Raw genomic sequence first — 56,076 nt, forward strand, 5'->3', positions numbered from 1 at the left:
ATGAGGAGGGCGGGCGGGGGCTGCTGCTGGTCGCGTCCCTCGCCGACCGGTGGGGCGTGGGTCAGCGCGCCCCCGGCAAGCTCGTCTGGTGCGAGTTCGCCGTCAGAGCTTCTCGGGCGTGCGGATGCCCAGCAGCGCCATGCCCCGGTGCAGCGTGCGCGCGGTGAGGTCGACCAGGAACAGGCGGTTCTCCACCTGCTCCGGCGTCTCGGCCTTCAGGACCGGGCACTGGTCGTAGAAGGACGTCAGCAGCGTCGCGAGCTGGTACAGGTACGCGGCCAGCTTGTGCGGCTCGTAGGACGACGCCACCTCGAGCACGGTCTCGGCGAAGCGGTCCAGGTGCAGGCCCAGCGCGCGCTCCGCCGGGGCCAGCGCCAGCTCCGGGTGGGCGGCGGGGCGGGCCTCGCCGGCCTTGCGGAGGATGGACTGGATACGGGCGTAGGCGTACTGGAGGTACACGCTCGTGTCGCCGTTGAGCGAGACCATCTGGTCCAGGTCGAACTTGTAGTCCCGGACGGCGGAGGTGGACAGGTCGGCGTACTTGACCGCGCCGACGCCGACGTAGCGGCCGTTCTCGACGATCTCCCGCTCCGTCAGGCCCACCTTCTCGGCCTTCTCCCGGACCACCGCGGTGGCCCGCTCGACGGCCTCGTCCAGCAGGTCCTCCAGCTTGACCGTCTCGCCCTCACGGGTCTTGAACGGCTTGCCGTCCTTGCCGAGGACCGTGCCGAAGGCGAGCTGGAACGCCTTGACGTCGTCGCCCAGCCAGCCGGCCCTGCGGGCGGTCTCGAAGACCATCTTGAAGTGCAGGGACTGGCGGGCGTCGACCACGTACACGATCGAGTTCGCCTTCAGGGTGAAGACGCGGTCGCGGATCGCGGACAGGTCGGTGGCCGCGTAGCCGTAACCGCCGTCCGACTTCTGCACGATCAGCGGGACCGGCTTGCCGTCCGGGCCCTTGACGTCCTCGAAGAAGACGCAGAGGGCGCCCTCGGAGCGGACCGCGACGCCGGACTCCTCCAGCAGGCGGCAGGTCTCGGCCAGCATGTCGTTGTAGCCGGACTCGCCGACGATGTCGGCGTCGCGCACCTCCATGTCCAGCTTCTCGAAGACGGAGAAGAAGTAGATCTTCGACTCGTCCACGAACTTCTGCCACGTGGCGAGCGTCTTCGGCTCCCCGGCCTGGAGGTCGACCACCCGGCGCCGGGCCCTGGTCTTGAACTCCTCGTCCGAGTCGAACAGCTTGCGCGCCGCCTTGTAGAGGCGGTCGAGGTTCGACATCGCCTCCTCGCCGGTGACCTGGGCCGCCTTGTGGTCCAGCTCGTGCGGGTGCTCGTCCAGGTACTGGATGAGCATGCCGAACTGGGTGCCCCAGTCGCCGATGTGGTGACGCCGGACCACCTGCTCGCCGGTGAACTCCAGGATCTGCACGACCGCGTCGCCGATGACCGCCGAGCGCAGGTGGCCGACGTGCATCTCCTTCGCCACGTTGGGCTGCGCGTAGTCGATCACCGTGGTGCCCGCGTGCTCGGCGTGCGGCACGCCGAGCCGGCCCGACTCGTCGGTGTACCGCGCGGCCAGGTTCTCGGTGATCGCCCGGTCCGCGATGGTGATGTTCAGGAAGCCGGGCCCGGAGACCTCGACGTCCGCGATCACGTCACCCGTGGCCACCTGGGAGACGACCTGGACCGCCAGCTCCCGGGGGTTGGCCTTCGCCTTCTTGGCGAGCGCCAGGATGCCGTTGGCCTGGAAGTCGGCCCGGTCGCTTCGTCGCAGCAGCGGGTCCGAACCGGCGGCCTCCGGCAGGGTGGCCGTGAGGGCGGACGCGAGGTGCTGGTGGACGGAGTCGCTGAGGGACGTGACCGAGGCCATAGGTAGGGGTGCCGTTCTCCTCGTGGGGATGGATAGACCCGTCCAGTATCCCATGGGGGGTAAAGCCGTTTTCTCGGTCGCGGGGCCGTCTGGGAGTATGGGAGTGCCAGAACGACTCCCCACTGCTCGAGAATCAAGAGGACGTGCCGATCGTGGCTCAGAGCACCGAGACCACCGACTGGGTCTCCCGTTTCGCGGATGAGGTCATCGAAGAGTCGGAGCGCCGTGCCCCGGGCAAACCGGTCGTCGTCGCGTCCGGTCTCTCCCCGTCGGGCCCGATCCACCTGGGCAACCTGCGCGAGGTGATGACCCCGCACCTGGTCGCCGACGAGATCCGCCGCCGCGGCCGCGAGGTCCGGCACCTGATCTCGTGGGACGACTACGACCGCTACCGCAAGGTGCCGGCCGGCGTCGCGGGTGTCGACGAGTCCTGGGCCGAGCACATCGGCAAGCCGCTCACCTCGGTGCCGGCGCCGAAGGGTTCCGCGTACGCGAACTGGGCCGAGCACTTCAAGGCCGCGATGGTCGAGTCGCTGGCCGAACTGGGCGTGGAGTTCGACGGGATCAGCCAGACGGAGCAGTACACGTCCGGCACGTACCGCGAGCAGATCCTGCACGCCATGAAGCACCGCGGCGACATCGACGCGATCCTCGCGCAGTACCGCACGAAGAAGGCGCCGAAGAAGCAGCAGCAGAAGGCCCTCGACGAGGCCGAGCTGGAGGCCGAGGAGGGCTCGGGCGCAGCGGCCGAGGACGACGGCAGCTCCGGCTCGGCCGGGTACTTCCCGTACAAGCCGTACTGCGGCAACTGCGGCAAGGACCTGACGACCGTCACCTCGTACGACGACGACACCACCGAGCTGGCCTACACGTGCACCGCGTGCGGCTTCGCCGAGACGGTCCGGCTGAGCGAGTTCAACCGCGGCAAGCTGGTCTGGAAGGTCGACTGGCCGATGCGGTGGGCGTACGAGGGCGTGATCTTCGAGCCGTCCGGTGTCGACCACTCGTCGCCGGGCTCCTCCTTCCAGGTCGGCGGCCAGATCGTCGGCATCTTCGGCGGCGAGCAGCCCATCGGCCCGATGTACGCCTTCGTCGGCATCTCCGGGATGGCGAAGATGTCGTCCTCGCGCGGCGGTGTGCCCACCCCGGCCGACGCGCTGCAGATCATGGAGCCGCAGCTGCTGCGCTGGCTCTACGCCCGCCGCCGACCCAACCAGTCGTTCAAGATCGCCTTCGACCAGGAGATCCAGCGGCTCTACGACGAGTGGGACAAGCTGGCGGGCAAGGTCGCCGACGGCTCCGCGCTGCCGGCCGACGTGGCGGCCCACAGCCGTGCCGTCGGCACGGCCGCCGGTGAGCTGCCGAAGACCGCGCGGCCGCTGCCGTACCGCACGCTCGCGTCCGTCGCCGACATCACCGCCGGGCACGAGGACCAGGCCCTGCGCATCCTCGGCGAGCTGGACCCGGAGCAGCCCCTGGGCTCGCTCGACGAGGTCCGGCCGCGTTACGACAAGGCCGAGGCGTGGATCAACACGCACGTCCCCGCCGACCAGCGGACGATCGTGCGTGACGAGCCCGACGCCGAGCTGCTGAAGTCCCTCGACGAGGCGTCCCAGCAGTCCGTGCGCCTGCTCGCCGACGGGCTCGCCGAGCACTGGTCCCTGGACGGGCTGACCCACCTCGTGTACGGCGTGCCCAAGGTGCAGGCCGGGTTCCCGGCCGACGCCACGCCGAAGGAGCTGCCGCCGGAGATCAAGACGGCCCAGCGGACCTTCTTCGCCCTGCTGTACCACCTGCTGGTCGGCCGGGACACCGGTCCGCGGCTGCCCACGCTGCTGCTGGCGGTCGGGCAGGACCGGGTGCGCACGCTGCTCGGCGAGTAACAGGCCGCGTCGTACGAGGAGGGGGCGCCCGGTGTCACCGGGCGCCCCCTCCTCGCATGTGTCACGCACGTCGTCAGGCGATGTGGTCCTCTTCCAGTTCCGCCGAGTGGCGCTGCTGGAACCGGTCCACCAGGGTCTTCAGGGCGCCGGGGCTCAGCGCGGTGCCGAACGTCGCCTGGATGTTGTCACCGAGCACACGGGGCGTCGGGTAGCTGCCGTCGATCGACTGCCGGAAGACCTGGTAGTAGGCCTCCTCGTCGGGCTCCGGCGGGCCGCCGCCCTCGCCCAGCTCCCGGGTGCGGTTCGGGCCCACCGGGATGGGGAAGCTGCCGGTCTCCTCCGGGGAGGGCTGCTGGAACTGCTCCGGCGGCTGCTCCTCGTACCAGTCCTCGTACTGCTCCTCCGGCAGGTACTGGGGGTCCGGCGGCGGTTCGTAGGTCGGGTCGTAGCCGCCGTGGTAGTCCACCTCGCGCGGGGTCTGGAACCAGGGGCTCTGCTCGTCGTCCACGGGAGGCTCGGCGTACTGCCCGGCGTGGGGCGCCGCCGCCACGCCCGCGTGCGCCCGCGTCGCCGCCGGCACGGGCTCGGCCGCCCGGGCGGCCGCGGCGGTCGAGCCGCCCCGGTCCCCGGCGGGGGCGAGCTCGGGCTGCCGCTGCGCGGGGATCACCGCCGGCTCGATGCCGGCCGCCGCCAGGCCCGCAGGGGCCGTCTCGGCCAGCGGGACGCCGTAGCGCGCCAGCCGCAGCGGCATCAGGGACTCCACCGGGGCCTTGCGGCGCCAGGCGCGGCCGAACCGGGCGTGCAGCCGGGCCTGGTAGACCAGACGCTCCTGCTCCAGCTTGATCACCTGGTCGTAGGAGCGCAGCTCCCACAGCTTCATCCGGCGCCAGAGCAGGAAGGTGGGGACCGGGGAGAGCAGCCAGCGGGTGAGGCGGACGCCCTCCATGTGCTTGTCGGCCGTGATGTCCGCGATCCGGCCGATGGCGTGCCGGGCCGCCTCGACGGCGACCACGAACAGGACCGGGATCACCGCGTGCATGCCCACGCCCAGCGGGTCCGGCCAGGCGGCGGCACCGTTGAAGGCGATCGTGGCCGCCGTCAGCAGCCAGGCCGTCTGCCGCAGGAGCGGGAAGGGGATGCGGATCCAGGTCAGCAGCAGATCAAGGGCGAGCAGGACACAGATGCCCGCGTCGATGCCGACCGGGAACACATAGGCGAAGTTCCCGAAGCCCTTCTTGATCGCCAGTTCGCGGACCGCCGCGTAGGAACCGGCGAAGCCGATCCCGGCGATGATCATGGCCCCTGACACGACCACGCCGATGAGAACGCGGTGCATCCGAGTCAGCTGAAGTGGCGCGGCCACTCGCACTCCCCTCCACTTGCCTGTTGTTGCGCGCAACAGAGTGGCACACGTGTGCGGCGCACGTGTGGCCGGTCAGCTCTTCTTCGCGGCCGACTTCGAGGGGGACGCGCTGGAAGAGGCGGACTTCGACGCCGGGGCCGACGGGGACTTGGACGCCGTCTTCGACCCCTGCTTCGAGGGCGAGGTGGAGGGCTTGGTGGACGAACTGCCTCCGGAACCTTGGCCGTTGGCCGCCGTGACGGCCGCCACGACCTCCTTCACGGCCTTCTCCGCCGCCTTGGCCAGGTCGTCGGAGCTCGGGGTCTTCTCGCCGGCGAGACCGGCGCCGTTGTAGTCGAGCGTGACGACCACGTTCTCGACCCGGGCGACCACCGTCTGCTGCTTGAACGCGCCTTCCTTCTTCTTCAGGTCGTAGCGCACCAGGGTCGCCTCGGTGCCCGTGCCCGCGACCGGCTGGGCCTTGGTGTTCTTGGCCCCGGACACGCTCTGCGCGTCGCCGACCTGCTGGGTGAAGTACGCGTGCGCCTGCTTGTCGCCCGGGCCGCGGTCGGTGTCCGAGTCGAAGCGCAGCAGGGAGACGTTCAGCCAGCGGAACTGGGAGCCCTTGACGCCGTTGTTGTCCAGGCTGCTCCAGGAGCAGGAGGAGCGGGTCGCCGTGTCATCGGACGTGCCCTCCTTGCCCGAGCTCGCGCCCTTGGGCACCAGATCGGTCAGGGTCTTCTTCGCCAGCGCGTGGCACGGCTCCGGAAGCTTGCGGTAGGCGGCCGCCTGCACGGTCGGGGAGGCGCTCGCCGACGGCTGCTTCGACGCGGTGCCGCTCGGGGTCTGCTGCGCGCCGGCGCCGCCCTTGTCCTGGGAGTCGCCGGAATCCGAGGAGCAGGCCGCGGTGATCAGCACCGCGGGAACGGCCGCCGCGCAGACAAGGGCACGGCGAAGGCGCTTGGCTCGCTGGTGAGGCTGGGCAAGGACGTCTCGCTGGGCTGCTCGCTGCATGGTTCCTTCACTCATGACGCTCGGTGTTCGTGCGGGTTCCTGCGGGGCCACCGTACGCGGTGAAGGAGCTGTGCGGTTTCCGTTCGCGCCCTTCGCGGGTCCGGCGGGCACGGCGGCCCGGGGCCCTCAACCGTTGAGCGCGTCGGCCAGTTGAGAGGCCAGATCACGGGCCCTGTCCTGCATTTCCTTGCTGTCGGGGACCGCTCCGCCGACCGTCGGCTGCTCCTCGTACTCGAGGGTGACGACGACGTTGGACGTGCGGAACACCACAGTCACGGTCCGCTGTTCGGCTGTCGAACCGGAGGTGTTCAGCTCGTCGTTCAGATACGCCTCGTCACCGAGATCGGTCAGCACGCGGGGCTGGAGATCGGCCGTGGCGGTGCCCGAGGGGGAGTCCGACGGAGCCCCGGAGCCGTCCGGGGAGGCCGGAGTCCCGCCGCTCGCGGTGGCCTTGGGGGTCGGCGTGGTCGTGGCGCCCGCGGCCGAGGGGTCGGAACCGGAGGAACCGGAAGAAGCAGAAGAACTAGAAGAATCAGGCGAGTCGGGCGATGTGGTCGCGTCGGCGGAGGTGGAGGCGCTCGGCTCGGGCAGATCGGCGGCCGTCTCCATGCCCTGGAACAGATTCCGCGCCTGGTCGTCGTCGCTGACCGCGTTGTCGTACGACACCACGCGCTCGAAGTCGACCGAGAGGCGGTCGGTGGCGTCGCTGGACTCCACCTTCCAGTGGCAGCCCACCTTGCGTTCGGTGTTGTAGGTGAGCGTGGCCTCGCCCTGGTACGCCTTGTCCCGCTGGTCGGGGTCGGTGAGCTGCCTGATGCCGGGCAGCATGGCGTCGAGGGTGTCGTGGTCCACGGCGCCGCAGGGCTCGGGCAGGCTGCGGTACTTGCCGGGCTGGGCGGCCACCGTCGTGGTGCCGGCGTCGTCCGGGTTGGCGTCGTCCGTCCGACCGCCGCTCCCGGAACCGCTCGTGCAGCCGGCCAGCAGTGCCGCGAGGAGGGCGGCGGTGCCGGTTACGTACGCCTTCCGCTGCACGGTCGGGCTCCTCTCGACGGTCTGCGCTCGTTCGGCGCTCCAGTGTCCCCGCTGGTTATTCGCTTGCCGGGGTGGGGCGACCCCTGGAGACAATGTGTATCGCACGCACCGCCGTGGATGCCGTTCCCTTGTCCTTTTCAGTCGACTTCGGCACCGGTTTTGCATTTTGTTGCTTTTAAGCCTTTTGTAATCTTTTTGTCACTGTTCTCGGGGGAATGAGGAAGACATGTCGTACGTGGAGATGCCGGGCGCGAAGGTCCCGATCCGGATGTGGACCGACCCCGCGTCGGTCGAGGACGTGGCCCTGCGCCAGCTCCAGAACGTGGCCACCCTGCCCTGGATCAAGGGCCTGGCGGTGATGCCGGACGTGCACTACGGGAAGGGTGCGACGGTCGGCTCGGTCATCGCGATGCGCGGCGCGGTGTGCCCGGCCGCGGTGGGCGTGGACATCGGCTGCGGCATGTCCGCGGTGCGGACCTCGCTGACGGCGAACGACCTGCCCGGGGACCTGTCCCGGCTGCGCTCGAAGATCGAGCAGGCGATTCCGGTGGGCCGGGGCATGCACGAGGACCCCGTCGAGCCGGGTGGGTTCCACGGCCTGGCCACCTCCGGGTGGGACGACTTCTGGGGGCGGTTCGACGGGGTCGCGGAAGCGGTCAAGTTCCGTCAGGAGCGCGCCACGAAGCAGATGGGGACGCTCGGCAGCGGTAACCACTTCATCGAGGTGTGCACCGACACGGACGGCTCCGTCTGGCTGATGCTGCACTCCGGCTCCCGCAACATCGGCAAGGAACTCGCCGAGCACCACATCGGCGTGGCCCAGAAGCTCCCGCACAACCAGGGCCTGGTCGACCGCGACCTCGCCGTCTTCGTCTCGGACACCCCGCAGATGGCGGCCTACCGCAACGACCTGTTCTGGGCGCAGGAGTACGCCAAGCACAACCGCACGCTCATGATGGCGCTCCTGAAGGACGTGATCCGCAAGGAGTTCAAGAAGGCCCGGCCGACCTTCGAGCCGGAGATCTCCTGCCACCACAACTACGTGGCGGAGGAGCGCTACGAGGGGATGGACCTGCTCGTGACCCGCAAGGGCGCGATCCGGGCCGGCTCCGGCGAGTACGGGATCATCCCGGGCTCGATGGGCACCGGTTCGTACATCGTGAAGGGTCTCGGCAACGACGCGTCCTTCAACTCCGCCTCGCACGGCGCGGGCCGGCGCATGAGCCGGAACGCGGCCAAGCGGCGCTTCTCCACGAAGGACCTGGAGGACCAGACGCGGGGCGTGGAGTGCCGCAAGGACTCCGGCGTCGTGGACGAGATCCCGGGCGCGTACAAGTCCATCGACCAGGTCATCGACCAGCAGCGGGACCTGGTGGAGGTCGTGGCGAAGCTGAAGCAGGTCGTCTGCGTGAAGGGCTGACGCACGACCCCGCGCCATCTCCCGCACGGCGGGCCGGAACCGTTCCGGCCCGCCGTGCTGTCTACCGCTGTGCCATTCAACTTCTCGCTACGGGGGCCGGGTTGACGAAGCGTACGCGTGTGGCTGCCGGGACGTGGGCGGCCGTGCTCCTGCTGGCCGGGGGCAGCCTGCTCACCGGTTGCTCCGACAGCTACAACGACAAGCGGGGCAAGGGGGACGCCCCGGTGCGGGGCCGGGCCGGCGACGACACCCCGGCCGAGGTGTTCAACATGCCCGACGGCTTCGGGAACCTGGCCACCAAGTGCGTGGGCCACGGCTTCCGGGCCTATGTGACGACCAACGCCAGCGGCCCGTCCAACGTCCAGATCGTGGAGGACAAGGCGTGCACCGGCTGAGCCGGGGCCCGCTCGGGGCGGCACTGGCCGCGCTCGTCCTGCTCGCCGTCCCGGGCTGCTCCGAGAAGCACTACGACGAGCGGGGCAAGGCCGACGCACCGGTGGCGGGCCGGGCCGGGGAGGACTCCCCGGCCGAGGTGTACAACTTCCCGGACGGCTTCGGGAACCTCGCCACCAAGTGCGTGGGTGACGGCGGACGGGCGTACGCGACGACGAAGTGGGTGAGCGACGACGAGGACGACCCCGAGATCGTCCCCGCCAACGCCGTCATCGTCGACGATCCCGGCTGCCGGACGCGCTGAGCGGCCCTACCCGGCCTGCCGGACGGCGCGGGTCGGCGTCACAGCTCCCGGTGCACCTTCGTGTTGGACGCCTGGGCGCGCGGGCGCAGGACGAGCAGGTCCACGTTGACGTGGCTGGGGCGGGTGACCGTCCAGGCGATGGTCTCGGCGACGTCGTCGGCGGTGAGCGGCTCGGCCACGCCCGCGTAGACCTTCTCGGCCTTCTCGGTGTCGCCGCCGAAGCGGGTCAGCGCGAACTCGTCCGTCTTGACCATGCCCGGCGCGATCTCGATCACCCGGACCGGCCGGCCGACGATCTCCAGACGGAGGGTCTCGGCGAGCACGTGCTCGCCGTGCTTGGCGGCCACGTAGCCCGCGCCGCCCTCGTAGGTGCCGAGGCCCGCGGTGGAGGACACCACCACGACCACCCCGTCGCCGCTCGCCTCCAGCTTGGGCAGCAGCGCCTGGGTGACGTTCAGCGTGCCGATGACGTTCGTCTCGTACATCGTGCGCCAGTCGGCCGGGTCGCCCGTGGCCACGGGGTCCGCGCCGAGGGCTCCGCCGGCGTTGTTGACCAGGACGCCGATCGACTTGAAGGCCGTCGCGAACTCGTCCACCGCCGCCCGGTCCGTCACGTCGAGCTGGTAGGCGGTCGCCGAGTGGCCGGCCGCGGTCAGCTCCTCGGCCAGGGCCTCGATGCGGTCCTTGCGGCGGGCGGTGAGCACGACGCGGTACCCGGCAGCGGCGAGCCGGCGGGCCGTCGCGGCGCCGATGCCGCTGCTCGCACCCGTGACGACGGCGATGCGGGAGGCGGCGGACGGGGCGGCGGTGGCCATGGCTGCTCCTGGGGAAGAGGGGAGAGGCGGAAACCTCTGCGGTCGGCGCTCCGTCCAGCCTAGGCGAGGGTCAGGCGCCGTTCCTCGGCGCCCACATGATCACCGCCATGCCGGCGAGGCAGATCAGCGCTCCGGTGACGTCCCAGCGGTCGGGGCGGTAGCCGTCGGCGACCATGCCCCACAGGATCGAGCCGGCCACGAAGATCCCACCGTAGGCGGCGAGGATGCGGCCGAAGTGGGCGTCCGGCTGGAAGGTGGCCACGAAGCCGTAGGCGCCGAGGGCGACGACCCCGCCGGTGATCCACAGCCAGCCCCGGTGCTCGCGCACGCCCTGCCAGATCAGCCAGGCACCGCCGATCTCGAAGAGCGCGGCGACGACGAAGAGGGCGGCGGAGCGCAGGATGGGCATACGGGCAGCTTCGCACGCGGGGACACGGGCCCGGGGCCGGTCCCGGGGGGCGGGAGCGTCGTACGATCGCTGCTTCACTCGGACGAAGGGGAGTGCGGCATGGCCGGGAACGGTACCGGGCGGTCCGGGCTGCTGGCGGAGCTGGCCGTGGTGTCCCGGCGGTACATGGCGTCGTACGCGCTGTTCAACCAGGCCGTGGCCGACCGGATCGGGCTGCACCCCACCGATCTGCAGTGCCTGAACCTGCTGACGCTGGAGGAGGGGCCGGTCACCACGGGCCGGGTCGCGGAGCTGACGGGGCTGACGACGGGGTCGGCGACCCGGTTGGTGGACCGCCTGGAGCGGGCGGGTTACGTGGTGCGGCGGCGGGACGAGGTGGACCGGCGGCGGGTGCTGGTGGTGACCGTACCGGAGCGGATCGCCGAGTTCGGGCGGATGTGGGACACGCTGGCCGGTGACTGGTCGCGGATCTTCGACGACCTGGACGACACGGAACTGGCGGTCATCGTGCGGCACATGGAGCGGACGGTCGAGTTCGGCGGGGAGCAGATCGCCCGGCTGCGGGCGCGGCCGGCCCAGGCGCCCGATCCGGACGGACCCTAGGCGAGGTCGGCGGCGTTCGCGTTCTCGTCGTCGTACCGTTCGCGGGCCGCCCGTACGTCGTCGAAGTGGGTCTCCGCCCAGTCCTTCACCGCGGTGAGCAGGCCGCCCAGGCTGCGGCCGAGCGGGGTGAGCTCGTAGTCGACCCGGACCGGGACGGACGGGGTGACCGTGCGGCTGACGATGCCGTCCCGCTCCAGGGCGCGCAGGGTCTGGGTGAGCATCTTGGGGCTGACGCCGGCGATCCTGCGGCCGATGTCGCTGTAGCGCATGGGGCCCGGGACCAGCGCGGCGACGACGAGGCCGACCCACTTGTCGCTGAGCCGGCCGAGGAGCTGGTTGGTCGGGCAGTCGCGCAGGAAGGCGTCGTAGTCGTTACGGGCCTGTTCGCGCCGCTGGGCCGCGGTCATCGTCGCCATGGGCTCTCCTCCGAGGCACCTACGCACTCTCAGGTAACTACTTACCGATGGATAGTACCTCTCCCTAGGGTTGTCCGTGCGGCGAAGAAAGCGCCGCGAAGGCACAAATCCCTTTTCCCGTAGGAGAGTTGACATGCGTGCTGCTGTGGTGACGACGTTCGGCGGTCCGGAGGCCGTGGAGATCGCCGAGGTGGCGGTGCCGGAGCCGGGGGCGCGGCAGGTGCGGATCAAGGTGGCGGCCGGTGCGCTGAACCCGGTGGACCTGGCCGTCCGGGCCGGCCTCTTCGGCGGGACCGGCGGGGCGATCGGGCTGGGCTGGGACGTCGCCGGAACGGTGGACGCGGTGGGCGCGGGCGCCGGCCGACGGGTGGGCGAAGAGGTCGTCGCGCTGGTGCCGGGGGTGACCGATCCGCTGGGCGCGCACGCCGAGTACGTGGTCGTGGACGCGGACGCGGTGGCCGGGGCGCCCGCCACGGTGGACGCGGTGCACGCGGGCACCCTGCCGCTGAACGGGCTGACCGCCGCGCAGGCCCTGGACCTGCTGGACCTGCCCGCGGGCTCCTCGCTGCTGGTGACCGGCGCCGCGGGCGCGGTCGGCGGGTTCGCGGTGCAGCTCGCCGCGCACCGGGGGATCGCGGTGACCGGGCACGCCCGGGCGGCCGACGAGGGGCTGGTGCGGTCGCTGGGGGCCACGTCCTTCACGGCCGGCGGGGTGGCGCCCGGGAGCGTGGACGCGGTGCTGGACGCGGCGATGCTCGGCGAGCCGGCGCTGGAGTGGGTGCGCGACGGGGGAGCGTTCGTCAGCGCCCGGCCCGGCGGGCAGCCCGCCGAGGTGCGCGGGGTGCGGACCACGGCGGTGTCGGTGCGGCCCGACGGGGTGCGGCTGGCGGAGCTGGCCGGGCTGGTGGACGCGGGGGTGCTGAGCCTCCGGGTGGCCGAGACCTATCCGCTGGCCGAGTCCGCGAAGGCGCACGCCCGGCTGGCGGAGGGCGGCGTGCGCGGGCGGCTGGTGCTGGTGCCGTAGGGGCGTGGCGGGCCGGGGGAATAGCCCGGGTGGGAGGTCGGTTCCAGGGGTATAGTTGAACCGTCAACAACCTGGAGGGTGACCATGCAGTTCGGGATCTTCACGGTCGGCGACGTCACGCCGGACCCCACCACGGGGCGTACGCCGACCGAGCGCGAGCGGATCAAGGCCATGGTCGCCATCGCGCTGAAGGCCGAGGAGGTCGGGCTCGACGTCTTCGCCACCGGCGAGCACCACAACCCGCCGTTCGTGCCGTCGTCCCCGACCACGATGCTCGGGTACATAGCCGCGCGGACGGAGAACCTGATCCTCTCCACGTCCACCACCCTGATCACCACCAACGACCCGGTGAAGATCGCGGAGGACTACGCGATGCTCCAGCACCTGGCGGACGGACGGGTCGACCTCATGATGGGCCGCGGCAACACCGGGCCGGTGTACCCGTGGTTCGGCCAGGACATCCGCGAGGGCATCAACCTCGCCATCGAGAACTACGCCCTGCTGCGCCGCCTGTGGCGCGAGGACGTCGTCGACTGGGAGGGCAAGTTCCGCACGCCGCTGCAGGGCTTCACCTCCACCCCGCGGCCGATGGACGGCGTACCGCCGTTCGTCTGGCACGGCTCGATCCGCTCCCCGGAGATCGCCGAGCAGGCCGCGTACTACGGTGACGGCTTCTTCCACAACCACATCTTCTGGCCCGCCGACCACACCAAGCGGATGGTCGAGTTCTACCGGAAGCGGTTCGCGCACTACGGCCACGGCACGCCCGAGCAGGCGATCGTCGGACTCGGCGGCCAGGTGTTCATGCGGAAGAACTCCCAGGACGCCGTGCGCGAGTTCCGGCCGTACTTCGACAACGCGCCGGTCTACGGGCACGGGCCCTCGCTGGAGGACTTCACCGAGCAGACCCCGCTGACCGTCGGCTCCCCGCAGCAGGTGATCGAGCGGACCCTGGCCTCCCGGGACTACGCCGGCGACTACCAGCGCCAGCTCTTCCTGATGGACCACGCGGGACTGCCGCTGAAGACCGTGCTGGAGCAGCTCGACATGCTGGGCGAGGAGGTCGTGCCGGTGCTGCGCAAGGAGTTCGCGAACGGCCGTCCGGCGAACGTGCCGGAGGCGCCCACCCACGCTTCCCTCAAGGCCGCCCAGGAGGTGACCACCGTATGAAGCTCGTCGTCGTCTCGGCGGGGCTGAGCGCCCCGTCCTCCACCCGGCTGCTGGGCGACCGGCTGGCCGCCGCCGTGGACCGGCACACACCGGTCGACACCCAGGTGATCGAACTGCGCGACCTCGCGGTCGAGATCGCGCACAACTTCACCAACGGTTTCGCCGGCAAGAACCTCGCCGCCGCCCAGGAGGCGGTGGCGGGGGCCGACGGGCTGATCGTGGTCACACCCGTGTTCAGCGCCTCCTACAGCGGGCTGTTCAAGTCGTTCTTCGACGTCCTCGACAAGGACGCGCTGGCCGGGAAGCCGGTGCTGGTCGCCGCCACCGGGGGCACGGCCCGGCACTCGCTGGTCCTGGAGCACGCGCTGCGACCGCTGTTCGCCTACCTGCGGGCCGTGGTGGTGCCCACCGCCGTCTACGCGGCCTCCGAGGACTGGGGCGCGGAGGGGCTTCCCGAGCGGGTCGAGCGGGCGGCCGGGGAACTGGCCTCGCTGATGCCGTCGGCCGCCCGGCCGGCGGTGCCGGTGACGCCGGCCGCGCCGGTGGAGCCCGAGGAGCCCGTCGTGGTGCCCTTCGCCGAGCGGCTGGCGGCACTGAGCGCCGGGTGAGGAGAGGGCAGGTCACTCCTCGTGGTTGCCCCCGTCACGGTGAGAGGCGGGTAAAAAGGGTGATGGTAGGCCCGCTCGGCCCGACCGAACCGGCACATGCCTTGGCAGACTGGGCACGTGTCCCAGACTGTGCTGCTCGCCGAAGACGACCGTGCCATCCGCCATGCCCTCGAGCGTGCCCTGACGCTGGAGGGCTACGCGGTGACGGCGGTCGCCGACGGCGTGGAAGCGCTGGCGCAGGCACACAAGACCCCGCCGGACGTCCTGGTCCTCGACGTGATGATGCCCGGCATCGACGGGCTCCAGGTCTGCCGGGTGCTGCGGGCCGAGGGCGACCGCACACCGATCCTCATGCTGACGGCGCTGGTGGAGACCGCCGACCGCATCGCGGGCCTGGACGCAGGCGCCGACGACTACGTCGTCAAGCCGTTCGACGTCGAGGAGGTCTTCGCACGGCTGCGGGCCCTGCTGCGGCGCACCAGTCCGACACCGGCGGGCGGCGGCACGGGCACCGGCGCCGAGCCCGGCCGGGAGGCGCAGACCTCCGACCGGCAGGTGGAGGCCGCGGGCATCCGGATGGACCTCCAGGCCCGCCGGGCCTGGCGGGACCGGCGTGAGCTGGAACTGACCCGCACCGAGTTCGAGCTGCTGGAACTGCTGGTGCGCAACGCCGGGATCGTCCTCGACCATTCCACCATCTACGACCGCATCTGGGGCTACGACTTCGGCCCCGGCTCGAAGAACCTCGCCGTGTACGTCGGCTACCTGCGCCGCAAGCTCGACGAGCCCGGCGCGCCGCAGCTGATCCACACCGTGCGGGGCGTGGGCTACGTGCTGCGGGAGGACTAGCCCATGCGCCGAAGGCCGCCGGCCGGGCCGCGGCCCCGGCTGGTCTCGCTGCGCACGACCTTCGCGGTGTCCTTCGCGGCCGTCACCGCCGCCGTGACCATCCTCGTCGGCATCCTGTCCTACGGCTCCGCCGCCCGCCTGGTCCGGGTCGACCAGCAGTCGGTGTTCACGCAGGTGGTGCAGGACGTGCGGGACGAGGTCCGGCAGCACGAGATGGTCCCCGAGGACTTCTCCTCCTCCCGCCCGGGCCACGACGTGGTCCGCCCGGCCCGGACCGACGTGCAGGTGCTCGGGGCACGGGGACAGATCGTCGACCACGGCAGCCCGGTGCTGCCCGTCACCGCCCGGGACCGGGCCGTGGCCTCCGCCGGGGCGGCCGGCCGGCTGGTCCAGCACAAGGACGTCCGGGTCGGCGACGACCTGTTCCGCATCGCCACCGTCTCGCTCGGCGACGGCAAGGGCGCGGTGCAGGTCGCCCAGGAGTTCAGCGACACCGAGGACCTGCTGCGGGCGCTCCAGCAGCGCACGCTGATCCTGATGTCGGCGGTCGTGGTCGCCGCCGGACTCTTCGGGTGGTGGCTGGCCCGCCGGATCACCCGGCGCCTGGTGGTCCTCACCTCCGCCGCCGAGGACGTCGCCCGCACCCGGCAGCTCGGCATCGAGGTGCCCGTCACCGGCCTGGACGAGGTGGGCCGGCTCGGCCGCGCCTTCGACCGGATGCTGGGCCGGCTCGCCCAGTCGGAGGAGGACCAGCGACGGCTGGTCCAGGACGCCGGGCACGAGCTGCGCACCCCGCTGACCTCGCTGCGGACGAACATCTCGCTGCTGCGCCGGATCGACGAGCTCCCCCCGGCGACCCGGGAGGACCTCGTCGCCGACCTCAGCCAGGAGGCGCGCGAGCTGACCGACCTGGTCAACGAGCTGGTCGACCTCGCCGCCGGGCAGTCCGACAGCGAGCCGCCGCAGCAGGTGGACCTCGCGGACATCGCCGAGGACGTGCTGGGGCTGGCCAAGCGCCGCACCGGCCGGGAGGTCGTGCTGCGGGTGAGCGGCGACACGCGCACCGACGGGCGGCCCGGGATGCTGCAACGGGCCATCTCCAACCTCGTGGAGAACGCGGCGAAGTTCGACCGCGACGGCACGTCCCCCATCGAGATCAACATCACCGGTCCGGCCCGGCCGGGCACCGTGCGGGTCGAGGTGCTCGACCGCGGCCCCGGCATCGCCGAGGGCGACCTGATCCGCATCTTCGACCGCTTCTACCGCGCCGCCGACGCGCGGTCCCTGCCCGGCTCGGGCCTCGGTCTGTCCATCGTCCGTGAGGTCGCCATGGCCCACGGCGGAGCCCCGTTCGCCTTCCGCCGCGAGGGCGGCGGCGCGGTCATCGGGTTCACCGTGGGCGGCGGGATCGTCGGCGGCGGGAGCGGCGCCGGGCGCGGAGCGGGCTGAGGCGCGGAGCGGGCTGAGGGGCGTCCCCGGCCGGCGAGGTCAGTGCGTCCCGGAGGGCTCGGTGGCTGCCGGTTGCGCGCAGGACGGCTGCCTGCGGCGGGCGAGGGCCGGCAGGCTCGGCGGGGCCAGGAAGCCCTCCGCCCGGGCGCTGGCCAGGCCGATCCGCGGGATGTCGCTGCTCTTGGCGAAGAGCAGGAAGCGCGGTTCCCAGACCGGGCGGTACTTGGCGTTCGCGCGGTACAGCGACTCGATCTGCCACCAGCGTGAGAAGAAGGTGAGCACCGAGCGCCACAGGCGCAGGACCGGGCCCGCGCCCAGCCGGGAACCCCGCTCGAAGACCGAGCGGAACATCGCGAAGTTCAGCGACACCCGGCGCACCCCCAGCTCCTCGGCGCGCAGCAGCAGTTCCACGACCATGTACTCCATCAGGCCGTTCTCGCCGTCCCGGTCGCGGCGCATCAGGTCAAGGGAGAGCCCGGCCTCGCCCCAGGGCACGAAGCTGAGCAGGGCGCGGGGCACGCCCTCGGCGTCCCGGCACTCCAGCATCACGCAGCGGCCGTCGGCCGGGTCGCCGAGCCGGCCCAGGGCCATGGAGAAGCCGCGCTCGGTGGCGCCGTCGCGCCACCGGTCGGCGCGGTCGACGAGCAGGGCCATCTCCTCGTCCGGGATGTCCTCGTGGCGGCGGATGCGGACGGTGTAGCCGGCCCGGCGCACGCGGTTGTGGGCCTGGCGGACGACGCGCATGGCCCGGCCCTCCAGGGTGAAGTCGGACAGGTCCACGATCGCCTCGTCGCCCAGTTCCAGGGCGTCGAGACCGTGCCGGGCGTAGACGGTGCCCGCCTCCTCGCTCGCGCCCATGACGGCCGGGGCCCAGGCGTGCCTGCGGGCCTCGGCGAGCCAGGCGTCGATGGCGCCGGGCCACGCCTCGGGATCGCCGATGGGGTCGCCGGAGGCCAGGCTGACGCCGCCGACGACCCGGTAGGTGACGGCGGCCTTGCCGCTGGGGGAGAACATGACGGCCTTGTCGCGGCGCAGCGCGAAGTAGCCGAGGGAGTCGCGGTCGCCGTGCCGGTCCAGCAGCTCCCGCAGCCTGCGCTCGTCGTCGGGAGCGAGCAGGCACTCGCCGCGCGGGGCGCGGAAGCAGGCGTACAGCACCAGGAGGAAGGTGGCTGCGATCAGCACGTTGACGATGACGTCCGCCCAGCGGGGCGCGTGCACGGCGTCGACCCGGTCGGCGAGCGGGCCGACGCTGACGCCGCGCAGCAGCGTGTAGGCGATCTCGTCCTTGAGGGCGGCGCCCGGCCGCGTGTTGGTCGCGTGCACCAGCAGGGTGCCGATCGAGGCGCTGACCAGGGCCCCGGCCGTGCCCACGGCGAGGGCGAGGCGCGGGTTGGAGCGGTCGCCGATGGCGTCGAACTCACGCCGGCCGATCAGCAGGGCGGCCACGAACAGCCCGGTCAGGGCGGTCGAGAGCCAGTTGAAGACGTGGTCCTGGTAGGGGTCGCGGGTGAGGGCGGCGACGTAGAGGCAGAACAGGGGGCCGGCCAGGATCAGGTTGAAGACCCACGCGGCGCGCTTGCGGCGGCGCATCACCACCGCGAGGAACAGGGCCAGCGCGGCCGACACCAGGCCGGCGGTGGCCAGGTACGGGGTGAAGAAGTCACCCGCGTTGTGCTCGTGCACCTCCTCGCGGAAGGGCAGCGAGAGGACCGCGGCGACGTTGAACACGACCTGCAGCCGCAGGTACCAGACGGTGGCCGAGGCCGCCCGCTTTCTGAGCCGGTCGCCGCCGGCCGGCAGGAAGGGGATGCCGGGCCGTGGACTGCGCTGAGCGGGTACCTGAGGAGGGATCGGGCTCGACTGGCGTGCGGGCATGGTGACGGGCACCTTGGGGGAGGGGACGGGGCGACACTGACCCTACAGCTTGTAGGGTAGCGCGGGCGGGGCCGCCCGCACATCCGGTGCACAGGGTCTCATCCCGCGTCCCGGTCGCGTCGGGCCGCCGCCAGTGTCCATGCCAGGTTGCCCACCGCGGCCCCGGCCGCCACCGCGGCGACGATCACTCCGCCGGTCGCCAGGCCGTCGCTGAACAGGTGCGGGCGCCGGTCGAGGCTGTGCAGCCCGAAACCGCACAGCTCGTACACCCCGACGGCGGCCACGACCAGGCTGATGACCAGCACGGTCAGCGTCGGGGCGAGCCCGCGCACGTCGACCTGTGCCGCCGGACCTGGCTCCGCTTGTGTCTCCTGCATGGTCTCCCCCGGATAACCGACATGTGGCCGTTGCCGGTTGGGAACCTACATCACGTAGGGTCGCGGCAGGGCCGGCCGCCCCCTCGGCCCGCGCCGGCGGGGCCGCTCCATGATGGCCGAGGGCGCGAACGCGGCGCGCGCACGGCGCGCTGGGCCGGTCCGGCGTCCGGCGCGCGGTGCCGCGGGTGTGGACGAGCGGGCACTCGCCCCCGGGGAGTCCGCCGAACGACGGCCGGGCTACGCCGGCTCGGCTTCGGGCCGCGCGGAGCGGCAAGGACCACCCGCTTGGGCGTGCATCGGGCCCCACACTGCGAAATCGGGGCGAATACGGCCATAGCGTTACGGGTGAGGCGTCAGACGCGACGGACGCCCGGTCCGACAGAGAGAGCGCCCATGATCGACGCACGACAGCTGACGAAGAGGTACGGGGAGAAGACGGCCGTGGACGGGCTGGACTTCGTGGTGAAGCCGGGCACCGTGACCGGCTTCCTCGGGCCCAACGGCGCGGGCAAGTCCACGACGATGCGGATGATCGTCGGACTCGACGCGCCGACGGGCGGCACCGTCACCGTCAACGGCCACCACTACGCCCGCCACCGCGCGCCGCTCCAGGAGGTCGGCGCGCTCCTGGAGGCGAAGTCCGTCCACCCGGGCCGCTCGGCCTACCACCACCTCAGGGCGCTCGCGCTCACCCACGGCATCCCGCGCCGCCGGGTCGACGAGGTGATCGAGCTGGCCGGTCTCGGCAGCGTGGCACGGAAGCGGGCCGGCTCCTTCTCCCTCGGCATGGGCCAGCGGCTCGGCATCGCCGCCGCCCTGCTGGGCGACCCGCAGACGGTGATGCTCGACGAGCCGGTCAACGGCCTCGACCCGGAGGGCGTGCTCTGGATCCGCCGCCTGCTGACCTCGCTGGCGGCCGAGGGCCGCACCGTGTTCGTCTCCTCCCATCTGATGGGCGAGGTGGCGCTGGTCGCGGATCACCTGATCGTGGTGGGCCGGGGACGGCTGCTGGCCGACACCACCGTGTCCGACCTGGTCCGTGAGGCGGGCGGCGACACGGTGAAGGTGGCCACCGAGGACCCCGCCCGGCTGCGCGACGTGCTCGCCGGCCCGGGCGTCGACGTCACCGGCCGGGCCGGTTCCGAGGAGCTTCAGGTGACCGGCCTGAGCGCGCGCGAGATCGGGCGGAAGGCGGCCGAGCACGGGATCCCGCTGTTCGAGCTGACCCCGCGCACCGTCTCCCTGGAGGAGGCATTCATGGACCTGACCCGGGACGCCGTGGAGTACCACGGTTCGACGGGCGGCGGCGGGATCCCCGGCTCCACCGGGCTTCCGGAGCTCCCGGACATCCGCGAGACCGCCGAGACCGCCGGGAGGACGGCATGAGCACCCTCACCGCGACCGCCGAGAAACCCCGCACCGCGTCCCCCCGGCCCGAGTACCGCGTGACCGGACGCCGGGTGCTGGCCTCCGAGTGGGCCAAGCTCTGGACGCTGCGCTCGACCTGGATCACCCTCGGCCTCGGCCTGCTGTTCCTCGTCGTCTTCGGGCTGATCGCCGCCAGCCGTTACAAGTCGCTGGTCGGCTCCCCCCGCATGGACCAGGACTTCGCCCGGTCCACCGCCGTCAGCCTGTCCCTCTTCGGCGCCAACTTCGCCCAGCTCGCCCTGGGCGTCCTCGGCGTGCTGGTCATGGCCGGGGAGTACTCCAGCGGCACCATCCGCTCCACCCTGGCCGCCGTACCGCGCCGGCTGCCCGTCCTGTGGTCCAAGTCGGCCGTGTACGGGCTGGTCGCTCTGGTCGTCGGCACCGTGGGGGCCTGCGTCGCCTTCCTGGTCGGCAGCCGGATCCTGGCCGGCACGCCCGCCGCGATGGGGCTCGGCCACGCGGGGGTCGTCCGCAGCCTGCTGGGCGCCGGGCTCTACCTCGGCCTCGTCGGCGTGATCGGCATCGCCCTGGGCGGGCTGCTGCGGTCGGTGGCGGGCGGCATCTCCGTGCTGGTCGCCACGCTGATGCTGGTCCCCGGCCTGATGTCCCTGCTGCCCAGCTCCTGGCAGGACGCCATCAGCCCCTACCTGCCGAGTAGTTCCGGCCGGGCGATGTTCGCCCTGACCCAGGACGCCACCACCCTCTCCCCGGGCACCGGCCTCCTGGTCTTCCTCGGCTGGACGGCCCTCGCCCTGGGCGGAGCGGCGTACCGGCTGCTCCACAACGACGCCTGACCTCCGGGGGGCGGCAGGCCCGCAACGGTGCCGGCCGATCCCGGTCGTGTACGCCAGGACGTCCCGGAAACGACCCGGCTCCCCGCCCCACCGTCGCGAGCGACGGGGGCGGGGAGCCGGGAGGGGGACGGCGGCGCCGGGGTCAGTAGCGCAGGGCCGTGCCGACGACCGCCTTGACCTGGCCGGTGAGCTTGCGGTTGCTGGTGACCGTGGCGTCGCCGGTGGCGCCCGGGGCCACGTTCGTGAGCGTCACCACGGTCACGTCCAGCAGATTGCCGTGCGCGTCGGTGAAGTTGACCTGGACCGCGAAGGACTTGGCCGACTTCGCGGTGTTCTTGGCGGTCACCTTGGCCGTGGCCTTGCCGTCGCTTCCGATCGTCGCGGTGCCGAGGGTGACCTCGCCCTTGGCGTTCACCCCGCCCTTGGCCTCGTCGAGCTTGCGCCTGGCCTCCGCCGAGGCCGAGGTCAGCGCGTCGGTGCCCCGGGAGGCGAGGGAGGAGGCGGCGGACGCGGCCGCCGTGGCCGCCTTGCTGGCGGTGCCCGACGCGTTGCCGGAGCCGTCGGAGCACCCGGCCGCCGCACCCGCGACGACCACGGCCAGCACCGCGCCCGCCGCACCCCGTGTCCAGTGCCCTGCCATACCGTGCCTCCTGACCTGGGACCGATTCGTCCCACCCAGTGAAGGCGGCACGGCCGTGGCCCGCACCCCGGGTGGGACGCCCGGGCCGCGCGGACACCCGAACAGCCGTACGTCCGTACTCCGGTGGCTTCGGCGACGGGGGCGGCCCGGGCGTCCCGGGTGCGGGGTCCCCGGCCGGGTGCTGCAATGGCCGAAGCCGGGACCACGACACCCCCCGAGCACCCGCCGGCGTCCCCGGGGCGGACGAGGAGGAACCCCCGATGACCTCGCACCCGCACCCGCCGCCCGGCACCCCCGGCATGTCCGAGGCGGCGTTCCGGGAGCTCTACCACCGGCTGCGGGACCGGGCACCGGGCGGTACCGGCGACCGGCCCGGCGCGCTGACGGAGCTGACGCCCGAGCGGGTGGTGGCGGCCGCCGCGGAGGTCCACCTCGGGCGCACCGTGTCGCTGGCCGCGCCCGTCGAGACCCGGCCCGCCCCGGACAGCCCGCAGCCCGCCACCCACCGGATGACCGCGCCGACCCACCGCGAGCCGGACGGGCACGGACTGCGGTTCGCCCGCGACCGGTTCGCGATGAACGTGCACGGGGACGTCGACAGCCACCTGGACGCCCTGTGCCACGTGATCTTCGACGGCGAGCTGTACGGGGGCGTCCCCGCGAGCACCGTGACACCCGACGGAGCGGACGCGCTCACCCTCGACCTGGTGCACGACGGCATCGTCGGGCGCGGTGTCCTGCTGGACGTGCCCCGTCTCAAGGGGGTGCGGTGGCTCGAACCCGGCGACGCCGTGTCCGCCGAGGATCTGGCCGAGGCCGAGGCCGCCCAGCGGACCACGGTCGGCCCGGGCGACCTGCTGTTCGTGCGGGTGGGCCACCGGCTGCGGCGTCGGACCCTCGGGCCCTGGGACGTGACCGAGGCGCGGGCGGGGCTGCATCCGGCGGCGATGCGGTTCCCGGCCGAGCGGCGGGTCGGCGCCCTGGGCTCGGACGGCAACAGCGACACGGCGCCCAGCCCGGTGGCCGGGGTCGCCTTCCCCGTCCACGTGCTCGCCGTCAACGCCCTGGGGCTGCACCTGATGGACTACCTGGACCTGGAGGAACTCGCCTCGGAGTGCGAGCGGCAGGGCCGCTGGCACTTCCTGTGCGTGGTGGCCCCGCTGCGGCTGCCGTCGGCGACCGGCTCCCCGGTGAACCCGATCGCCGTCTTCTGACCCGGCCGGGGCCTACCCGCTCCAGGTGCCGCACACCCGCTCGGAGCGTACGTTCGAGGGGAAGGCCCAACGGCCGCGGACCGCACGGACAAGGACGGTGGTCGCCGTGGATGCCCTGCCCGCGTACGACGTCATCGTCATCGGCACCGGAGCCGGCGGGGGCACGCTCGCCCACCGCCTCGCCCCGTCCGGCAAACGGGTGCTCGTCCTGGAACGCGGCGACTACCTGCGGCGCGAGCGCGACAACTGGGACTCCACGGCGGTGTTCGTCAAGGCCAAGTACCGCGCCCCGGAGTTCTGGCTGGACCGGCACGGCAACGAGTTCCCGCCCGAGGTGAACTACTACGTCGGCGGCAACACCAAGTTCTACGGCGCAGCCCTGTTCCGGCTGCGCCCGGAGGACTTCGGCGAACTGCGCCACCACGGCGGCATCTCGCCCCCCTGGCCCCTCGGCTACGACGACCTGGAGCCGTACTACACCGAGGCCGAGCACCTCTACCTGGTGCACGGCCGGCACGGCGAGGACCCGTCGGAAGGGCCGAGCAGCGCGCAGTACGCCTACCCGCCCGTCGAACACGAGCCGCGCATCGCGCAGTTGAGCGACGACCTGGAGAAGCGGGGCCTGCACCCCTTCCACCTGCCGATCGGGGTCGACCTCACCCAGGACGAGTACGGCCGGGCCACCCACGCCAGCGTCTGCATCCGCTGCGACCGGGTCGACGGCTTCCCCTGTCTGGTACGCGCCAAGTCCGACGCGCAGGTGATCTGCGTGGAGCCGGCCCTGCGGCACCCCAACGTCGACCTGGTCACCAACGCCCGGGTGACCCGGCTGGAGACCGACCCGACCGGACGCAGCGTCACCACCGTCGTCGCCCGGCTCCCCGACGAGGAGGAGGCCCGCTTCTCGGCGGACGTCGTCGTCGTGGCCTGCGGGGCGGTCAACTCCGCCGCACTGCTGCTGGCCTCGGCCGACGACCGGCACCCGCGGGGACTCGCGAACAGCTCGGACGTGGTCGGCCGGTACTACATGCGCCACAACAACCTGGCGCTGATGGCCGTTTCGAAGGAGCCCAACGACACCCAGTTCCAGAAGACGCTCGCGCTGCACGACTGGTACCTGGGCGCGGACGACTGGGACTACCCGCTCGGCGGGATCCAGATGCTCGGCAAGTCCGACGCCGACCAGATCCACGGCGAGGCCCCGCGCTGGGCCGGAGCGGTGTCGCCCGACATGCCGTTCGAGGTGCTCGCCCACCACGCCGTCGACTTCTGGCTGTGCGGGGAGGACCTGCCGCGGCCGGACAACCGGGTCACCTTGGAGGACGACGGCCGGATCAGGCTCACCCTCGACGAGGACAACAACACCGAGGGCCTCAAGCGCCTGCGGCACAAGCTCCAGCACATGCTCGGCCACCTCGGCATGCACGAGCACAAGCTGCTGTCCCACAGCATCTACCTGCACAAGGGCATGCCGATCGGCGCCACCGCCCACCAGGCGGGCACGGTGCGCTTCGGCACCGACCCGGAGTCCTCCGCCCTGGACGTCAACTGCAAGGCGCACGACCTGGACAACCTCTACGTCGTGGACACGAGCTTCTTCCCGAGCATCGGCGCGGTCAACCCGTCCCTGACGGCCATCGCGAACGCCCTGCGGGTGGGCGACCACCTGCTGGAGCGGCTGGGCTGATTCCCGCTGCCCCCGGACTCCGACCGGGCGAAGGCCGTCAGCCGGGCAGCGCAACCCCGTCGGCCCCGGCGTGCCGCCTCTCCTCCACGGTGTTTGGCTGGCGCCACAACCGCCGAGTCACGGCCCCGGCCGCACCGGGCACGCAGTGGAGGAGCAGGACATCGTGAGTTCCACCGAGGGCGCATCCCGGGGCGTGATCCCCGCCCATCTGCTGAAGGGCCAGAAGGCGTTGGTGACCGGCGCGAACTCCGGGATCGGCCGGGCGACCGCGGTCGCCCTCGGCCGGGCCGGGGCCGACGTGGTGGTGAACTACGTGGCCGGCAAGGAGGACGCCGAGCAGGTCGTCGAGGAGATCACCGCGCTCGGGGTGCGGGCCGCCGCCTACGAGGCGGACGTGTCCAGCGAGGACCAGGTCGTCGCCATGACGAACCGGATGGTCGAGGAGTTCGGCACCATCGACATCCTCGTCGCCAACGCCGGCCTCCAGCGCGACGCCCGGTTCACCGACATGACCCTTGCCCAGTGGCAGAAGGTCCTGGACGTCAACCTCACCGGGCAGTTCCTGTGCGCCCGCGAGGCGACCAGGGAGTTCCTGCGCCGCGGGGTGGTCCCGGAGGTGTCGCGCGCGGCCGGGAAGATCATCTGCATGAGCTCGGTGCACCAGCTCATCCCGTGGGCGGGGCACGTCAACTACGCGTCGTCCAAGGGAGGCGTGCAGATGATGATGCAGACCCTCGCCCAGGAACTCGCCCCGCACCGCATCCGGGTGAACGCGGTCGCGCCCGGAGCCATCAAGACCCCCATCAACCGCTCCGCCTGGGACACCCCCGACGCGGAGCGCGACCTCCTCCAGCTGATCCCCTACGGCCGGGTCGGCGAGCCCGACGACATCGCCAACGCCGTCGTCGGCCTCGCCTCCGACCTCATGGACTACGTGGTGGGCGCCACCCTCTACGTCGACGGCGGGATGACCCTCTTCCCCGGATTCGCCACCGGCGGCTGACCCTTCCCACCGCGTCGGCCCCTGGGGGAACCCGTATGCAGACCCTGATCCTGGCGTCGGCCGACGTGCCGCCGCAGCTGCTCCCGGCCAGATCCATGATGGCGTTCACCCTGGCCTCCCACATCATCCTGGTGCCGCTGGGCGTGGCCCTGCCGCTGATCACCCTGATCACGCACGGCTACGCGCTGCGCCGCGGTGACGCGGACGCGCTGCTGCTGGCCCGGCGGTGGTCGGCCGTGATGGCCGTCCAGTTCGCCATCGGGGTCGTGACCGGCACCGTGCTGTCCTTCGAGTTCGGGCTGCTGTGGCCGGGCATGATGGGCCGCTGGGGTGACGTCTTCGGCCTCGGGTTCGGGGTCGAGGCGTGGGCCTTCTTCCTGGAGGCCGTGCTCATCGCCGTCTACCTGTACGGCTGGCGGCGGCTGCCCTCCCGCACCCACTTCCTGCTCGCGCTGCCGCTGCCGTTCGTCGCCCTGCTCGGCGCCTTCGGCATCCTGGCCGCCAACTCGTGGATGAACACACCGCGCGGCTTCACCCTGGACGCCGCCGGCAACCCGGTGGACGTCGACCTCCGCAAGGCGATCTTCACCCCCATGTTCGGCCCGGAGTACTGGCACTTCGTCATGGCGATGTTCGTGACGGCCGGTTACGTCGTGGCCGGCGTCTACGCCACCGGGTGGCTGCGCGGCCGCCGGGACAGGTACCACCGGCTCGGTTTCGCCATCCCGTTCACGCTCGCCGCCGTCTGCACCCCGATCCAGTTCATGCTGGGCGACTCCATCGCCCGGCAGGTGTTCCACAAGCAGCCGGTGAAGTTCGCCGCCATGGAGATCGTCTGGAACACCGACACCCACGTACCGGAGTACCTCTACGGGCGGCTGCATCCGAACGGCACGGTCTCCGGCGGCATCAGGGTCCCGCAGCTCGACTCGATCCTGGCCGGCTTCCGCCCGGACACCAAGGTCACCGGGCTCACCTCGGTCCCGGCGAGCGACCGGCCGACGGCCGCCCAGGCCACCATCGCCCACTTCACCTTCGACACCATGGTCTTCATCGGCTCCGCGCTCGTCCTGCTCGCGCTCTGGTACGGCGTCCTGTGGCTGTGGCGCCGCCGGCTGCCCGCCTCACCGTGGTTCTACCGCGGCGCGGCCTGCGCGGGCGTCGCCTCCGTCGTCGCCGTCGAGTGCGGCTGGATCACCACCGAGGTCGGCCGCCAGCCCTGGATCGTCTACCAGAACATGCGGGTCGCGGAGGCGGTGACGGCGACCCGCTCCACCAGCCTGTGGATCACCTTCGGCGTGGTCGTCGTCGTCTACGTCTTGGTCTTCGGATCGTTCCTCGCGGTGCTGCTCAAGATGCGCTCGCGCTGGCGGCTCGCCGACGAACGGGGCGGCCCGGGGGCACCGCGGCGGGCGGCGGGGACGGACACACCCGAGACGGACACGCCGTACGGGCCGCGCTCCACCGGGAGCCGGCTGTGATCGCCGGGGTCATCGCCGTCGTCCTGCTGCTCCTGATCGCCGCTTACGTCTGCGGCGGCGGCACCGACTACGGAGCCGGCTTCTGGGACCTGACCGCGGGCGGAGCGGAGCGCGGTGAGCGCCCGCGCCGGCTGATCGACCACGCGATGGAGCCCGTCTGGGAGGTCAACAACGTCTGGCTGATCTTCGTGCTGGTCGTCATGTGGACGGGCTTCCCGGTCTTCTTCCAGCAGGTGTTCACCACCATGTGGCTGCCGTTGACCCTCGCCGCACTCGGCATCGTGCTTCGTGGCGCCGGCTTCGCCCTGCGCAGGCCCGTTTGGCGGCTGGCCGGCCGGCGCCTGTACGGCGCCGTCTTCGCCGTCGCCTCGCTGTTGACGCCGTTCTTCTTCGGTGCGGCGGCCGGGGGAGTGGCCTCGGGCCGGGTGTCCGCCACGACGACGGCCTCCACCGACGCCTGGGCCAATCCGACGTCCCTGCTGTTCGGTCTGCTCGCCATCGCGACCACCGCGATGCTCGGCGCGGTCTTCCTCGCCGCGGACGCCCGGCGCTTCGCCGAGCCGGACCTCGACCGGTACTTCCGCCGGCGGGCCCTGGCCGCCCTGGGGTGTGTCGTCGTGCTCGCCGTCATCACCCTGGTCGTCACCCACGGGGACGCGCCGCACGTGTGGCACGGGCTCACCCACGGCGTGGGACTGGTCTTCGTCGTCGTGGCCGTGGCCGCCACGCTCACGACCGCGTGGCTGCTGACCCGTGCCTCCGGCGCGTGGTCCCGGGTCGCGGCGGTCGGCGTGGCCGCGTCGGCCGTCATCGCCTGGGGCATGGCCCAGCGCCCCTATCTCATCCCGACCTCACTGACCATCACCGCCGGGGCGGGCGCGCACACCACCCTGCGCTGGCTGGGGCTCGTCATCATCGTCGCCCTCGTGCTCATCGTCCCCGCGGTCGCCGTCCTGTACTGGCTGGACACTCACGGCGAGCTGGAAGGACTCACCGACGCCGAACTGCGGCGCACGGCCACCGGCGAGGAAGCCTGACCGGCAGCCGGCCGCGCCCGGACGACACGCCCTAGCGCCGGTCGAGTGCGTCGTTCAGGGTGATGGCCGCGTCGATCAGCGCGAGGTGCGTGAACGCCTGCGGGAAGTTGCCCAGTTGGCGCCCGGTCGGGTCGATCTCCTCCGAGTACAGGCCCAGGTGGTTGGCGTACCCCATCATCTTCTCGAACACCAGCCGCGCCCGGGTGGTCCGCCCGGCCCGGGCCAGGGCGTCGACGTACATGAACGTGCACAGCGAGAAGGTGCCCTCCGAGCCGCGCAGTCCGTCGGGCGAGGCCGCGGGGTTGTACCGGTAGACCAGGCTGTCGCTGACCAGTTCGTCCTCCATGGCGTCGAGGGTCGAGGACCACATCGGGTCGTCGGGCGTGAGGAACCCGACGGTCGCCATGCGCAGCAGCGAGGAGTCCAGGACGTCACTGCCGTAGTGCTGGACGAAGGCCTGCCGGTCCTCGCTCCACCCCTTGGCCATCACCTGCTCGTAGACGGCGTCCCGCTCGTCGCGCCAGCGCGCGGTCGCGGCCGGCCAGCCCTTCTCGTCGGCGAGCCGCACGGCACGGTCGAACGCCACCCACGACATCACCCGGCCGTACGTGAAGTCCTGGCGGCCGCCGCGGGTCTCCCAGATGCCCTCCTCCGCCTGGTCCCAGTGGTCCGCCAGCCAGTCCAGGTCCGTGCGCAGCGAGGACCAGCCCCCGTGGCCGACCTGGAAACCGTGCCGGTGCGCGAAGTAGATGCTGTCCAGCGCCTCGCCGTAGATGTCCAGCTGGAGCTGGGTCGCGGCGCCGTTGCCGATCCGCACCGGCGCCGAGCCCGCGTACCCCTCCCAGTGGTCGAGGATCTGTTCCTCCAGGTCCGAGGAGCCGTCGACCTTGTACATGATGTTCAGCGGGCCCGTCTCGCCCTCGCTGCCGATCCGTTCCTTGACCCGGTCGCTCAGCCAGAGGATGAACGCCCTGGCCTCCTCCTTGAAGCCCAGCCCCAGCAGGGCGTACACGGAGAAGGAGGCGTCACGGATCCAGGTGAAGCGGTAGTCCCAGTTGCGCTCGCCGCCCAGTTGCTCGGGGAGGGCCGCCGTCGGGGCGGCCACCATGGCGCCGCTGGGGGCGAAGGTCATGAGTTTGAGCGTGATCGCCGAGCGCTCCACCATCTCCCGCCAGCGCCCGGTGTAGCGCGACTGGCCGAGCCAGGAGCGCCAGAACGCCACGGTCGCCTCGAACAGCCGCTGGTGCTCGTCGAGTCGGACCTCCGTGGGCGGCCCCTCGGCGCCCATCTCCAGGATCAGGCCGCGCTGTTCGCCGGCCTCGAGCGACAGCGAGAAGTGCAGGTCGGCGTCCCGGTCCAGGAGGACGTCCACGAGCTGCGGGTCCTCCGGTTCCCGGATGGGGTGCACGGTGAGTTCGGTGCCGTCCGCCGCGACGAAGACCGCTCCGTGCGGGGTCATGCGCAACTGGTGCGCCCGGCGCCCGTAGTCGAACCGCGGGGCGATCTCCACGTCGAACGTCATGCTGCCGCGCACACAGCGGACCATGCGCACCAGCCGGTGCCGGCCGGTGACCGTCGTCCCGGTCACCGGCATGAAGTCGAGCACCTCGCCGGCGCCCGCCTCGGTCATGAACCGGGTGACCAGGACCGCCGTGTCCGGCAGGTACAACTGCTTGGTCGCGTAGGTCTCGTGCGCCGGGCGGACCGTGCAGTGCCCGCCGTCGTCCTTGTCCAGCAGGGCCCCGAAGACACTCGGCGAGTCGAACCGCGGGGAGCAGAACCAGTCGACCACGCCGTCGGTGGTCACCAGCGCCGAGGTCTGCAGGTCACCGATCAGGCCGTGGTTCTCGATCAGCGGGTAGTCGTCCACGGGGGCGCCCCCTTCGTAGGCGTACGGCTGCTGCCCTGCACCCCCACCCGATCAGCGTAAGCCGGGGGCACCCGACCGGCTCGTCAGGACCGGCGCCGGCGGTCCGGTCCGCACACGGCGCGCAGCGCGTCCGCCATCACCCGCTCCGGGGCGCCGGACGCGTCGATGGTGGCGCCCGGCTCGTCGGGGTGCAGCGGATCGAGGGTGGCGTACTGGGAGCCGAGCAGTTCCGGCGGCATGAAGTGCCCCGTGCGCCGGGCGATGCGCTCCGCGGCCGGCACGGGGTCGAGCGCCAGGTACAGGAACCAGACGTCCGCTCCCGTGCTGCGGAACTGGTCCCGGTAGGCGCGCTTGAGCGCGGAGCAGGCGGCCACCCCGCCGCTCCCGCTCGCCGCGGCGGCCCGGATCCACTCGGTGACCGCCGCGAGCCAGGCCCGCCGGTCGGCGTCGTCGAGCGGGTGCCCGGACGCCATCTTGGCGCGGTTCGCGGCGGAGTGGAGGTCGTCGCCCTCCAGGAACGGCACGCCCAGCCGGTGCGCCAGCCGGGCTCCGACCGTGGACTTCCCGGACGCCGAGACGCCCATCACGACCACCACCCGCGAACCGCCGTCCACGTCGGCCAACGCGCCTCCCTGGGGAAACGGTGGAACACGCGTACTCCTCCACTATCGCCCGGCTCCGCCCGGTGCGCCGGGCGTCGCCGCCGGGCGGCCACGCCCGCTCTGGCGGATAGTGGGGAGGACGGGACCCCGTCCCGGCCAGTCCCAGCCAGCTCTCCGGAACGGCACAGGAGGACCGATGCGCGTTTCACGGCCGCTGGCCGCGCTCACCGGTGTCGCGTTGTTCGGAATCGCGCTGACCGGCTGCCAGGACCAGGCGTCCGGCACGATCACGGCGCGCAACGGCGCCACACCGGTGCAGTCCCTCACCAATCCGCCGATCAAGGGCTGTCACCGCTTCGACCAGGGCGTGACCCACGTCGACAACTTCACGCTGAGCAGCGTCATCCTGTTCACGACCCCCGACTGCACCGTGCCGCAGGGCCGGCAGAGCGTGTACCTGGACATGCAGGCGTCGGACGAGGTGGTCAGGTCCACCGGACTGTGGCACAGCTTCACCTTCGCACCCGAGTGACCGGCGGGCGCCGGCTCACGGGTCCTGTGTGCCCTCGTCGTCCCGCAACCGCCGCCAGATGTGCGTGCGGTGCAGCACGTAGAGGGCGCCGACCAGGACGAGCAGCTGCAGGGCGACGGCGAGCAGCCAGAAGACGGCCCTGCTCTCCATCTCGTCCGTCAGATAGCTGAAGTTCATGCCGAAGTACCCGGTCAGGAACGTCAGCGGCAGGAAGATCGTCGACACGATGGCCAGCCGGTTGATCACGCCGTTCTGCTCGCCCGACACCAGGGAGGAGTAGCTGGCGAAGGCCCGGCGGGTGGCGTCCTGCAACGACTGGATGTCGGTGAGCACCAGCCGGCCGGTGTGCTGGAACTCCTGGGCGAGCCGCCTGCGTTCCTCCGGGAAGTCGCGGCTGAGCATCCTGCGCATCACGATCTCGTCCGTGGCCTGGAGGTACGGCAGCAGGTAGTGGTGCAGCAGCGCGGCCCGCCGCCGCAGCCGGGCCAGGCGGTAGACCTGCTCGGGGCGCCGGCGCTCGAACATCTCGTCCTCCAGGTCCTCTACGGCCAGCAGGTCCGTGACGGCGGCCCGGCGGAAGGTGTCCAGCGCCTCCTGGAGCAGCAGGAACAGCACGGCGACGGCGTCGGCGGGGCGCTCCTGCCCGAGCCGGGTGGCGAGGCCCTCCAGCGGTCCGGCCGCCCCCCGGTGGACGGTGATCAGGTGCCGTTCCGTCGCCATGGCGTGGACGTGGACGACGCGGCCGTCGTCGACGACGGGCACGACGAAGCCGGCCCGGTCGCCGAGGAAGTCGGCCCGCACCGGTTGTCCCGTCATGCCGAACCAGGCCGGGCTCTCGGAGGCGAGCCCGAGCGCCTCGACGACCCCGCGTCCGCCGGCCTCCGACACGTCCGCCCCGACCGGGCCGCCCGGGCCGCCCGGGCCGCCCGGGCCGCCCGGGCCGCCCGGGGCGCTCCGCCCGTCCCGGGCGTCCGGTGCGTCCGGCCGGTCCGTCGCGACCGGCAGCCGGACGTCGACGAGCACGAAGTCGGACGCGGCGAGCCGGTCGCGGGCCCCCGCCAGATCCGTACGTTCGGTGGTCCCTCCGGGCATCGACACCACCGTCACGATCATCGTCCCTCACCGTCGTCCCGGGTCAGTAGGTCCACGGTGTCCCACGGTGCGCACACTCGGGCCTCCCCGGTGGCGGACACACGCGGGCGGGGGGGGGGGGGGGGGGGGGGGGGGGGGGGGGGGGGGGGGGGGGGGGGGGGGGGGGGGGGGNCGGGGGGGGGGCCCGGGGGGGGGGGGGGGCGGGGCCCCGGGGGGGGGGGGGGGGGGGCCCCCCCCCCCCTCGCCTGGCGGGTGTCTCAGCGGACGTGGATGTGCTGCTCCATGCCGAGCTGCCGGTGGCCGTCGACCGGGCAGTACACGTCGTACGTTCCCTTCTCGAGGGTCACCGTCAGCGCCGCCTTGTGGCCCTTCTGTATGTCCGGGGTCCGGGCGTCCCGCACGCCGGGACCGTCGACGGAGAGGGCGTGGGTGATCTTGCCCGCGTCGTCGGCGACGAAGGTGTAGGTGCCCGGCGCGAACGACGAGCGGGAGAGCTTCAGCGCGTACTCGGTCTCGGTGACCGTCACCTTGACCGCCGAGACCGTCCGCCCGGTGCCCGAGCCCGTGGTCGTGCCCGAGCCGTGCGCGTACCCTCCGCCCCCGTTCGAGCAGGCGGTCAGCGCGAGTGCCGCACCGAATCCGACCGCGGTCGCCCGCAGCGCCGTACGGGTCGTGTGTGCCGGGATCGCCATCTGGCTCATCTCCTCCCGATCTCCGCCGGGCCTCCTGGAAGACCCTGGGGAGGGAGCCCTTCGCGAGCGGCCGGGATCGTCCGCACGTGCCACGAAGTGTCCTCCATGACGGTTACGGTGACGGGGGCCCGGGAGTTCACCGTTCAGCAGGGCAGATCGAGGACGACCGCCGCTCCGCGCCCGGTGTTCTCGGCGTGCGCGGTGCCCCCGTGGGCGGTGGCCACCGCGTGCACGAAGGCGAGCCCCAGACCGGAGCCCTCACTGGTGCGGCTGGCCTCGGCGCGGGCGAAGCGGTCGAACGCCCGGGGCAGGAACTCGGGCGGGAAGCCCGGCCCCTCGTCGGCGACGACCAGCCGCAGCCCCGGCCCGTGCACCGCGGCCGTGACCCGGACCGGGCCCTCCCCGTGGCGCAGGGCGTTGTCGACGAGATTGCCGATGGCGGGCCGCAGCCAGCGGGCGTCGACCTCGACGGTGGTGCCGGCCGCGTCGACGGTCAGGGTCCGCCCGTCCCGCCCGGCGGTCCGCAGGTGCGGGGCCACGGCGGCCTCGACGAGGTCGGCGAGGTGCACCGGCGCCCGGACGACGTGGTCCGTGCTGCCCAGCTCCTCCAGGGCGAGCAGCGCGTTGGACAGGTCGATCAGGCGCTGCACCTCACCCTCCACGGCTCGCAGCGTCCCGGTGAGTTCCGCTGCGGAACGCGGCCGGTGCAGGGCGACGTCGAGCTCGGCCCGCAGCAGCGCCAGCGGGGTGCGCAGTTCGTGGCTGGCGTCCGCGACGAACCGGCGCTCGCGCACCGCCGACGCCTCCAGCCGGTCCAGCATCCGGTTCAGGGTGTGGCCGAGCCGGGTGATCTCGTCGTCGCGGTCGGCCGGCACGTCCAGGCGCAGGGTGTGGGCGCCGTCGGCGAGGGTCGCCGCGCCGCTACGGTAGCGCTCGACCGGCCGCAGGGCGGCGCGGGCGGTGCGGTAGCCGACGAAGGAGGCGGCGATCAGGGCCAGGACGGACGCGAAGGCGAGCTGGGCGAGGAGTTCGCGCAGGGCCTCGTCGCGGTGTCCCCGGCGGACGGCGGCGACGACGACGCGGCTCTTCCCGCCGGCCCGCACCCGCCTGGCCTGCAGACGCAGTGTGTCCGGGGTGATCGGCAGCAGTGAGCCCACGTCGCGCCGGACCGTGTGCCCGTGGGCGGCGGTGTCGAGCTCGGCGGGGGTGAGCAGCGGCCGGTGCCGTACGTCGGCACTGGCGCCGAGGACCCGGCCGCGGGTGTCCAGCACCTGGTAGAGGCTGCCGCTGGGACCCGGCGGCGGCGCGGTGCCGGCGCGGACGGCCCGGTCGAGGCTGTGCCGATAGGCCGCCAGGTCGTCGTGGAGCTGCCGGTCGAGGGCGGTCTGCACGCGCCAGTACACCAGCCCGGCCGTCCCGCTCAGCACGAGCGACATGGTGATGGCGACGGCGAGCACCAGCCGGGTGACGACGGGCAGCCGCCCGAACCGGGCCCGCAGGCCGGCGGGCCGGGTCACGGGCCGGTCTCCAGGCGGTAGCCGACCCCGCGCAGGGTGGTGATCGTGGTGCGCCCGAAGGCGCGGTCGACCTTCGCGCGCACCTTGGAGACGTGCACGTCGATGGCGTTGCTGCGCAGGTCGGTCTCGCCGTCCCAGACCTCGTCCAGCAGGTGGAGCCGGGTCACCACCCGGCCGGCGTTCTCCATCAGCACCCGCAGCACGGCGAACTCGCGCCGGGACAGGTCGAGCTCCGTGTCGGCCCGCCAGGCGCGCCGCCGCTCGGCGTCCAGGACGAGGTCGCCCACCTGGAGGCGGCCCGAGCACTCGGGGCGGCGCCGGGATATCGCGCGCAGCCGGGCCAGCAGCTCCTCCATGGCGAAGGGCTTGACCATGTAGTCGTCGGCGCCCGCGTCCAGGCCCGCGACGCGTTCGCCGACCGCACCGCGCGCGGTGAGCAGGATCACGGGCACGTCGATGCCCTCACCGCGCAGCGCCCGGCACACCCCGACGCCGTCGAGGCCCGGCAGCATCACGTCCAGGACCACGCCGTCCAGCCGGGGATCACGGGCGGCGGCGAGGCCGGAGGGCCCGTCGTAGCGGCCCTCGGCGGTGTGCCCGGACTCGGTGAGGTAGCGGACGACGAGGTCCGTGAGGCGTGCCTCGTCGTCGACGACCAGGTAGTACATGGCGGTCAGGCTAACCGCACACGCGGCCGAATCCACCCGCCCGAAAACCTTCATGGTCTGTTCATGTGACATCCCTACCGTCCTTCAGGTCGCGGTGCCCCGCGGGCCGCGACCGGTCCGCCGTCCGATGCGCCGGGACGGAAGGGACAGCCATGGACGCACTGGTGCTCGCGAAGGGCATCGCCCCGCACATCGCACCGACCGACCTTCTCACCCGCGGCGGGCTCGACGTCGTCGCGCTGCTGATCCTGGTCGGCTGGCTCTACCGGCGCCGTCCGAGCGCGCCGGCGATGCCGCTGGTCCTGGTGGCCCTGAACATGGGCCTGTTCGCGGCCATGGGGACGATCAGCGCGGGCAAGTTCCCGGCCGGGGTGGGCTTCGGCCTGTTCGGCATCCTCTCCCTGGTCCGGCTGCGCAGCGCGGCCTTCACCCTGCGCGATGTCGCCTACGCCTTCGTGAGCCTGGTCATGGCCCTGTGCACCGGGCTCCCGCAGCGCGACAGCTGGCTGGTCATCGTCCTCGACGCGGCCGTCCTGCTGGCCGTCCTGGTGGTCGACGACCCCCGCTCCTACCGGCCGCCGACCCGCACGGTGAAGATCACCCTCGACCGGATCTACGACGACCCCGCCCTGATCCCGCAGGACGTCGCCGTCCGCTTCGGACAGGCCCCGCTGTCGGTGGTGGTCGACGAGGTCGACTACGTCCGCGAGACCACCCGCGTCTCCGCCCGCTACCCGGCCGCCGGGGAGTTCGCCAGCGTCCAGGACACCGAGCCGCGCGAGCAGGTGACCGCCGCGTGACGCCCGCCGTCTCCTCCTCCCTGGTGGCCGGCCTCGGCCTGGCCGCCCTGCGCGGCGCCACGCTCGCCGAGGTCGACGCGGCCGCCGCGCTCCAGCAGCGCACGGACCGCAAGTACCTGCTGCCCGTAGACCGCGCCCGGCTCCTCGTCGAGGGGCTCTCCGCCACCCACCACGTGCTCGACCTCGGCGGACGGCGCACCACCGGCTACCTCAGCACCTACTTCGACACCGAGCGTCTGGGCGCCTGGCGCGCCCACGTCCAGCGGCGCCGCCGCCGCTGGAAGGTCCGCACCCGGCTGTACGCGGAGGACGGGCTGTGCCGGGTCGAGGTGAAGACCAAGGACGGCCGCGGCGCCACCGTCAAACACGCCCTCAAGGCCCCCACGCACGCCTACGGCCACCTCGACGAGCGCGCGGCCGAGTTCGTCGACGGGGTCCTGCGCACGGCGGGCGTCCCCGTCAGCACCGCGCTGCTGACCCCCGCCGCCGAGATCCGCTACGTCCGCGCGGCCCTCGCCGACCTGGACCACGGCAGCCGGGTCACCCTCGACGGCCACCTCACCTGCCACCGCGACGGCCGCACCGCGGCCCTCGACCCCGGACACGTGCTCGTCGAGACCAAGGGCGGCGCCCGGCCCGCTCCCGCCGACCGGCTGCTGCTGCGGCTGGGCGCCCGGCCGGTGTCCCTCAGCAAGTACATCGTCGGCCAGTCCCTGCTCACCCCCGGGCTGCCCGGGAACGACATGCGCCGGATCGCGCGCACCCACTTCACCACCCAGGCAGAGCCCCTACCGTCCCCCGAAAGGACCACCGCCGCATGAAAGCCCTGCGCGGCATCACATGGCCGTACGCCGTCATCGCCCTCGTCGCCGTGGCGGCGGCCGCCTTCGGCCTGCTGCGACCGCAGCTGACCCCCACCGCCGCCACGGCGAAGAAGAAGCTGTCGGCGACCGACCGCGTCAAGCGCAACCCGCCGCCCGCCCTGTTCACGGACGGGCAGATCGCCCCGATCGGCAGGCAGGCCGACGCCCAGCGCCAGAAGGCCGACGCCCTCTTCGCCGAGTGGAAGAAGGCGCACGGCACCACCCGTGACGACAAGGCGTTCGCCGCCTGGGCCGCCGGGCAGGTCCCCGCACCGCCCACGGTGAAGCAGCGCACCGCCCAGCTCCACGAGGTCCAGGCGCTGGCCAGGACCCGCACCGCCGCCGGGCGGAAGGCCGCCACCTGGCTGGAGCTCGACGGCAAGAAGGACATCTGGAAGCTGTACCTGCACGACCAGCGCGAACTGATCCCCACCCAGCGGGGCAAGGCGGAGAAAGCCCAGCTCAAGGCGGCCCTGAAGCTCGCCAAGACCATCAGCGACCAGGTCGCCGCCCGCGACCGGCAGCCCGCGCCCTTCGTCCTCGACCCGACCCTGCGCCCCGAGAAGCACATCGCGGCCGGCGCCAAGGGCCCGTACTCCTACCCCTCCCGCCACGCCACCCGGGCCGCGGCCGCCGTCACCTACCTCAGCGCCCTGTCCCCGCACCGCGCCGAGGACTACCGGTGGATGCGGGACGAGGTCCTCTACTCCCGGCTCTACATGGCGGGCCACGTCTCCGGCGACCTGACCGCGGGAACCCTGCTGGGCGACCTGATCGGCGACTACGAACTCGCCGTCACCGGCCACTGACCCCACCCGACGGCCGGGCACCCGCCGCACGACGGAAGGCAGCGCCCCACTCCGGGTCGCTGCCTTCCGTGTGCTGGACGGGGGCCCCGGCTCAGGGCCACACCAGGCAGTACGGCTGATGCCCCGCCTCGTGCAGGCGGTGGCTGAAGTCCTGCCACTCGTGGAGCAGCTGGTAGACGTTGAAGGCGTCGCGCGGGCCGCCCCGGTCGGGGACCGTCGACCAGATGAAGGCCGCCGCGCCGACCGCCTCCTCGCCGATGCCGCGGAGCGGGTCGACGACCGTGGTGGGCAGCTTGACGACCGCGTAGTCGGGGTGCAGGACGACCAGCTCCAGCGGCGGCACCTTGTGCAGCGGCACGCCCTGGATGCCGGTCAGCACCATCGCGGCCATCGTCTCCGGCTTGATCTTGGTGAACATGCCGTTCATGCCCAGCTCGTCGCCGCCGAGCTCTTCGGGACGCATCGAGATGGGGACGCGGGCCGCGGTCGCGCCGTCCGGCGCGCCGAAGTATTTGTACGTCACCCCCACCCGACCACCATTCCTGCTCTGCCGGTCGACCTGCCGGTCGTACCGTCCGGGCTCACTCGGTACACCCTGTGCCCGACGAGCGTCAGTCTGCCGTGCCTCGGTCGATTCCTCCGCCTCGCGCCGGTGCCTTCCCCGCCGGGCACGTCGAGGACCCAGGTCGTCAGTCCCCTCGCCCAGTCCGCCACCGCGATGCATATCTCCACCCGACTGCTTTTCTAGGACGCGTGGCCCCCGCCGCGCAACCCGATCATCGTGTCAGTGACCTCCCCCACGGCCGCCCGCCGAAACGTACGGCGAAACATCCGGTCCGCGGGTTCCTCCCGGTCCCTCATCACTACGTGCCGCATGAGCTGTGTGTATCAGTCCTCAGTCTCGCAGATGGCGCGGCCGTGATCTTGAGGTCGGCGGCAGGCCGGGCGAGCCGCGGCCTACCCTGAGGATGTCACCACGCATCCGGAGTCCGAGAAGTCGGAGAACTCGCACGTCATGAGTGCCATGAGCGAACTGCCCTATCCCTACGACGCGCCCGTCTCGCAGGCGCTCTTCGACCGTGCGTCCGTCGTCACGCCGGGCGGCGTGAACTCGCCGGTGCGCGCCTTCCGCGCCGTCGGCGGCACGCCCCGGTTCATGGTCTCGGGCAAGGGACCGTACCTGACCGACGCCGACGGCCGGGAGTACGTCGACCTGGTCTGCTCCTGGGGTCCGATGATCCTCGGGCACTCCCACCCCGAGGTCATCGCCGCCGTCCAGGAGGCCGTCGTCCGCGGCACGTCCTTCGGCACCCCCGGTGAGGGCGAGGTCGCGCTCGCCGAGGAGATCGTCGCCCGGGTGGCTCCCGTGGAGCAGGTGCGGCTGGTCAGCAGCGGCACCGAGGCGACCATGTCGGCCATCCGGCTCGCCCGCGGCTTCACCCGCCGCTCGAAGGTGATCAAGTTCGCCGGCTGCTACCACGGCCACGTGGACTCCCTGCTCGCGGCGGCGGGCAGCGGGGTCGCTACCTTCGCGCTGCCCGACACGCCCGGCGTCACGGGCGCCCAGGCGGGCGACACGATCGTGCTGCCGTACAACGACCTCGAAGCGGTGCAGGAGGCCTTCCACCGGCACCCGGGCGAGATCGCCTGTGTCATCACCGAGGCCTCGCCGGGCAACATGGGCGTGGTCCCGCCCGGCCCCGGGTTCAACCAGGGGCTGAAGGACGCCTGCGCCAAGAACGGCGCCCTTTTCATCTCCGACGAGGTCATGACCGGGTTCCGGACCAGCCGCGCCGGGTGGTACGGCGTCGACGGGGTCAAGCCCGACCTGATGACCTTCGGCAAGGTCATGGGCGGCGGCTTCCCCGCGGCCGCGTTCGGCGGGCGGGCCGACGTGATGGCCCACCTCGCCCCCGCCGGGCCCGTCTACCAGGCCGGCACGCTCTCGGGAAACCCGGTCGCCACCGCCGCCGGGCTCGCCCAGCTCCGGCTGCTTGACGACGCGGCCTACGAGACCGTCGACGCCGTCTCCGAGCAGATCCGGTCGCTGGTCACCGAGGCGCTGAGCAAGGAGGGCGTCGCGCACCGGCTGCAGACCGCCTCCAACATGTTCTCGGTGTTCTTCACCGACCGGCAGGTGCGCGACTACGAGGCCGCCAAGCGCCAGGAGTCGTTCCGCTTCACCGCCTTCTTCCACTCGCTGCTGTCGAACGGCGTCTACCTGCCGCCGTCGTCCTTCGAGTCCTGGTTCGTGTCCACGGCCCACGACGAGCGGGCCATCCAGAAGATCGCCGACGCCCTCCCGGCGGCGGCCCGAGCGGCCGCGGAGGCCACCGCAGCATGAGCAACCTCGACACCCCCGGAAGCAAGGACGTCACCGTCGTCCACCTCATGCGGCACGGTGAGGTCGCCAACCCGGACGGGATCCTGTACGGGCGGCTGCCCGGCTACCACCTCTCCGAGCTGGGCCGGCAGATGGCCGACCGGGTCGCCGAGCACCTGGCCGCCCGGGACGTGACGTACGTGGCCGCCTCGCCGCTGGAGCGCGCGCAGGAGACCGCCACCCCGATCGCCAAGGCGCACGGTCTGGACCTCGCCACCGACGCGCGGCTCATCGAGGCCGACAACATCTTCCAGGGCAAGACCTTCGGGGTCGGGGACGGCGCCCTGCGCAACCCCGACAACTGGAAGCACCTCGTCAACCCGTTCCGGCCGTCCTGGGGCGAGCCGTACGTCGAGCAGGTCGTGCGGATGATGGGCGCGCTGCACGCGGCCAAGGACCAGGCGCGCGGGCACGAGGCGGTGCTGGTCAGCCATCAGCTGCCGATCTGGATCGTGCGGTCGTACGTCGAGAAGCGGCGGCTGTGGCACGACCCGCGCAAGCGGCAGTGCACGCTCGCCTCGCTGACGTCCTTCACGTACCTCGGGGACCGGATCGTGTCCGTGGGCTACAGCGAGCCCGCCATCGACCTCGTCCCGCCCCATCTGCGCGCCGGTGCCAAGCCGATGCAGGGCAAGGGCAAGGCCTTCGGAGCCTGACGGCCGCGCCTGACGGCCTTCACCTGACGGTCCGTTCGCCCTGCCTTAGGACATTTTTGTCAGGTCCGTTACGAAAAACATAAGAATCGAAGGAACCTTCCCGATCGTCGCGCCCTCTGAATGAGTGACGACCAGCAGGCGCGACGAATCGGGGACCTTCATGCGCACCAACTCCCGGCACCTCTCCCGACGGGGAGCACTCGGCCTCGGGACGGGCGCGGCGGCCGCCGCCGGCCTCGCGGGCTGCGGGAGTCTCAAGGCCTCGGACGGTGGCGGGCACCCGGGCGGTTCCGGCAAGGGGCGGCCCGGCCACAACGGCGGCGGCGCCACGCGTCCCGCCGCCCGGCCGATCGGCGACGGTTCCACCTCGTTCACCGGGCGGCAGCCGCACCAGCCCGCCCGGCCCGAGCCGCTGGAGCCGGGGCAGACCCCGCCGCAGTTCGTGATCTTCTCCTGGGACGGGGCCGGCGAGGTCGGCAACGGACTCTTCCCGCGCTTCCTGGACCTCGCCAAGGAGCACGGCGCGAGCATGACCTTCTTCCTCTCGGGCCTGTACCTGCTGCCCGAGTCGAAGAAGCGCCTGTACGAGCCGCCGAACAACCCCCGCGGCGCCTCCGACATCGGCTACCTCACCGACGAGCACGTCAAGGCGACGCTCACCAACGTCCGCCGCGCCTGGCTCGAAGGGCACGAGATAGGCACCCACTTCAACGGCCACTTCTGCTCCGGTTACGGCACCGTCGGCCGCTGGACGCCCAAGCAGTGGCGCAGCGAGATAGACCAGGCCAAGGCGTTCGTGAAGGAGTGGCGCACCAACACCGGATGGACCGAGCTGCCCTCGCTGCCGTTCGACTACGACAAGGAGCTGGTGGGCGGCCGCACCCCCTGTCTGCTCGGCCAGGGCAACCTGCTGCCCACCGCCCGCGAGCTGGGCTGGCGCTACGACGCCTCCTCGCCGGGCGGCCGGCAGACGTGGCCGGTGAAGCGGATGGGGATCTGGGACCTGCCGTTGCAGCAGATACCTTTCCCTGGACGCAGCTTCGAGGTCCTGTCCATGGACTACAACATGCTCGCCAACCAGTCGGTCAACTCGACCAAGGCGCCCGCCTACAACTACCCGGGCTGGCGCAAGCAGTCCGCGCAGGCGTACATCCAGGGATTCCAGCGGGCATACGAGACAAATCGGGCACCGTTCTTCGTCGGCAACCACTTCGAGCAGTGGAACGGCGGCATCTACATGGACTCCGTCGAGGAGGCCTTCAAGCACATCGCGCGGGAGAAGGAGAAGGGCGCGGACGTGCGCCTCGTCTCCTTCCGGCAGTTCGTGGACTGGATGGACGTCCAGAAGCCCGAGGTGCTCGCCCGGCTCCGCACGCTGGAGGTCGGGCAGCGGCCGGCCGGCGGCTGGCGCGACTTCCTGCGGGACGCCAAGTCCGCCTCCTCCGACGCTGCGTGAGAAATGTGTGAAATGCCCGGCGTAAAAACCGCCTGAAATGCGGTTTTCCACCCGGCAGGGGGGTGCGCGAGATCCCCGGAACAGGCATGCGAAACTTTTCACATGAGTACCCGTAGCCGCGCCGTCCTGCTCAGCGCCATGGCCGCCGTCGCGGCCCTGTCCCTGTCCGCGTGCGGCAGCGGCGGCACCTCCGGCGGCGGTGGCAACACCAACTTCGTCACCGGCCACAACGGCATCGACACCGCCCCGCGGGGCAAGCGGGCCGCGGCCCCGGACCTGTCCGGGAAGACCATCGACGGCAGGACCCTGGACGTCGCCGACTACAAGGGCAAGGTCGTCGTCATCAACGTCTGGGGCTCGTGGTGCGGGCCCTGCCGGGAGGAAGCCCAGTACTTCGCCAAGGTCTCCAAGGCGTACGAGGGCAAGGGCGTGCAGTTCGTCGGCATCAACACCCGGGACACCAGCACCACCCCCGCGGTCGCCTTCGAGAAGGAGCACGGGATCGGCTACCCGAGCCTGTACGACCCGACGGGCAAGCTCATGCTCCGCTTCGACAAGGGCACGCTCAACCCGCAGTTGATCCCCTCCACGCTCATCCTCGACAAGGACGGGAAGGTCGCCGCGCGGGCGCTGGAGGCGCTCGACGACACGGCCCTGCTGAAGATGCTCAAGCCGGTCCTCGCGGAGAAGTGACGTGAGCGCACTCCTGACGCTGGCGGCGGAGAACCAGACCGTGAAGAGCGGCGCGCTGCCGATCGCGCTGCCGATCGCCCTGCTCGGCGGCCTGGTCTCGTTCTTCTCGCCCTGCGTGCTGCCCCTGGTCCCCGGCTACCTCTCCTACGTCACCGGGGTCGCCGGCACCGACCTGGGGGAGAGCAGGCGGGGGCGCATGGTCACCGGGGCCGCCCTGTTCGTGCTCGGCTTCTCGGCGGTGTTCATCTCCGGCGGCGCCCTGTTCGGCTTCTTCGGCTCGACCCTCCAGGAGTACAAGGACACCCTGTCCAAGGTGCTCGGCGTGCTCATGATCGTCATGGGCGCCTTCTTCATGGGTCTGATGCCCTGGCTCACCCAGCGCGAGTTCCGCTTCCACCGGAGGCCGGCGACCGGCCTGGTGGGCGCGCCCCTGCTCGGCGCCCTGTTCGGCATCGGCTGGACGCCCTGCATCGGCCCGACCCTCGGGGCGGTCAACTTCCTCGCCATGAACGAGTCGAGCGCCGGGCGCGGCTCCCTGCTGATGGTCGCCTACTGTGTCGGTCTCGGCGTGCCGTTCGTGCTGGCGGCCGTGGCCTTCCGCAAGGCCCTCGGCGCCTTCGGCTGGGTCAAGCGCCACTATGTGTGGGTGATGCGCATCGGCGGCACCATGATGATCGTGACCGGTGTGCTGCTGCTGACCGGGGCCTGGGACAGCCTGGTGCAGGAGATGCAGACCTGGTCCAACGGCTTCGATGTGGGGATCTGACTCGATGAGCAAGACCGAAACGGGCAACTCCCCCGGCGGGGCCGAGGGCCGGGACGAGGACCTGGGGGCGGCCGGCTCCCAGCTGTCCACCGCCCCGCGGGAGGAGACCACCGTCGCGCCGGGCCTCGGCGTGATCGGCTGGGTCCGCTGGTTCTGGCGGCAGCTGACCTCCATGCGCGTCGCGCTGCTGCTGCTCCTGCTGCTCTCCCTCGGCGCGATCCCCGGCTCGCTCATCCCGCAGACCGGCGCCGACCTGAACAAGGTCGACGAGTTCCGCAAGGCGCACAGCACACTGGCGCCGGTCTACGACAAGCTCGGCCTGTTCCACGTCTACAGCTCGGTGTGGTTCTCCGCGATCTACATCCTGCTGTTCGTCTCGCTGATCGGCTGCATCGTCCCGCGCACCTGGCAGTTCGTCGGCCAGCTCCGCGGCCGCCCGCCGGGCGCCCCCAAGCGGCTGACCCGGCTGCCCGCCTACACCACCTGGCGCACCACCGCCGAACCGGAGCAGGTGCGCGAGGCCGCGCTCGCGCTGCTGCGCAGGCGCCGGTTCCGGGCCCATGTCGCCGGTGACGCGGTCGCCGCCGAGAAGGGCTACGTGCGGGAGCTGGGCAACCTGGCCTTCCACATCGCGCTGATCGTGCTGCTGGTCGCCTTCGCCTCCGGCCAGCTGTACAAGTCGGACGGCACCAAGCTGATGGTGGAGGGCGACGGCTTCTCCAACGCGCTGCCGCTGTACGACGACTTCAAGTCCGGCAGCCTGTTCCGCAACGACGACCTGGTGCCGTTCAGCTTCGACCTCAAGGACTTCCGGGCCACCTACGAGGTGAGCGGGCCCAGCCGGGGCACCCCGCGCACCTTCGAGGCGAAGATCAAGTACAGCGAGGGCGCGTACGGCAAGGGCAAGCCGGCCACCATCCAGGTCAACAAGCCGCTGGAGATCGGCGACTCGAAGGTCTACCTGGTGAGCCACGGCTACGCGCCCGTCATCACCGTCCGCGACGGCAAGGGCACGGTCGTCTACCACGACGCCGTGCCGCTGCTGCCGCTCGACGGCAACGTCACGTCCAACGGTGTGATCAAGGTGATGGACGGCTACCGCGACGCCCGGGGCCGGAAGGACCAGCTCGGGTTCCAGGCCTTCTTCGTGCCGACCTTCGACCCCAAGAGCGGCACCATGCTCTCCCAGTTCCCGTCGCTGGTGAACCCGCTGCTCGCGGTGAACGCCTACCACGGCGACCTGGGCGTCGACGCGGGCCAGTCGCAGAACGTGTACCAGCTCGACACCCAGCACATGAAGGCGTTCAAGGACGCCAAGGGCCAGCTGCTGAAGAAGCTGCTCAAGCCGGGCGACACCCTGCAGCTGCCGAACGGCGCCGGGTCCCTCACGTTCGACAAGGACGTCAAGGAATGGGCCGGCTTCGAGATCGTCCAGGAGCCGGGCAGCGGCTGGGCGCTGGGCGGCGCCCTCACGGCGATCTTCGGCCTGGCCGCGTCCCTGTTCATCCAGCGCCGCCGCGTCTGGGTGCGGGCGGTGCCCGGCGCCGACGGCGTCACCGTGGTGGAGATGGGCGGCCTCGGCCGCAGCGAGTCCGCCAAGGTGCCCGAGGAGCTGGGCGAGATCGCCGGAATCCTCTACGACCAGGCGCCGGGGGCACCCGACCCCGACGACGTCCACGAATCCACCGTCGTACCTGCCGAAGGGGCTGAGAAGTGACTCTCGCCGCCGCGACCAACGAACACCTGGCGAGCATCAGCAACACGCTGATCTACTCGTCGATGGCCGTCTACACCCTGGCCTTCTTCGCGTACATCGCCGAATGGCTCTTCGGCAGCCGCAGCAAGGTCGCCCGTACGGCCGCCGCGCTGACGGCGGACGTCCGGCAGGCCGGCGCTCCCGCCGTCACCGTGCGGGGGGCCGGCGGCACCGCCGTGCTGGAGCGGCCCCAGGTCGTCGTGCGCTCGGCGTCCGGCGCCCGGGACGTGCCGGACGGGCCCGGCGCGCACGGCGGGGACGAGCAGGGCGACCTCTACGGCCGGATCGCCGTCTCCCTCACGGCGCTGGCGTTCGTGGTGGAGCTGTGCGGGGTCGTCGCCCGCGCGGCCTCCGTGCAGCGGGCGCCGTGGGGCAACATGTACGAGTTCAACATCACCTTCTCCACGGTCGCCGTCGGCGTGTACCTCGGGCTGCTGGCGCTGCGCAAGAACGTGCGCTGGCTCGGGCTGTTCCTGATCACCACGGTTCTGCTCGACCTCGGTCTCGCGGTCACCGTGCTGTACACCGCCAGCGACCAGCTGGTCCCCGCCCTGCACTCGTACTGGCTGTACATCCACGTCTCCACCGCGATCTTCTGCGGCGCGGTGTTCTACGTCGGCGCGGTCGCCACGATCCTCTACCTGTTCAAGGACTCGTACGAGAACAAGCTCCAGACCGGCGGCAAGCCGGGTGCGTTCGCCAGCTCCGTGCTGGAGCGGCTGCCCGCCTCCGCCTCCCTGGACAAGTTCGCCTACCGCGTCAACGCGGCCGTCTTCCCGCTGTGGACGTTCACGATCATCGCGGGCGCGATCTGGGCGGGCGACGCCTGGGGCCGCTACTGGAACTGGGACCCGAAGGAGACCTGGTCCTTCATCACCTGGGTCGCCTACGCCTGCTACCTGCACGCCCGGGCCACGGCCGGCTGGAAGGGCCGCAAGGCCGCCTACCTGGCGATGATCGCCTTCGGCTGCTGGCTGTTCAACTACTACGGCGTCAACATCTTCGTGACCGGCAAGCACTCCTACGCGGGCGTCTGACCGACCGGTCGGTGACACTGGTGTCATGAGCGGTTCCATCGAACAGGGCATCAGCCAGACGCACGGGAACACGCACATACTCCACTTCGTGGTGCGGATCCCGGTACGCGCGGAAGACATCTGGGCGGCGGTGGCCACCCCCGAGGGGCTCGGGGGATGGTGCACCGCCGTCGACGTCCTGGAGCCCCGCCTCGACGGTCTGGTCGCCCTGCGCGACCTGGGGACCGGCCGGGTCACGGCCTGGGACGTGGACCGCGTCGCCGAGTACACCGTGGAGGGCGGCGGCCGGATCCGGTTCCACCTGGAACGGGACGGCGAGGGGGCGGGCGTGCTGCGCTTCACCCACGAGTTCCAGGGCGAGGGGGAGTCCGAGTCCGGCTGGCGCGCGCGATTCGAACATTTGATCGAAAAGTTCGCCGGGCCGGAGTCCGGGCGGCCGGCCCGCGGCGAGGGCCCGGGTGCCGGTCCGGGGGACGAGCCGGCCGAGCCGCTGCCCGGGCAGCTCACCTGAGGCTCCCCTAGGACGGCGGCAGGCACTCCTTCGCCGGCGGCTTCCCCTCCGGCCAGGCGATCCGCACGAACCGCGAACCGCCCCGCGGGGTCAGCTCCACGATCGGCACGGCCTTGTCGTACGGGTTGCCGTGCGCGTCCAGACAGATCCAGCCGCTCGCCCCGTCCACCCGCAGGGAGCCCTTGACCTGCGGCCACTGCAGTCCGACGTCCGCTAGGGCCGGGAAGTCCCGGCCGTCCGGCACCGCCTCCCGGATGCCGTGCACCGCGAGCTGGAGCGCGTCGTACCCGATGATCAGCTGGCCGTCGTCCAGCGCGGCCGGACCGATCGGCCCGACCGGCTCCCGCCCGGCCCGCCCCAGCAGCCCGCGCAGCACCCCGAAGTCGGCCGCCGAGCCCCCCGTCCGCGCCGGGTCCGTGGTCCAGGCGTCCGGGTGGGCGAGCGAGGTGTAGCGCACGGCGAGGCGCCGGCCCAGCGCGCCGCGGTCCAGATCCCGCTCATGGGTCAGGTACGAGGCCTCGTCCCCGGTCAGCACGGTGAACCTCCGGTCCTGGCAGCCGCGCCCGCCCAGAGCGTTGATGAACTGCCTGAGCTGCGTGTGCCGGCCCGCGAACAGGATCGTGTCGGTCTCCCGCGAGGTGTCGCACACCAGGTGCGTGATCTGCCGGAAGGTGTTCGCGGTCGTGCCCTCCTGACTGCGGTCGGCGGGCGGTGTGAACGGCTGCGGCTCGTACGGCGAACCCTTGATCAGCGCCGCGAACGACTCCTGCAGCGTCCGCGTGTACGGGTCACCGGGCTTGTCGTAGACCAGCAGCGCCTTGCCCGCGCTCACCTTGGCGAAGGACGCCAGCGCCCGCGCCTCGTCGGTGTTGGTCGGCGACACCCGGGCCAGCCCCGGGAAGGGGTCCGCGCCGTGCTGCCCGTCGGCCAGGTCGTCGGCGGTGATGGAGGAGCCGACCACCGGGATCCCGCGCCGGGTCAGCTCCCGGACCGCCCTCTTGTTGTTGTCCGTGCTCTGGCCTATGCCCGCCACCGCCCGCAGCCGGTCCGCGCCCCTGGTCATGCGCGTCAGCTGCCCCACCGTCCGGCGCCACTGGCCCCCGGTCGCCCCCGGGTTGGCCAGCACCAGCCGGATCGCGGGCGCCTCCCCGTTGGAGTCGTGGTTGGCCCGGTACTGGGCCAGGTACGCGCCCTGCAACTGGTGCTGGATGTCGTTCAGACTCGTCCGGGAGGCGGAGCTGTAGGGCAGCATCAGGGCCACCGTGACGTAACTTCCCGGCTTCAGCCGGCCGTTCTCCCGGGCGATGGCCCGGACCGCGGGCCGCAGCTGGGCGTGCCCGAAGTCGTAGGCGCCCGTCGCCACGCCCACGCACTCGTCGCTGCCCTCGGGCCGCTCCACCCCGGGCGCGCACGAGCGGTCCACGTGCCCGAGCGCACGGACCGCGAACACCACCCCGGTCACCAGGGCCACCGCGACCAGCAGGGCCAGAGCGCGGCGCAGCGGGATCTCCCACACGCTCTCGCGCACCCATGTGCCCACGCCCCTGCGCGCCATCACGCCTCCCCGCTGCGGTCGTCCGGGCCGTCGTCGTCGCCGTCGTCACCGTCGCCGTTGCCGCCGGGGCCGTGCATCGGGCGTCCCGCGAGCGCCGCCGCCGGCCAGTCGCGGGACGCCCGCCACAGCAGCGCGTTGCCCGCGGGCCGCAGGTTGGACAGCTGCTCCAGCTCGAAGCGGAGCCGGTCGCACACCTTCGGGTCGGGCAGCACCAGCGGATCGCCGAGCTGCCAGACCGCGTGCAGCAGCCGCCGCACCCGCAGGTGCAGTACCGCGTCGGCGTCCTCGGGCGGCTCCTGCCCGGCGTCCGAGCGGCCGAGCGCGACCGCGGCCCGCCGGTCGCCGCGGCCGGTGAAGTCCCGGCCTTCGGCGTCGTGCGCGTGGAAGTACGGCGCGGACGCGACGAAGCGCAGGGTGTCCAGCCAGGTGCGGGTGTCCAGCGTGTGGAAGGTGTCCCGCAACCGCGCGACCGCGGACTCCGCGTCGCCCAGGGCGAGTTCGTGGTGCAGCCGGTAACGGGCCTGCCCGGCCTCCGGGTAGTGCGCGATCAGCGTCTCGTGCGCCGTGCGCCACGACGCGTGGTCGGCGTCCCGCAGGTGCAGCCGCAGCAGCAGCAGGGTACGGACGAAGGGGTCGCCGACGAACTGGCCCGGTACGGTCGCCAGCCCCTCATCGGCCAGCCGCGTCCGCAGCGCCCGTACGTCCGCGGGGCCGAAGGTGTCCGGGAGCAGGGCCGCGGCCAGCGCGCAGGCCGAGTCGTGGTCGTGGGCGGCGGCCAGCACGGTCAGCTCGTCCAGGTGCTCGGCGGGCACCAGCCGGTCCAGCAGCTCCCGGTAGGCGGGCGCGGCGGGCCGGTCCTCGGCGGTCCGCACGTCCGCCGTGAGCAGCTCGCCCAGTGAGGACGCTCCGGGCAGGTTCTGCGCGGCGGACTCGGCGAGCAGCGCGATGCCCAGCGGATTGCCGCCGGTCAGCCGGTGTGTGGCGGGCGGGAGCTGGGGCGGCACCGGGGTACCGTCGCAGACCGCGCCGACGATGTGCAGGGTGTCGTCCGGGCTCAGCGGCGGCAGCGCCAGCAGCAGCGCCCGCGAGGACGGCGCCGCCTCCGGCGCCCAGCCGCTGCGCCTGGCCACCTCGGACAGCTCCCGGCGGACGGCGCTGCGCAGCTCGTCGCGGCCCTCGCCGCGCCGCGCGGCGAAGAACACGACGTGGTCCTCGATGCCCTCGGCGCGGTCGCGGAGCACGGCCTCCACGAGCCCGGGGCCCGGCGCGGTCTGCGCGCCGTCGATCAGCACCAGCGGCCGGCCGAGCCGCTGCATGCGCGGCAGCACCCCCGCGTACGCCTCGGTCAGGTCGGCCAGCAGCGCCCGCACCAGGTACCGCTCGGCGTGCTCCCGTGAGGTGCCGCCCGCCCGGAAGTGGCCCGACAGCAGGATGAGCCCGCGCTGGGCGTGCCCGCCCGCGTTCGGGTAGGTCCGGTACCACACCGACGCCTTCTGGTGCCGTCTGCTGGTGAAGCCCTCCGCGACCGACTCCAGGGTCGCCTCGATCGCGCCCGACAGCAGCGGCCCGGTGCCGGTGGCCGCCGCCACCACCTTCGCCGCCACCTTCCCCGCCCAGCGCCCGGCGAGACCGCTGATCCACGAGCCGCTCTCGTTCAGCAGCAGGATCCGCTCGACCTCGTGGCGGATCCGCTCCGAGTCGGCGTCGCCCCAGCCGCTCGCGGCCACCGCCACCAGGCCCGACATCAGCCGCGGGAAGGTGATCCGCCCCGCTCCCGTCACCGGCTCCGCGAGCTGTTCGGCGATCACCAGCAGCGCCTGCGCCACCGGTGACCACGACTCGGCGGGCCGGTCCGCGGGCGGCCCCGCGAACTGTTCCTCCGCGCAGTCGACCAGTGCGACCGGGGTGTGGCCCCGGTAGGCGTCCCGTAACTCGCCGAGCACCGCGCTCTTGCCCAGCCCCCGGGCCCCGGTGAGCACCACGAAGGGCAGTTCGCCCGGGTGCTCGAACGGATGGCTCCGGTGCTGGTGGGGGCGCAGGCCCACGAGCCGGGGAGCGAGACCGGCCGGATCGACGTCGAACAGCGCTCCGCGCCCGTGCAACCGTCTGTGCACCGCATTCCCCCCTCAACATCAGTGTAGGAAGGGGAAGTTGCTTCGTACCAGGGTCAGTGGCGACCGTTGGGTCACGAAACCGTCGCCGCGACCAGATCCCTCAGCCGTTCCACGTACAGCCGCATGTTCTTGGCCGCCACGTCGGTGTCCGGGTACCGGCTCGCCAGCCACAGCCCGTCGTGCAGCCGGCTGACCCACACGCACACCTGGTCGCCGTACGACACCCGCAGCAGCCCGTAGGCCCGCTGCTCGGCCCACCGGTCGGCGCCGGGAATCCCCCGGGCGTCCACGTAGGAGACGATGGAGTACAGGTCGGGCGAGGTCGGCCGGAAGTCCGTGCCGAGCAGGCTCAGCACCCGGGCGAGCGGCATCCGGGCCAGCGGCCGGGCCGCCTGCAGTGCGGCGCGCACGGTTTGCAGGACCTCCCGCAGGTCGGGGCTGCCGGCGACGGGGACCTCGATCGGGGCACCGCCCACGTACCAGCCCACCGAGTCGGACCACCGGGACTTCACCCGGGTGTGGAACGGCACCACCGTCCGGTACACCGACTGACCCCCCAGCTCCTGGACGATCAGGGCGGTGGCCGCCAGCAGCCCGACCAGGCTGCCGCCGTAGGGCCGGCAGTACGCCTCGAACGCGGCGGCCGTGCCGGCGTCCGTGAGCGGCTCGCAGATCATCCGCTGCGGGGGCAGCGGGCCACCGGGCTCAAGGCCGAGGTCGACCGGGAAGCCCGGCAGGGTCCCGTCGCACCGCCGGATGAACTCCCGCCAGCGGGCGACGGTCTCGTGGCTGTCGTCGATGCGGTCCGCGTCCGCCCGCTCCAGCTCGCAGAAGTCGACGTAACTGGCGGCCGGCGTCCGCACCACCGGCCCGCGGCCCTCCAGACCGGCCGTGTACAGCTCGCTGATCTCGGCGGCGATGTCGTGCAGGGAGTAGGCGTCCACGTTGCTGTGGTCGAACGCCATGTACACGCTGGCCGAGTCGTCCCGGACGACCGCGGCGTAGATGAGGTTCGGCCAGCGCAGGGCGTCCGCGACGGTGTCGAACCGGTTCTCCAGATGCCGGACCAGGGCGCCCGGGTCGGTGAAGTCGCCGACGCTCTCCCGGTGCAGGGACACGTCACCGGCGTCCAGCGTGAACCTGCGCAGCTCCTCGCCCGACCCGCCCGTCCAGCGGAAGCCGCTGCGCAGCGTCTCGTGCCGTACCGTCCAGGCCCGCAGGGCCTCCTGGAGCACGTCGAGGTCGACCGGGCCGGCGAGGTCGAAGACCGTGCCCAGCCAGGTCGGCACGAACAGGCCCCCGTCCCGAACGGTCCTGGCCGTCCTGATGTGCGACTCCTGGATGTAGGCCGGCGGCCGGGAGTCCTCCGGCAGTCCCGCCGCCGTGGCGACGGTCCCCGGGCTCAGCGTCCACTCGACGAGCCGCCCCGGCCGGACCTCGCAGCGCTGGATGTCAGTGATTCGCACGCGTCTCCGATCGCAGAGGGGGCCCCTGAATGTGGGCCCCCTTCAAGGGAAAGCCGTCGGACGCGGCCGGGACATGCCCGCCCGGGGCATTTCAACGGAACGGGTGGCGGGCCGAACGCGGAAGTGAATAACGGACGGTGCGGCGCGGGGACGTCAGCCGGCCGGGGCGTGGGACGTCGGCCCGCCGGGGCGTGGGACGTCAGCCGGACGGCCGGGGCGCGGGCCGGCGGCCGGGGTCCTCGGGCCCGGCTCCGATGTCCTCGTGCCACAGCGCGGGGTGGTCCGCGACGAAGTCGCGCATCAGCGCCACGCAGCCGGGGTCGTCCAGGAGCACGATCTCCACCCCGAGCCCGGCCAGCCACTCGTGGCCGCCGTGGAAGGTGGCGGCCTCGCCCACCACCACCCGCGAGATGCCGAACTGGCGGACCAGGCCGCTGCAGTACCAGCAGGGCGACAGCGTGGTCACCATGGTCGTGCCGCGGTACGTGCGCTGCCGTCCCGCCGCCCGGAAGGCCGCCGTCTCCGCGTGCGCGGACGGGTCGTCGTCCTGCACACGGCGGTTGTGGCCGCGCCCCAGCAGGCTGCCGTCGGGGCCGTAGAGGGCGGCGCCGACGGGGATGCCGCCCTCGGCGAGCCCGGCGCGTGCCTCGGCGACGGCGGTGGCGAGCCAGGCGCGTGCCTGTTCCTGATCCATGCGTCCACTGTTCCCCGGCCGGGCCCCGTGGCAACGCACTGACGGGCTCTCACCAGCTCTGATCAGCGGGGCCGAGGCACCCATCGGCAGGACGCACCCCCAGGTCGTGGACCCGCTCCGGCGCTCCTCCGTGGCGTCGCAGCCGGAGTTCCAGGCGTCAGCCCTTCCCGCGGTCGTCCTGGTCGTCCGCGTCGAGGGACCGCAGGAACTCGGGGTTGTCGTCGGGGGCCACCCAGCGGGCACCGCCGCGCTGCCACCCGGCGGGCGCGGCGGCGCCGTTCGCGGGGGAGCGCCGCACCTTGCCGGTGAGCAGCCAGGCGACCGGGCCCACCAGCACCTCGCCGAAGAGGAGCACGATGATCACCCACACCACCTTCGGCAGGTGGCGCACCTCCTCCTCGGGGGTGTTCAGGCAGTCCACGAAGGCGTAGATCCACAGCGCCAGGACCAGCAGGAACGGCAGATACCTGAGCATGTCGTGCGATCTCCCCGAGTGGTGGGACGGCCCCGGTGACCGGGCCAGGTTAGCCCGTGGCCGATACTGGGACACATGGCTTACGACGATCTTCGCTCCCTGCTGCGGGCGCTGGAGCGCGAGGGTGACCTCAAGCGCATCAAGGCCGAGGTCGACCCGTACCTGGAGGTCGGTGAGATCGTCGACCGGGTGCAGAAGTCCCAGGGACCGGCGCTGCTCTTCGAGAACGTGAAGGGCTCGGCGATGCCCCTCGCGATGAACGTCTTCGGAACCGACCGGCGGCTGCTGAAGGCGCTGGGCCTGAAGTCGTACGGCGAGATCTCCGAGAAGATCGGCGGGCTGCTGCGGCCCGAACTGCCGCACGGCTTCGTGGGCGTGCGCGAGGCCTTCGGCAAGCTCGGCGCGATGGCGCACGTGCCGCCGAAGAAGGTGAAGCCCGACAACGCGCCCGTGCAGGAGGTCGTCCTGCGCGGCGACGAGGTCGACCTCGACCGGCTCCCGGCGCTGTTCACCTGGCCCCAGGACGGCGGCTCCTTCTTCAACCTCGGGCTCACCCACACCAAGGACCCCGAGAGCGGCGTGCGCAACCTCGGCCTGTACCGGCTGCAGCGCCACGACAAGCGCACCATCGGCATGCACTGGCAGATCCACAAGGACAGCCGCAACCACTACCAGGTGGCGGCGCGCCGGGGCGAGCGCCTGCCGGTCGCGATCGCCTTCGGCTGTCCGCCCGCCGTGACCTACGCCTCCACCGCCCCGCTCCCCGGCGACATCGACGAGTACCTCTTCGCGGGCTTCCTCGCGGGCAAGCGGATCGAGATGGTCGACTGCAAGACGGTCCCGCTCCAGGTCCCTGCGCACGCCGAGGTCGTCCTGGAGGGCTGGCTGGAGCCGGGCGAGATGCTGCCCGAGGGTCCCTTCGGCGACCACACCGGCTTCTACACCCCGCAGGAGCCGTTCCCGGCGCTGACCATCGACTGCGTGACGATGCGCAAGCGGCCGCTGCTCCAGTCGATCGTGGTCGGCCGCCCGCCCACGGAGGACGGCCCGCTCGGCCGCGCCACGGAGCGGTTCTTCCTGCCCCTGCTGAAGATCATCGTCCCGGACATCGTGGACTACCACCTGCCCGAGGCCGGCGGCTTCCACAACTGCGCGATCGTCTCGATCGACAAGAAGTACCCGAAGCACGCACAGAAGGTGATGCACGCCGTCTGGGGGGCACACATGATGTCCCTGACGAAACTGATCGTCGTCGTGGACGCCGACTGCGACGTCCACGACCTGCACGAGGTCGCCTGGCGGGCCCTCGGCAACACGGACTACGCCCGCGACCTGACGGTCGTCGAGGGTCCCGTCGACCACCTCGACCACGCCTCCTACCAGCAGTTCTGGGGCGGCAAGGCGGGGATCGACGCCACGAGGAAGTGGCCCGAGGAGGGCTACACCCGGGACGGAGGCTGGCCCGACATGGTCCTCCCCGACCCCGACACGGCGGCCCTGGTGGACCGCCGCTGGAAGGAGTACGGCCTGTGAGCAGCGCCTCCGCGGCACTCCCGCGGCCGGGACGCACCAAGGCGTTCCTGCGCCTGGTGATGATCGAGCACTCGGTCTTCGCGCTCCCCTTCGCCTACATCGCCGCGCTGACCGCGATGTACGAGCTGGACCAGAACATCCACTGGGGCCGGCTGCTGCTGGTCACGGTCTGCATGGTCGGCCTGCGCACCTTCGCCATGGCGGTCAACCGGATCATCGACCGCGAGATCGACGCCCGTAACCCGCGCACGGCGCACCGGGAGCTGGTGACGGGCGCGATGTCCGTCCGGCACGCCTGGACGGGTGCCCTCGTCGCCCTGGTGGTCTTCCTCGGGTCGGCGGCCCTGCTGAACCCGCTGTGCCTGGCCCTCGCGCCGGTCGCGGTGATCCCGATGGTGGTCTACCCCTACGGGAAACGGTTCACCGACTTCCCGCAGGCCATCCTCGGGCTCGCCCAGGCCATGGGCCCCGTCGGCGGCTGGCTCGCCGTCTCCGGGTCCTGGTCCTGGGACGCGGTGATCCTCGGCCTCGCCGTCGGCGTCTGGATCGGCGGCTTCGACCTGATCTACGCCTGCCAGGACGTCGAGACCGACCGCGAGATCGGCGTCAGGTCGGTCCCGGCCCGCTTCGGCATCCCGGCCGCGATCTGGGGCGCCCGGGCCTGCCACACCGTCACCACCGCGCTGTTCGTCTGGTACGGCCTGGCCACCCACGCCGGCGCGTTCTTCTGGCTGGGCCTCGTGATCGTGGCGGGCGCCTTCGTCTACGAGCACCGCATCGTCCGCCCGCACGACCTGTCCCGGCTGAACCGGGCGTTCTTCTCGGTCAACGGCTTCATCGGGATTGCCCTGTTCGTGTGCGCGCTGCTGGACCTCCTGGTGCGCGGTCTGACCGTCTGACCGGCCCCGCCCGCCGCCCGGCGGCGCCGCGGTGGGCGACCCGGCCTGAGGGCCGGGCGACCCGCCGGTACGCTCAAGGTGTGAACGCAGGAGAAACGCAGCGCGCGCCTTGGATCGTGGGGGTGTCCGGAGCTTCCGGGACGCCGTATGCGGCTGCCGTGCTGCGGGCACTGCTGGACGCGGGGGAAGCGGTCGACCTGGTGGTGAGCCGGGCCTCGCGGCTGACGCTGCTGGACGAGACGGGGATCTCGTTCCGGGACGCGCACTGGCAGGACGACCTGCGGGAATGGCTGGGCCGTGGGGCCGACGGCAAGCCCGGGACGTTCCACGTGGACGTCAGCGCGGTGCGGTACTGGAACCCGGGCGACCTCGCAGCGGGGCCGTCCTCGGGGTCGTACCCGGCGCGGGGGATGCTCGTCGTGCCGGCCTCCACCGCCTGTGTCGCCGGTGTCGCCCTCGGCCTGTCGAAGGATCTGCTCCAGCGCGCGGCGAGCGTCA

55 protein-coding genes (1 of these 55 only partly in view) are annotated in these 56,076 nt (G+C 72.2%); 33 read left to right on the top strand and 22 right to left on the bottom strand.

Going from position 1 to position 56,076, the window contains the following annotated elements; genetic code table 11:
• Window positions 1-167 (top strand): ATP-binding protein (locus tag V7E45_RS12955; RefSeq protein ID WP_333774337.1); only part of this gene is annotated, 167 nt, incomplete at its 5' end.
• On the opposite strand, the gene argS is transcribed toward V7E45_RS12955, so the two are convergent.
• Window positions 103-1,872 (bottom strand): arginine--tRNA ligase, encoded by a 1,770-nt coding sequence (gene argS / locus V7E45_RS12960; RefSeq protein WP_333774272.1) that lies wholly within the window; start codon window positions 1,870-1,872, stop codon window positions 103-105. The genes V7E45_RS12955 and argS overlap by 65 nt on opposite strands.
• 143 nt (window positions 1,873-2,015) lie before the next feature.
• On the opposite strand from argS, the gene lysS reads away from it, so the two are divergent.
• Window positions 2,016-3,755 (top strand): lysine--tRNA ligase, encoded by a 1,740-nt coding sequence (lysS, locus tag V7E45_RS12965; RefSeq protein ID WP_333774273.1) that lies wholly within the window; start codon window positions 2,016-2,018, stop codon window positions 3,753-3,755.
• A 73-nt stretch (window positions 3,756-3,828) separates the two neighbouring features.
• Here lysS and V7E45_RS12970 read toward each other — a convergent pair whose 3' ends face one another.
• The 3 genes from V7E45_RS12970 to V7E45_RS12980 form a co-directional block, all read right to left on the bottom strand.
• A complete protein-coding gene (locus V7E45_RS12970; protein ID WP_333774274.1) occupies window positions 3,829-5,091 on the bottom strand; it encodes a DUF2637 domain-containing protein in 1,263 nt (420 codons plus the stop codon).
• Between the two features lie 99 nt (window positions 5,092-5,190).
• Window positions 5,191-6,111, bottom strand: coding sequence for a DUF3558 domain-containing protein (locus V7E45_RS12975; RefSeq protein WP_333774275.1), 921 nt, complete (start codon window positions 6,109-6,111; stop codon window positions 5,191-5,193).
• 126 nt (window positions 6,112-6,237) lie between these two features.
• Window positions 6,238-7,143: a DUF3558 domain-containing protein gene (locus V7E45_RS12980; protein WP_333774276.1), complete on the bottom strand. Its 906-nt coding sequence runs from the start codon at window positions 7,141-7,143 to the stop codon at window positions 6,238-6,240.
• A gap of 226 nt (window positions 7,144-7,369) precedes the next feature.
• Here V7E45_RS12980 and V7E45_RS12985 point away from each other — a divergent pair, with 226 nt between their 5' ends.
• From V7E45_RS12985 to V7E45_RS12995, 3 genes are all read left to right on the top strand, one after another.
• Window positions 7,370-8,563, top strand: coding sequence for an RtcB family protein (locus V7E45_RS12985; RefSeq protein WP_333774277.1), 1,194 nt, complete (start codon window positions 7,370-7,372; stop codon window positions 8,561-8,563).
• A gap of 119 nt (window positions 8,564-8,682) precedes the next feature.
• Complete coding sequence (locus V7E45_RS12990) at window positions 8,683-8,958, top strand: hypothetical protein (RefSeq protein WP_317444738.1); 276 nt, start codon at window positions 8,683-8,685, stop codon at window positions 8,956-8,958.
• Window positions 8,946-9,260 carry a hypothetical protein gene (locus V7E45_RS12995; protein WP_333774278.1) on the top strand — a complete coding sequence of 105 codons (315 nt, stop codon included), beginning with the start codon at window positions 8,946-8,948 and terminating at the stop codon, window positions 9,258-9,260. The genes V7E45_RS12990 and V7E45_RS12995 overlap by 13 nt, the downstream gene beginning before the upstream one ends.
• A gap of 38 nt (window positions 9,261-9,298) precedes the next feature.
• Here the strand turns inward: V7E45_RS12995 and V7E45_RS13000 are convergent, their stop codons facing one another.
• The gene (locus V7E45_RS13000; RefSeq protein ID WP_333774279.1) at window positions 9,299-10,075 is read right to left on the bottom strand and encodes an SDR family NAD(P)-dependent oxidoreductase; all 777 of its coding nucleotides are present in this window, start codon (window positions 10,073-10,075) and stop codon (window positions 9,299-9,301) included.
• A 70-nt stretch (window positions 10,076-10,145) separates the two neighbouring features.
• Window positions 10,146-10,484 (bottom strand): YnfA family protein, encoded by a 339-nt coding sequence (locus V7E45_RS13005; protein ID WP_333774280.1) that lies wholly within the window; start codon window positions 10,482-10,484, stop codon window positions 10,146-10,148.
• A gap of 99 nt (window positions 10,485-10,583) precedes the next feature.
• Here V7E45_RS13005 and V7E45_RS13010 point away from each other — a divergent pair, with 99 nt between their 5' ends.
• Window positions 10,584-11,087, top strand: coding sequence for a MarR family winged helix-turn-helix transcriptional regulator (locus tag V7E45_RS13010; RefSeq protein WP_333774281.1), 504 nt, complete (start codon window positions 10,584-10,586; stop codon window positions 11,085-11,087).
• Here the strand turns inward: V7E45_RS13010 and V7E45_RS13015 are convergent.
• Window positions 11,084-11,503, bottom strand: a complete 420-nt coding sequence (locus V7E45_RS13015) for a winged helix-turn-helix transcriptional regulator (RefSeq protein WP_333774282.1) — start codon at window positions 11,501-11,503, stop codon at window positions 11,084-11,086. The genes V7E45_RS13010 and V7E45_RS13015 overlap by 4 nt on opposite strands.
• A gap of 133 nt (window positions 11,504-11,636) precedes the next feature.
• On the opposite strand from V7E45_RS13015, the gene V7E45_RS13020 reads away from it, so the two are divergent.
• The 5 genes from V7E45_RS13020 (at window position 11,637) to V7E45_RS13040 (ending at window position 16,603) form a co-directional block, all read left to right on the top strand.
• A complete protein-coding gene (locus tag V7E45_RS13020) occupies window positions 11,637-12,527 on the top strand; it encodes an NADP-dependent oxidoreductase (RefSeq protein WP_333774283.1) in 891 nt (296 codons plus the stop codon).
• An 84-nt stretch (window positions 12,528-12,611) separates the two neighbouring features.
• Window positions 12,612-13,697 carry an LLM class flavin-dependent oxidoreductase gene (locus V7E45_RS13025; RefSeq protein WP_333774284.1) on the top strand — a complete coding sequence of 362 codons (1,086 nt, stop codon included), beginning with the start codon at window positions 12,612-12,614 and terminating at the stop codon, window positions 13,695-13,697.
• Window positions 13,694-14,305 carry a CE1759 family FMN reductase gene (locus V7E45_RS13030; protein ID WP_333774285.1) on the top strand — a complete coding sequence of 204 codons (612 nt, stop codon included), beginning with the start codon at window positions 13,694-13,696 and terminating at the stop codon, window positions 14,303-14,305. Before V7E45_RS13025 ends, V7E45_RS13030 begins: the two co-directional genes overlap by 4 nt.
• Before the next feature lie 117 nt (window positions 14,306-14,422).
• Window positions 14,423-15,154, top strand: a complete 732-nt coding sequence (locus tag V7E45_RS13035; RefSeq protein ID WP_333774286.1) for a response regulator transcription factor — start codon at window positions 14,423-14,425, stop codon at window positions 15,152-15,154.
• A gap of 3 nt (window positions 15,155-15,157) precedes the next feature.
• A complete protein-coding gene (locus tag V7E45_RS13040; RefSeq protein WP_333774287.1) occupies window positions 15,158-16,603 on the top strand; it encodes a sensor histidine kinase in 1,446 nt (481 codons plus the stop codon).
• A gap of 39 nt (window positions 16,604-16,642) precedes the next feature.
• Here the strand turns inward: V7E45_RS13040 and V7E45_RS13045 are convergent, their stop codons facing one another.
• Together V7E45_RS13045 and V7E45_RS13050 are read right to left on the bottom strand one after the other, a co-directional pair.
• Window positions 16,643-18,478 (bottom strand): phosphatidylglycerol lysyltransferase domain-containing protein, encoded by a 1,836-nt coding sequence (locus V7E45_RS13045; protein ID WP_333774288.1) that lies wholly within the window; start codon window positions 18,476-18,478, stop codon window positions 16,643-16,645.
• Between the two features lie 98 nt (window positions 18,479-18,576).
• Window positions 18,577-18,855, bottom strand: a complete 279-nt coding sequence (locus V7E45_RS13050; protein WP_333774289.1) for a hypothetical protein — start codon at window positions 18,853-18,855, stop codon at window positions 18,577-18,579.
• Between the two features lie 393 nt (window positions 18,856-19,248).
• Here V7E45_RS13050 and V7E45_RS13055 point away from each other — a divergent pair, with 393 nt between their 5' ends.
• Both V7E45_RS13055 and V7E45_RS13060 read left to right on the top strand, forming a co-directional pair.
• Window positions 19,249-20,241, top strand: a complete 993-nt coding sequence (locus tag V7E45_RS13055; RefSeq protein WP_333774290.1) for an ABC transporter ATP-binding protein — start codon at window positions 19,249-19,251, stop codon at window positions 20,239-20,241.
• Entirely contained in the window at window positions 20,238-21,077 is an 840-nt protein-coding gene (locus V7E45_RS13060) for an ABC transporter permease (RefSeq protein ID WP_333774291.1), read from the top strand. Before V7E45_RS13055 ends, V7E45_RS13060 begins: the two co-directional genes overlap by 4 nt.
• A 142-nt stretch (window positions 21,078-21,219) precedes the next feature.
• Here the strand turns inward: V7E45_RS13060 and V7E45_RS13065 are convergent, their stop codons facing one another.
• Window positions 21,220-21,717 carry a hypothetical protein gene (locus V7E45_RS13065; protein WP_333774292.1) on the bottom strand — a complete coding sequence of 166 codons (498 nt, stop codon included), beginning with the start codon at window positions 21,715-21,717 and terminating at the stop codon, window positions 21,220-21,222.
• Window positions 21,718-21,977: 260 nt separating this feature from the next.
• On the opposite strand from V7E45_RS13065, the gene V7E45_RS13070 reads away from it, so the two are divergent.
• The 5 genes from V7E45_RS13070 (at window position 21,978) to V7E45_RS13090 (ending at window position 28,139) form a co-directional block, all read left to right on the top strand.
• On the top strand, window positions 21,978-22,931 hold the full coding sequence (locus tag V7E45_RS13070; RefSeq protein WP_333774293.1) for a cyclase family protein: 954 nt from the start codon (window positions 21,978-21,980) through the stop codon (window positions 22,929-22,931).
• A gap of 97 nt (window positions 22,932-23,028) precedes the next feature.
• Window positions 23,029-24,618, top strand: a complete 1,590-nt coding sequence (locus tag V7E45_RS13075) for a GMC family oxidoreductase (RefSeq protein ID WP_333774294.1) — start codon at window positions 23,029-23,031, stop codon at window positions 24,616-24,618.
• Between the two features lie 208 nt (window positions 24,619-24,826).
• Entirely contained in the window at window positions 24,827-25,621 is a 795-nt protein-coding gene (locus V7E45_RS13080) for an SDR family oxidoreductase (RefSeq protein WP_443056028.1), read from the top strand.
• 35 nt (window positions 25,622-25,656) lie between these two features.
• Window positions 25,657-27,102 (top strand): cytochrome ubiquinol oxidase subunit I, encoded by a 1,446-nt coding sequence (locus V7E45_RS13085; RefSeq protein ID WP_333774296.1) that lies wholly within the window; start codon window positions 25,657-25,659, stop codon window positions 27,100-27,102.
• Window positions 27,099-28,139 (top strand): cytochrome d ubiquinol oxidase subunit II, encoded by a 1,041-nt coding sequence (locus V7E45_RS13090; RefSeq protein ID WP_333774297.1) that lies wholly within the window; start codon window positions 27,099-27,101, stop codon window positions 28,137-28,139. The genes V7E45_RS13085 and V7E45_RS13090 overlap by 4 nt, the downstream gene beginning before the upstream one ends.
• Window positions 28,140-28,170: 31 nt before the next feature.
• Here the strand turns inward: V7E45_RS13090 and V7E45_RS13095 are convergent, their stop codons facing one another.
• Together V7E45_RS13095 and V7E45_RS13100 are read right to left on the bottom strand one after the other, a co-directional pair.
• Complete coding sequence (locus V7E45_RS13095) at window positions 28,171-30,009, bottom strand: glycoside hydrolase family 15 protein (RefSeq protein ID WP_333774298.1); 1,839 nt, start codon at window positions 30,007-30,009, stop codon at window positions 28,171-28,173.
• Between the two features lie 83 nt (window positions 30,010-30,092).
• Window positions 30,093-30,623, bottom strand: a complete 531-nt coding sequence (locus V7E45_RS13100; RefSeq protein WP_333774338.1) for a gluconokinase — start codon at window positions 30,621-30,623, stop codon at window positions 30,093-30,095.
• Between the two features lie 184 nt (window positions 30,624-30,807).
• On the opposite strand from V7E45_RS13100, the gene V7E45_RS13105 reads away from it, so the two are divergent.
• Window positions 30,808-31,143, top strand: a complete 336-nt coding sequence (locus V7E45_RS13105; RefSeq protein WP_333774299.1) for a hypothetical protein — start codon at window positions 30,808-30,810, stop codon at window positions 31,141-31,143.
• 15 nt (window positions 31,144-31,158) lie between these two features.
• On the opposite strand, the gene V7E45_RS13110 is transcribed toward V7E45_RS13105, so the two are convergent.
• The 4 genes from V7E45_RS13110 to V7E45_RS13125 form a co-directional block, all read right to left on the bottom strand.
• Entirely contained in the window at window positions 31,159-32,256 is a 1,098-nt protein-coding gene (locus tag V7E45_RS13110) for a CorA family divalent cation transporter (protein WP_333774300.1), read from the bottom strand.
• A 236-nt stretch (window positions 32,257-32,492) separates the two neighbouring features.
• Window positions 32,493-32,927 (bottom strand): copper-binding protein, encoded by a 435-nt coding sequence (locus tag V7E45_RS13115; protein WP_333774301.1) that lies wholly within the window; start codon window positions 32,925-32,927, stop codon window positions 32,493-32,495.
• Window positions 32,928-33,070: 143 nt separating this feature from the next.
• A complete protein-coding gene (locus V7E45_RS13120) occupies window positions 33,071-34,444 on the bottom strand; it encodes a sensor histidine kinase (RefSeq protein ID WP_333774302.1) in 1,374 nt (457 codons plus the stop codon).
• The gene (locus tag V7E45_RS13125; protein ID WP_333774303.1) at window positions 34,441-35,112 is read right to left on the bottom strand and encodes a response regulator transcription factor; all 672 of its coding nucleotides are present in this window, start codon (window positions 35,110-35,112) and stop codon (window positions 34,441-34,443) included. Before V7E45_RS13125 ends, V7E45_RS13120 begins: the two co-directional genes overlap by 4 nt.
• A gap of 152 nt (window positions 35,113-35,264) precedes the next feature.
• Here V7E45_RS13125 and V7E45_RS13130 point away from each other — a divergent pair, with 152 nt between their 5' ends.
• The 3 genes from V7E45_RS13130 to V7E45_RS13140 are packed head-to-tail and all read left to right on the top strand — an operon-like array spanning window position 35,265 to window position 37,584.
• Window positions 35,265-35,912: a DUF4956 domain-containing protein gene (locus V7E45_RS13130; protein WP_333774304.1), complete on the top strand. Its 648-nt coding sequence runs from the start codon at window positions 35,265-35,267 to the stop codon at window positions 35,910-35,912.
• A complete protein-coding gene (locus tag V7E45_RS13135) occupies window positions 35,909-36,733 on the top strand; it encodes a VTC domain-containing protein (RefSeq protein WP_333774305.1) in 825 nt (274 codons plus the stop codon). The genes V7E45_RS13130 and V7E45_RS13135 overlap by 4 nt, the downstream gene beginning before the upstream one ends.
• Window positions 36,730-37,584, top strand: a complete 855-nt coding sequence (locus V7E45_RS13140) for a phosphatase PAP2 family protein (protein WP_333774306.1) — start codon at window positions 36,730-36,732, stop codon at window positions 37,582-37,584. The genes V7E45_RS13135 and V7E45_RS13140 overlap by 4 nt, the downstream gene beginning before the upstream one ends.
• A gap of 91 nt (window positions 37,585-37,675) precedes the next feature.
• Here the strand turns inward: V7E45_RS13140 and V7E45_RS13145 are convergent, their stop codons facing one another.
• Window positions 37,676-38,308: a hypothetical protein gene (locus tag V7E45_RS13145; protein WP_333774307.1), complete on the bottom strand. Its 633-nt coding sequence runs from the start codon at window positions 38,306-38,308 to the stop codon at window positions 37,676-37,678.
• Between the two features lie 300 nt (window positions 38,309-38,608).
• Between V7E45_RS13145 and hemL the strand changes: the two genes are divergently transcribed.
• From hemL to V7E45_RS13185, 8 genes are all read left to right on the top strand, one after another.
• Entirely contained in the window at window positions 38,609-39,928 is a 1,320-nt protein-coding gene (gene hemL / locus V7E45_RS13150; protein ID WP_333774308.1) for a glutamate-1-semialdehyde 2,1-aminomutase, read from the top strand.
• Window positions 39,925-40,623 (top strand): histidine phosphatase family protein, encoded by a 699-nt coding sequence (locus tag V7E45_RS13155; protein WP_333774309.1) that lies wholly within the window; start codon window positions 39,925-39,927, stop codon window positions 40,621-40,623. The genes hemL and V7E45_RS13155 overlap by 4 nt, the downstream gene beginning before the upstream one ends.
• Before the next feature lie 160 nt (window positions 40,624-40,783).
• Entirely contained in the window at window positions 40,784-42,079 is a 1,296-nt protein-coding gene (locus tag V7E45_RS13160; RefSeq protein WP_333774339.1) for a hypothetical protein, read from the top strand.
• Between the two features lie 102 nt (window positions 42,080-42,181).
• Complete coding sequence (locus V7E45_RS13165) at window positions 42,182-42,772, top strand: TlpA family protein disulfide reductase (protein WP_333774310.1); 591 nt, start codon at window positions 42,182-42,184, stop codon at window positions 42,770-42,772.
• 1 nt (window position 42,773) lies between these two features.
• A complete protein-coding gene (locus V7E45_RS13170; RefSeq protein WP_333774311.1) occupies window positions 42,774-43,538 on the top strand; it encodes a cytochrome c biogenesis CcdA family protein in 765 nt (254 codons plus the stop codon).
• Between the two features lie 4 nt (window positions 43,539-43,542).
• Complete coding sequence (gene resB, locus V7E45_RS13175; protein WP_333774312.1) at window positions 43,543-45,255, top strand: cytochrome c biogenesis protein ResB; 1,713 nt, start codon at window positions 43,543-43,545, stop codon at window positions 45,253-45,255.
• Window positions 45,252-46,331 (top strand): c-type cytochrome biogenesis protein CcsB, encoded by a 1,080-nt coding sequence (gene ccsB / locus V7E45_RS13180; protein ID WP_333774313.1) that lies wholly within the window; start codon window positions 45,252-45,254, stop codon window positions 46,329-46,331. The genes resB and ccsB overlap by 4 nt, the downstream gene beginning before the upstream one ends.
• A gap of 25 nt (window positions 46,332-46,356) precedes the next feature.
• Window positions 46,357-46,842, top strand: a complete 486-nt coding sequence (locus V7E45_RS13185) for a hypothetical protein (protein ID WP_333774314.1) — start codon at window positions 46,357-46,359, stop codon at window positions 46,840-46,842.
• A gap of 7 nt (window positions 46,843-46,849) precedes the next feature.
• Here V7E45_RS13185 and V7E45_RS13190 read toward each other — a convergent pair whose 3' ends face one another.
• The 5 genes from V7E45_RS13190 to V7E45_RS13210 form a co-directional block, all read right to left on the bottom strand.
• A complete protein-coding gene (locus V7E45_RS13190) occupies window positions 46,850-48,397 on the bottom strand; it encodes a hypothetical protein (protein ID WP_333774315.1) in 1,548 nt (515 codons plus the stop codon).
• Window positions 48,397-50,511, bottom strand: a complete 2,115-nt coding sequence (locus V7E45_RS13195; RefSeq protein ID WP_333774316.1) for a hypothetical protein — start codon at window positions 50,509-50,511, stop codon at window positions 48,397-48,399. Before V7E45_RS13195 ends, V7E45_RS13190 begins: the two co-directional genes overlap by 1 nt.
• 71 nt (window positions 50,512-50,582) lie before the next feature.
• Window positions 50,583-51,977: a condensation domain-containing protein gene (locus V7E45_RS13200; RefSeq protein ID WP_333774317.1), complete on the bottom strand. Its 1,395-nt coding sequence runs from the start codon at window positions 51,975-51,977 to the stop codon at window positions 50,583-50,585.
• 199 nt (window positions 51,978-52,176) lie between these two features.
• Window positions 52,177-52,671 carry a nucleoside deaminase gene (locus V7E45_RS13205; protein WP_333774318.1) on the bottom strand — a complete coding sequence of 165 codons (495 nt, stop codon included), beginning with the start codon at window positions 52,669-52,671 and terminating at the stop codon, window positions 52,177-52,179.
• 157 nt (window positions 52,672-52,828) lie between these two features.
• Entirely contained in the window at window positions 52,829-53,146 is a 318-nt protein-coding gene (locus V7E45_RS13210) for a PLD nuclease N-terminal domain-containing protein (protein WP_333774319.1), read from the bottom strand.
• Window positions 53,147-53,221: 75 nt separating this feature from the next.
• On the opposite strand from V7E45_RS13210, the gene V7E45_RS13215 reads away from it, so the two are divergent.
• The 3 genes from V7E45_RS13215 to V7E45_RS13225 all read left to right on the top strand — a co-directional run.
• Window positions 53,222-54,679: a menaquinone biosynthesis decarboxylase gene (locus tag V7E45_RS13215; RefSeq protein WP_333774320.1), complete on the top strand. Its 1,458-nt coding sequence runs from the start codon at window positions 53,222-53,224 to the stop codon at window positions 54,677-54,679.
• Window positions 54,676-55,578: a menaquinone biosynthesis prenyltransferase MqnP gene (gene mqnP / locus V7E45_RS13220; protein ID WP_333774321.1), complete on the top strand. Its 903-nt coding sequence runs from the start codon at window positions 54,676-54,678 to the stop codon at window positions 55,576-55,578. Before V7E45_RS13215 ends, mqnP begins: the two co-directional genes overlap by 4 nt.
• A gap of 80 nt (window positions 55,579-55,658) precedes the next feature.
• Window positions 55,659-56,076: the 5' portion of a UbiX family flavin prenyltransferase gene (locus V7E45_RS13225; RefSeq protein WP_333774322.1), read on the top strand. Its footprint extends 257 nt past the window's final position; 418 of the gene's 675 nt are visible here — the first part of the coding sequence; the start codon lies at window positions 55,659-55,661; its stop codon lies off the right edge, out of view.

The organism is Streptomyces sp. IBSBF 3136 (assembly GCF_036815105.1).
Classification (GTDB): Bacteria; Actinomycetota; Actinomycetes; order Streptomycetales; family Streptomycetaceae; genus Streptomyces.

Bases quoted from the DNA above. Each gene is read 5' to 3' on its own strand.
- V7E45_RS13140 (WP_333774306.1), top strand. From the start codon at position 36,730: ATGAAAGCCCTGCGCGGCATCACATGGCCGTACGCCGTCATCGCCCTC.
- V7E45_RS12975 (WP_333774275.1), bottom strand. From the start codon at position 6,111: ATGCAGCGAGCAGCCCAGCGAGACGTCCTTGCCCAGCCTCACCAGCGA.
- V7E45_RS13065 (WP_333774292.1), bottom strand. From the start codon at position 21,717: ATGGCAGGGCACTGGACACGGGGTGCGGCGGGCGCGGTGCTGGCCGTG.
- V7E45_RS13045 (WP_333774288.1), bottom strand. From the start codon at position 18,478: ATGCCCGCACGCCAGTCGAGCCCGATCCCTCCTCAGGTACCCGCTCAG.
- V7E45_RS13060 (WP_333774291.1), top strand. From the start codon at position 20,238: ATGAGCACCCTCACCGCGACCGCCGAGAAACCCCGCACCGCGTCCCCC.
- V7E45_RS13110 (WP_333774300.1), bottom strand. From the start codon at position 32,256: ATGATCGTGACGGTGGTGTCGATGCCCGGAGGGACCACCGAACGTACG.
- V7E45_RS13000 (WP_333774279.1), bottom strand. From the start codon at position 10,075: ATGGCCACCGCCGCCCCGTCCGCCGCCTCCCGCATCGCCGTCGTCACG.
- V7E45_RS13025 (WP_333774284.1), top strand. From the start codon at position 12,612: ATGCAGTTCGGGATCTTCACGGTCGGCGACGTCACGCCGGACCCCACC.
- V7E45_RS13085 (WP_333774296.1), top strand. From the start codon at position 25,657: ATGCAGACCCTGATCCTGGCGTCGGCCGACGTGCCGCCGCAGCTGCTC.
- V7E45_RS13015 (WP_333774282.1), bottom strand. From the start codon at position 11,503: ATGGCGACGATGACCGCGGCCCAGCGGCGCGAACAGGCCCGTAACGAC.
- V7E45_RS13115 (WP_333774301.1), bottom strand. From the start codon at position 32,927: ATGGCGATCCCGGCACACACGACCCGTACGGCGCTGCGGGCGACCGCG.
- V7E45_RS13205 (WP_333774318.1), bottom strand. From the start codon at position 52,671: ATGGATCAGGAACAGGCACGCGCCTGGCTCGCCACCGCCGTCGCCGAG.
- V7E45_RS13010 (WP_333774281.1), top strand. From the start codon at position 10,584: ATGGCCGGGAACGGTACCGGGCGGTCCGGGCTGCTGGCGGAGCTGGCC.
- V7E45_RS13070 (WP_333774293.1), top strand. From the start codon at position 21,978: ATGACCTCGCACCCGCACCCGCCGCCCGGCACCCCCGGCATGTCCGAG.
- V7E45_RS12970 (WP_333774274.1), bottom strand. From the start codon at position 5,091: ATGCACCGCGTTCTCATCGGCGTGGTCGTGTCAGGGGCCATGATCATC.
- V7E45_RS13055 (WP_333774290.1), top strand. From the start codon at position 19,249: ATGATCGACGCACGACAGCTGACGAAGAGGTACGGGGAGAAGACGGCC.
- V7E45_RS13155 (WP_333774309.1), top strand. From the start codon at position 39,925: ATGAGCAACCTCGACACCCCCGGAAGCAAGGACGTCACCGTCGTCCAC.
- V7E45_RS13125 (WP_333774303.1), bottom strand. From the start codon at position 35,112: ATGTACTACCTGGTCGTCGACGACGAGGCACGCCTCACGGACCTCGTC.
- V7E45_RS13020 (WP_333774283.1), top strand. From the start codon at position 11,637: ATGCGTGCTGCTGTGGTGACGACGTTCGGCGGTCCGGAGGCCGTGGAG.
- V7E45_RS13105 (WP_333774299.1), top strand. From the start codon at position 30,808: ATGCGCGTTTCACGGCCGCTGGCCGCGCTCACCGGTGTCGCGTTGTTC.
- V7E45_RS13210 (WP_333774319.1), bottom strand. From the start codon at position 53,146: ATGCTCAGGTATCTGCCGTTCCTGCTGGTCCTGGCGCTGTGGATCTAC.
- argS (WP_333774272.1), bottom strand. From the start codon at position 1,872: ATGGCCTCGGTCACGTCCCTCAGCGACTCCGTCCACCAGCACCTCGCG.
- V7E45_RS13030 (WP_333774285.1), top strand. From the start codon at position 13,694: ATGAAGCTCGTCGTCGTCTCGGCGGGGCTGAGCGCCCCGTCCTCCACC.
- V7E45_RS13040 (WP_333774287.1), top strand. From the start codon at position 15,158: ATGCGCCGAAGGCCGCCGGCCGGGCCGCGGCCCCGGCTGGTCTCGCTG.
- V7E45_RS13050 (WP_333774289.1), bottom strand. From the start codon at position 18,855: ATGCAGGAGACACAAGCGGAGCCAGGTCCGGCGGCACAGGTCGACGTG.
- V7E45_RS13005 (WP_333774280.1), bottom strand. From the start codon at position 10,484: ATGCCCATCCTGCGCTCCGCCGCCCTCTTCGTCGTCGCCGCGCTCTTC.
- resB (WP_333774312.1), top strand. From the start codon at position 43,543: ATGAGCAAGACCGAAACGGGCAACTCCCCCGGCGGGGCCGAGGGCCGG.
- V7E45_RS13130 (WP_333774304.1), top strand. From the start codon at position 35,265: ATGGACGCACTGGTGCTCGCGAAGGGCATCGCCCCGCACATCGCACCG.
- V7E45_RS13145 (WP_333774307.1), bottom strand. From the start codon at position 38,308: ATGCATCGCGGTGGCGGACTGGGCGAGGGGACTGACGACCTGGGTCCT.
- V7E45_RS13165 (WP_333774310.1), top strand. From the start codon at position 42,182: ATGAGTACCCGTAGCCGCGCCGTCCTGCTCAGCGCCATGGCCGCCGTC.
- V7E45_RS13160 (WP_333774339.1), top strand. From the start codon at position 40,784: ATGCGCACCAACTCCCGGCACCTCTCCCGACGGGGAGCACTCGGCCTC.
- hemL (WP_333774308.1), top strand. From the start codon at position 38,609: ATGAGCGAACTGCCCTATCCCTACGACGCGCCCGTCTCGCAGGCGCTC.
- V7E45_RS12985 (WP_333774277.1), top strand. From the start codon at position 7,370: ATGTCGTACGTGGAGATGCCGGGCGCGAAGGTCCCGATCCGGATGTGG.
- V7E45_RS13190 (WP_333774315.1), bottom strand. From the start codon at position 48,397: ATGGCGCGCAGGGGCGTGGGCACATGGGTGCGCGAGAGCGTGTGGGAG.
- V7E45_RS13185 (WP_333774314.1), top strand. From the start codon at position 46,357: ATGAGCGGTTCCATCGAACAGGGCATCAGCCAGACGCACGGGAACACG.
- V7E45_RS13215 (WP_333774320.1), top strand. From the start codon at position 53,222: ATGGCTTACGACGATCTTCGCTCCCTGCTGCGGGCGCTGGAGCGCGAG.